The sequence below is a fragment of the Ralstonia sp. SET104 genome, from assembly GCF_003851545.1.
In the GTDB taxonomy this organism is placed as follows: domain Bacteria; phylum Pseudomonadota; class Gammaproteobacteria; order Burkholderiales; family Burkholderiaceae; genus Ralstonia.
Window position 1 is genome coordinate 169,608 of the sequence record NZ_BHVX01000005.1, and the last position, 55,704, is coordinate 225,311.

Below are 55,704 nucleotides of genomic sequence, written 5' to 3' on the forward strand. Positions count from 1 at the left end.
CGCTGCTGCCGGTGCCGCTGCGTGAGCGCGCGGTGCAATGTGTCGGTCGGCTCGACCAGGACACTACGGGCCTGCTGCTGCTCACCGATGACGGCCAGTTCGTTCACACCGTCACCAGCCCGCGCCACCAGGTGCCCAAGGTGTACGAAATCACCACCGCCGAGCCCGTGACCGACGCGCAGATCGCCCAGTTGTGCGCCGGCGTGCTGTTGGCTGACGAGAATGAAAACGTTGCCGCCGCTTGGGGCCAGCGCGTGGACACGCACCACCTGCGCATGGCACTCACGCAGGGCAAATACCATCAGGTGAAACGCATGGTGGCCGCCGCCGGCAACCACGTGGTCGGACTGCACCGCAGCGCCATCGGCGGCTTGTCGCTCGAGGGTCTGGCGCCGGGCGAATGGCGTTGGCTGGAAGCCGCTGATCTGGAGGCGCTGAACACCACGCCGCCGCACGCTGCCGGGGCGAGTGCTTAAAGCGCCACAATGCGCCACCTCCAAAAAACCTTGCGCCGAAGGCAGATTCCTCCAAATGAAAGGGGCAGCGGCCGGGGGCTTTTGGTAAACTAGCCCCCATGGCCTCGCCGGACGCACCTATCAATCTCACGAATCAGTTCCTGATCGCTATGCCCGGCATGGCGGATTCCACGTTTTCGGGCACGGTCGTGTACATGTGCGAGCACAACGAGCGCGGCGCGCTCGGTCTCGTTATTAACCGCCCCATCGACATCGACTTGGCGACGTTGTTCGACAAGATCGACCTGAAGCTCGAAATCCACCCCCTCGCAGAACAATCCGTGTATTACGGCGGCCCGGTGCAGACCGAGCGCGGCTTTGTGCTGCATGACGCCACTGGCACGTATTCGTCGTCGCTGGCGGTGCCGGGCGGGCTGGAAATGACCACCTCGAAAGATGTGCTGGAAGCCGTCGCCCAAGGTGGCGGCCCGCATCGGTTCATCCTGACCCTCGGGTATGCCGGTTGGAGCGCCGGTCAGTTGGAAGAAGAAATCAGCCGCAACGGCTGGCTGACTGTCCAGGCCGATCCCGCAATCATCTTCAATGTGCCTGCCGAAGAGCGGTTTGCTGCTGCGCTGAACCTGCTCGGCATCAACCCCGCCATGCTGTCGGGCGAGGCAGGGCATGCCTGAGCCCGCATCGTCGACGGGTCCGGCCACTGCTTCCGTGCCCGCTGAAGGCACCTTGCTGGCATTCGATTACGGCGAAAAGCGCATCGGCGTGGCGCTTGGCAACTCCATTACGCGCTCGGCGCGGGCGCTGGAGACCATCCCCAACCGCTCGGTCGATTTCCGTTTCGAGCAGATCACGCGGCTGATCAAAGAATGGCAGCCCGTTGGTTTCGTGGTCGGCATGCCCGTCCACCCCGACGGCGACGAGCAGCCGATGATCAAGCTCGCCAAACGCTTCGGCAATCAATTGCATGGCCGCTATGGCCTGCCGGTCACCTGGGTGGACGAGCGCTATTCGTCGATCGCCGCACAGGATGCCGGTGCCTCCGACGATGTGCTCGACGCTGAAGCCGCGCGCATCATCCTCCAACAGTTCTTCGACGAATCACACGCATGACATCGCAACAGATCGATGCCGAGGCGCTGTATCAGAGCCTCGTTGCACAACTGCGCACGCGGATGGCCGATGGCCATGCCTGGTCGGTGGCCGGCATTGTCAGCGGCGGCGCGTGGATCGCCAAGCGTCTGGCGCATGACTTGGGCCTGCCGGAATACGGCGTCGTCAACGTCGCCATGCACCGCGACGACTATGCGAAGAAAGGCCTGCACGCCAAGGCGCAGCCAACCACGCTGCCGTACGATGTGAACGAGCGCCGCATCCTGCTGGTGGACGACGTGCTGGCCAGCGGCCGCACCATCCGTGCGGCCATCAATGAACTATTCGACTACGGCCGCCCGGCCGCGGTGGAACTGGCTGTGCTGGTTGACCGTGGCGAGCGCCAGTTGCCGGTGGCTCCGGATTACATCGGCGAGTGCATCGCGCTGCCCGCCAATGAGTCGCTCGTGCTGAGCGAATCCGGCGAAGGCGCCTCTACACGCTTTACCTTCACGCGCGAGCCCAAGGGTGCCTGAGCTCGCGCGCTGCATTGCTTTCGCTTTGACCTGACCTCGTCGCCTTTCGTCTCTCCATGCCCAAGACTTTCGCCAACCCGCAGCTCACGAAAAACGGCGAGCTCAAGCACCTGCTGTCGATCGAGGGGCTGTCGCGCGACATCCTCACGCACGTGCTGGACACCGCGCAGCAGTTCGTCTCCGTGTCGGATTCCGATCGCGAGGTGAAGAAGGTGCCGCTGCTGCGCGGCAAGAGCGTGTTCAACCTGTTCTTCGAAAACTCCACGCGCACGCGCACCACGTTCGAGATTGCGGCCAAGCGGCTGTCGGCGGACGTGATCAACCTGAACATCAATGCGTCGTCCACCAGCAAGGGCGAGTCGCTGCTCGACACGATCAACAACCTGTCAGCCATGCAGGCGGACATGTTTGTCGTGCGCCACGCCAGCTCGGGCGCGCCCTACCTGATTGCCGAACACGTCGCGCCGCACGTGCACGTGATCAACGCAGGCGATGGCCGCCATGCGCACCCCACGCAGGGGCTGCTCGACATGTACACCATCCGCCACTACAAGAAAGATTTCTCCAACCTGACGGTGGCGATCGTTGGTGACATCCTGCACTCGCGCGTGGCGCGTTCCGACATCCATGCGTTGACGACGCTGGGCTGTGCCGAGGTGCGCGCCATCGGCCCGCGTACGTTGCTGCCGGGCGGCCTGGAGCACATGGGCGTGCGCGTCTTCCACAACATGGAAGAGGGTCTTAAGGGCGTGGACGTGGTCATCATGCTGCGCCTGCAGAACGAGCGCATGAGCGGCGCGCTGCTGCCGTCTGCGCAGGAATACTTCAAAGCCTACGGCCTCACGCAGGAGCGTCTGGCGTTGGCCAAGCCGGACGCCATTGTCATGCACCCGGGCCCGATGAACCGCGGCGTGGAGATCGACTCCGCCGTGGCCGACGGCGTGCAATCGGTGATCCTGAATCAAGTGACGTTCGGCATTGCTGTGCGGATGGCCGTCATGGGTATCGTGGCTGGCAACAACGACTAAGACTGACCGATGAAACTGCATATCAAAGGTGGCCGCCTGATCGACCCGGCCAACGGCATCGACGCGCAACAGGATCTGTACATCGCTGCGGGCAAGGTGGTCGGTGTCGGCCACGCGCCGGCGGATTTCCATGCCAACAAGACGGTCGATGCGACGGGCCTGATCGTCTGCCCCGGCCTGATCGACTTGTCCGCCCGCCTGCGCGAGCCGGGCTACGAGTACAAGGCAACGCTCGAATCGGAGATGGCGGCGGCGATGGCCGGGGGCGTGACCTCGCTGGTGTGCCCGCCGGATACCGACCCGGTGCTGGACGAGCCCGGTCTGGTGGAGATGCTCAAGTTCCGCGCGCGCAACCTGAACCAAGCGCACGTGTATCCGCTGGGCGCGCTGACTGTCGGCCTGAAGGGTTCGGTGCTGACCGAGATGGCCGAACTGACCGAATCCGGCTGCGTCGGTTTCTCGCAAGCTGACGCGCCAATGGCCGATACGCAGGTGCTGATGCGCGCCCTGCAGTACGCGCAGACCTTCGGCTTTACCGTCTGGCTGCGTCCGGAAGACCCATACCTGGGCAAAGGCGGGGTGGCAGCAAGTGGCCCGCTGGCGTCGCGCATGGGCCTGTCGGGCGTGCCCGTGATTGCGGAAACCGTGCGCCTGCACACCATCTTCGAACTGATCCGCAGCACCGGCGCGCGTGTGCACCTGTGCCGCCTGTCGTCGGCTGCCGGTATCGACCTCGTGCGCCGTGCCAAGGCCGAGGGCTTGCCGGTCACGTGCGACGTGAACGTCCACCATATCTCGCTGACCGACGTCGACATCGGCTACTTCAATTCGCAGATGCGCTTCGTTCCGCCACTGCGCTCGGGCCGCGACCGTGATGGCATCGTGCGCGCGCTGGCCGACGGCACCATCGACGCGATCTGCTCCGACCACACCCCGGTGGACGACGACGAGAAGCTGCTGCCGTTTGCCGAGGCCACGCCCGGTGCAACCGGTCTTGAAACCCTGCTGCCGCTGACGCTGCGCTGGGCCGCCGAGTATCAGGTCGAGTTGTCGAAGGCGCTGGCGCGCATCACCAGCGAACCGGCACGCGTGCTGGGCCTGCAGGCGGGCTCGCTGGAAGTGGGCGCGATGGCCGATGTGTGCGTGTTCGATCCGGACGCGACCTGGAAGCTGGAGCCGCGCACCCTGCGCAGCCAAGGCAAGAACTCGCCGTACCTGGGCTTCGAACTCGCTGGTCGCGTGCGCGCCACGATGGTTGCCGGCCACCTTGCCTATGACGGGCATTGACCAGCGCGTGGAAAGCGCCGCCGCCGAGGTAAGCCCGCCGCAGCGCAAGCAGGTGTTGCGCAAGCTGCGCTTGCTCGTGCATTTGGCCGAGGGCCTTACCACGTGTGCGTTGCTGTTCTGGTGGATTGGGCCGAAGCGCAAGCAGGCGCTGATCCAACGTTGGTCGCGCAAGTTGCTGGCGCTGTTTCGCGTCTCGCTCGTCGTGCACGGTGAGCGGGTCGGGAGCAAAGAGTTGGCCGGGTCGATGCTGGTGTCTAACCACGTGTCGTGGATCGACATCTACGCGATCAACAGTTGGCATCCGCCGCGCTTTGTCGCTAAATCGGAAATCCGTAGCTGGCCGGTGATCGGTTGGCTGTGCGCGCAGACCGGTGTGCTGTTTGTCGAGCGTGCCCGCAAGCGCGATGCGCATCGCATCATGCACGTCATCGCCGATGCAATGCGCGGTGGAGACGCCATCTGCGTGTTTCCCGAGGGGACGACGTCGGATGGGCTCCAACTGCTGCCGTTTCATGCCAACCTGTTTCAGGCGCCGGTCAGCGCTGGCGCACCGATCCGCCCGCTGGCGCTGCGCTATCGCGTTGCGGCCACGGGCGAGCTGACGACCATTCCCGCGTATATCGGTGATCTGTCGATGATGGACACGATCAACGCCATGCTGAACGGGCCGCCGTTGGTCGTGGAAGTGTTGGTGGGCCCCGCCGTGGCTCCGGAGATGGATCGCCGTGCGCTGGCCGCACATAGCCAGGAAGCCGTTGCCGCGCTGATCGAGCGCGCGGGCTAAGAGCTGCCGACTACTTCTTATGTGCGGCCGCTCGATAAATCCTTGAATCTGTTCTCGATTATTTATTTGTGGATAACGGCAGAGCCGCTGCATCCAAGGGAGCACGCTGGGCTGCTGTTTGGGCATGCTGCCGTATCAGTTGTCTACCCAACGAAATACCTGGCTTCTCAATGAATCGATAGGTGACCGTACTGATGCAGACGAGTATCAGGGAAACCAGCAGTGCAACAAGCCAGTAGTGTTCCGGGCTCTGCAGCGCGTATTTTCCTAGTATCTTTTGAGAAAAAAGTACCACCAGAACCGGGCCTTGGAGAAGGTAGATGCTGTAACTAATATTTCCCAGTCGTTGAGCACCCCTGCTTTTTAGAAGGCCAAACAGCGTAGCTCCGCTGGATATCAACAGGAAAAACGCACCGAGAAGCAAGACTGGACCCCATGCGTAAGCGGTGTCGTAGCGGAGAAATACCGCAAACAACAGGACTACGCAGGCGACGGATTTCATTTTATTGTCCCCAAGGATATTCGGACTGCGCCGGGCCATGCTGGCAGCAAACATGCCGCAGAAAAATAGGGCAATAAAATATCGATCGATCGAATCGAATATGTTTTGTGAGTAAATCAGCAGAAACGCAATAATGGGTAGAAAAGCAGCCGGCGACCGGCTTTTGGCGCCGACGGCCAGGAGTGGCAGGGACAGGTAGAACAACCACTCATAATAAATAGTCCAAGTCACACCAGCCAGGATAAGCCCCGGACCTGCATAGCCGTTGATGCCGGGCGGAACTTTTATGATGGATGGCAGGATCCATTGAAATAATTCTCCGACCAACTGCGTGACGGGGACATGCAACTGAAAGCCCGTTCGGTGTGCCACGACGGCAAACATGAACGCGACGGCAGCCAGGTACAACGGGACAATCCGGAAAAAGCGATTGCAATATAGCGCAGCCCAATTGATCCGTGACCCCTCGTCAAGAAGGCGGCCCCAAAATAGAAAGGCCGTGATCATAAAAAAGACCGCGACACCAACCTGCCCCAGCATGGCGTAGAACGATGAGGGTGGAAGTTGCCAGATCCCTGTCTGAACGTACCCGTAAGTGATGGAAGTGTGGTGCATGACCACAGCCAAGGCTAGAAACCCTCGTAATCCATCCAGCGAGGTATAGCGAGCGCTGGATTGGCTTGGCGGAGCATCAAGGAAGACCCACGGGCGAGCGGGCGTGACCAGTGCTAGGCACGCCGCAATAATGAAGAAGGCGGGCCATATGGAGAAAGGGCTCATAGGGAATAGTCGGGGCGTCGTAGGTTCACGAAAGTTAACGTGGGATCATGCCATAACTGGTAACGATTTTTATGGCGATGTGGCGTGCATCGCATGGCCAGCGTACTTGCGCGCGCAAGATCTGCATGGGGGCGGTCGCCAGTCAGAGTCCAGCTCGATCGGACTAATTTCGATTGATTTGCGATGTGCGTTAACCAGACGCGGGTTGGCGCTTGTGTGCAAGTGGGTCGAGTGCTTGCTTGCAGGGAACCTGCACGATCTGGCGTCCCGCTGGTGCGGCAGTCATGCGCGCGGCGGTCAACTTGCCGCCCCACACGCAGCCGGTATCCAGGCCCATCACGTCGTCGCGCATCACCAGCCCGCGCGTGGACCAATGCCCGAAGACGATGGGCGCGCCGCGCGTGCGGCGGCCCGGCACGTCGAACCATGGCATGTGGCCATCGGGCGCGCCATCAGCGTCGGTCGTCTCGAACTCCATCGCGCCGTCGGCCGTGCAGAAGCGCAGACGGGTGAGGGCGTTGATGGTCAGACGCAAGCGGTCCATGCCGACGAGATCGTTACTCCACTTGGCCGGGTGGTTGCCGAACGCGCCGGCCAGGAAGGCCTTCCAGTGCGGGCTGCGCAACTCGCGCTCCACGGCGCCAGCGAGTTCGAGCACGTCGCCGGTCGTCCATTGCGGCAGGACGCCGGCGTGCACCATCAGGAAACTGTTCTCGAAGATGGCCAGCGGCTGATGCCGCAACCATGTGATGAGTTGGTCGCTATCGGGCGCGGACAGGATATCAGCGATGGTGTCTCGCTTGCCCGGTTTGCGCACGCCCGCGGCCACGGCCAACAAATGGATGTCGTGGTTGCCAAGCACCGTGCGGGCGCGGCCCGTCTCGCATAAAGCGATGACTTGGCGCAGCGTCGCGAGGGAATCCGGGCCACGATTGACGAGGTCGCCGACGAAGCGCAGCGGGGCGTTGGCGGGCAGGGCGGCTAGGAGCGTCTGGAGGGGGGAACAGCAGCCTTGGAGGTCGCCGATGGCGTGGGGAGAAGTCGACACGGTGATCTTGTGAGGCGAGCCATGCTCAAAGCGCTGCTAAAACCTCAATATGTCAATTGTGTTACAGCCCGCTACAAAAAGATGACAGCCTTTGGCGGGGCCTACCCAAGGGTCAGATAGAATACGCGACTTCCCTCCATAGTTGACAATTCCGCTGACTTCCGCACGGTTGGCACAGCGGATTCTATAGGCACGCAGAAGGCGCGCGAAAAGGAGTACACAGTTTGTCCCACATTCTGGTCACCGGCGGTGCCGGCTTTATTGGTGGCAATTTCGTTCTGAACTGGTTGGCGAACCCGAGTGCTGACGGAATCGTTAACGTCGACAAACTCACCTACGCAGGCAATCGGAAGACGCTGGCTGCTGTTGAGCAGGATTCGCGCCACGTCTTCTCGCAAGCGGACATCTGCGATCGTGCTGCGCTCGACTTGCTGTTCGCACAGTACAAGCCGCGCGCGGTGATTCACTTTGCTGCCGAAAGCCACGTGGACCGCTCCATCCATGGCCCCGGCGAGTTTATCCAGACCAATATCGTTGGCACGTTCACGCTTCTCGAAGCCGTTCGTGCCTACTGGAGTGGGCTGGACGCAGAAGCCAAGGCACAGTTCCGCTTCCTGCACGTTTCCACCGACGAGGTTTTCGGCTCGTTGAGCCCGACTGACCCGCAATTTTCGGAAACGACCCCGTACGCACCCAATAGCCCGTATTCGGCGTCCAAGGCGGCATCGGACCACCTGGTTCGCGCCTATCACCACACCTATGGTCTGCCGGTGGTGACGACGAATTGCTCGAACAACTACGGCCCCTATCATTTCCCCGAGAAGCTGATTCCGCTGATGATCACCAACGCGCTCGGCGGCAAGGCGCTTCCGGTGTATGGCGATGGTCTGAACGTGCGTGATTGGCTGTACGTGGGGGATCACTGCGCGGCGATTCGCGAAGTGCTCGCACGCGGCCGCTTGGGCGAGACTTACAACGTCGGCGGCTGGAACGAGAAGACCAATCTGGACGTGGTTTACACGCTGTGCGATCTGCTCGATGAACTGAAGCCTAAGGCCACGGGCTCCTATCGTGATCAGATCACGTACGTGAAGGACCGCCCCGGCCATGATCGCCGGTATGCCATCGATGCCCGCAAGCTCGAGCGCGAACTCGGTTGGAAGCCGGCTGAAACGTTTGAGACCGGGCTGCGCAAGACGGTGCAGTGGTATCTGGACAATCAAGCCTGGGTGCAAGACGTGGTCTCGGGCGAGTATCGCAACTGGGTGGCGAAGCAATATGCAGCGTAAGTCGTCGGTTGTTCCGCGGCTGCTTGTGACAGGCAGCAACGGCCAGGTGGGCTTCGAGTTGCGTCGCAGCCTTGCTCCGCTGGGCGAGGTGATAGCGCTCGATCGCGCGGCTTGCGACCTCGCGAAGCCGGATGAGCTGCGTCGTTTGGTGCGCGAGCATCGCCCTGATGTGATCGTCAACTCGGCCGCGTACACCGCCGTGGACAAGGCTGAGACCGATGCGGAATCGGCATTCGCGGTCAACGGTACCGCACCTGGCGTGTTGGCTGAAGAGGCGAAGGCGCTGGGCAGCCTGCTCGTTCACTACAGCACCGATTACGTGTTCGATGGCGCGAAAGATGGTGCGTATGTCGAGACTGATGCTGTCAATCCCCAGTCTGTGTATGGCAAGAGCAAGCATGCCGGTGAACAGGCGATTACATCGTCAGGCGCGGCGGCGCTGGTCCTGCGTACATGCTGGGTAGCCGGCGCACACGGCGGCAACTTCGCCAAGACGATGCTAAAGCTTGGCCGTGAACGGGATAGCTTGCGTGTGATCGCCGACCAGTTTGGCGCACCGACCACTGCTGCATTGATTGCCGACGTGACGGCGCAGATTATTGCGCGGTTTTGGCTGTCGGGTGACCGTGCAGCATTCCCTGGCGGCCTATATCACCTAGCGGCCGCCGGTGAAACGACTTGGCACGGCTACGCCACAGCCGTGCTGCGCTACGCCAAGGCGCGTGGAGTGGAACTGAAAGTCGATTCGGAACGCATCGAAGCCATCCCCGCAACGGCGTATCCGCTGCCCGCACCGCGCCCTGCCAACTCTCGTATGGACACCACCAAACTGACCGAAACGTTCGGCATCCATTTGCCGGATTGGCAACAGGGCATTCACTTCCTACTGGATCAAACCTTTTCCTGAAAGCACTGCAATGCGTAAAGGCATCATTTTGGCCGGCGGCTCCGGCACGCGACTTTACCCGATCACTCGCTCAGTCTCGAAACAGCTGCTGCCGGTGTACGACAAGCCGATGATCTATTACCCGCTGTCCACGCTGATGCTGGCGGGGATTCGGGACATCCTGATCATCTCCACGCCGGAGGACACGCCGCGATTTGCCGACATGCTCGGCGACGGCAGCAAGTGGGGGATCAACCTGCAATATGCAGTGCAGCCCTCACCGGACGGCTTGGCGCAAGCGTTCATTATCGGACGCGACTTTGTCGGCAATGATCCGTCGACATTGATCCTTGGCGACAACATTTTCCACGGTCACGATCTCGTGGCTCAACTGGCGCGTTCCGCTGCGCAACAGTCGGGCGCCACCGTCTTCGCCTATCACGTCCACGATCCGGAGCGCTATGGCGTGGTTGAGTTCGATCAAAACTTCCGTGCGCTCTCGCTGGAAGAAAAGCCGGCCAACCCGCGTTCGCACTATGCGGTTACCGGACTGTATTTCTACGACAACCAGGTGTGCGACATTGCCGCCGACATCAAGCCGTCGGCACGCGGCGAGCTCGAGATTACGGACGTCAACAAGCACTACCTGGCTCAGGGCCAGTTGGACGTCGAGATCATGGGCCGCGGCTATGCCTGGCTCGACACCGGAACGCACGATTCGCTGCTGGAAGCAGCGACGTTCATCGCGACACTGCAGAACCGCCAAGGGCTGATGGTGGCCTGCCCCGAAGAGATTGCGTATCGCAACTGCTGGATCAGCGCCGGGCAGGTCGCCGCGCTTGCGAAGCCGCTCAGCAAGAACGGTTACGGCAAGTATCTGCAGCACATCATTTCGGAAACCGTCAAATGAACCTGAACGTAATTCGTACCGCTATTCCGGAGGTTCTGATCCTGGAGCCGAAGGTGTTCGGGGATGATCGCGGCTTCTTCTTCGAGAGCTTTAATGCGCGTAGCTTCGAGCAGGCGACCGGTGTCAAGCGAACGTTCGTCCAAGACAACCATTCGCGTTCGGCCCGCGGCGTGCTGCGCGGCTTGCACTACCAGATCCAGCATCCGCAGGGAAAGCTGGTGCGTGTGGCGGTTGGCGAAGTCTTCGACGTCGCGGTCGATTTGCGCAAGAGCTCCCCGACTTTTGGCAAGTGGGTTGGCGTAACGCTGTCAGCGGAGAATAAGCGCCAACTGTGGGTGCCGGAAGGGTTTGCACATGGCTTCGTCGTGACTTCTGATTACGCCGAGTTCCTGTACAAGACCACGGACTACTGGTACGCCGAGCACGAGCGCAGCATTGTTTGGAATGACTCGGACCTCGCCATTGAGTGGCCGGTCCAGGGCACACCAATCCTGGCGGCAAAAGACGCCGGGGGCGCCCGGTTTGCCGGCGCGGACTTGTTCGACTGAGGAAGGTGCGTCGTGCCTCGCGTGGCTGCTTGCCGGCATGGTGCTAGAGGGCGCACAGGTTAAATCTCGCAGGAGTGTTTCCGGGAAGACCAGGTCCAGGAGCTGCCGCATGGGTGGGGGTGGCCTTCCCGTTGACACAAATCACATGACAGGAACTCCCATTCAACGTACCGGTGTCGTCAGGACACTCACCAACTCGAGCGTCGTCGTGCTCGAGCGGATCGCCCAGATCGGGGTGACGCTGGTCGCGACGCTGGTGATTGCGCGCATCTTCGGGCCGCAGAAGTATGGCATCTGGCAGGCCGCGCAGTCGATCTTTGCGGTGACCTCCGCGCTGTGCCTGATCGTGCCGGGCGAGATTCTGCTGCCACGCCTCAAGGCGACGCACGATTGGGAGCGGTTGTCCGTCACGCTGTCGTCGGCGCTGGTCGCGCGCATCGGATTCGGCGTGTTGATCCTGGCGGGCTACGGCGTGGGCCTGCTTGTTGCGCCCGTCGCGCTGCGCGGCACGCTGCTCGTCGCGCTAATTCTGCAGTGTTCCATTGCCGTTACTGAGCCCGTCAACGGGCTGAGTTCGTGGTATCAGGCGCAGCTGAACAATGTGCCGGTGTCGCTGCGTCGCCTAGTGGGTCTGGCCTTGCGGCTTGCTATCTTTGTGCTGTGCATTGTGGTGCTAGGCGGGCCGGCGCTGCCGCTGCTGGCGGCGGCTTGGCCGATCGAAGCGCTGGTCGCGGGCGCGCTCGTGACGTCGATGTTCCTGGCGTCCCATGGAGCATTCCGGTTCCGGTGGACTGCTGTGGAACTGTTGTCGCTCGTGCGTGCAGGGCTGCCGGTCTGGTGGGGCCTGTTGTTCTACGCCTTGTTCCTGAAGACGGACCGGCTGCTGCTGCCCTATCGCATGGATCCGCAGGGTTTCGGAGTCTACGGAGCCGCGGCCCAGTTGGTCGAAACCGCGGTCGGCATGGTGATTCTCGTCACCAATACGCTGATGCCGAGGCTGATCTATCACCGCGAGGGCGGCCGGCTGGACCGCAAGACCGCAGCGGGTTTGCTGGGTGCAATTGTGATTGCATGCGGAGCTACTTCGTTGATGGCGCCGGTCATCGTCCGCGTCTTGTTCGGCGTGGGCTTCGCGGGGGCGGCCCCGATCCTAGCCATCGGCATTTGGCTGGCTGTCTTGGCAGCGATCGATACACTGCTGACGGGCATCCTGATCCGAGAACGAGTATTCCGGGTGGTGTTGATCAAGTGGACGGTCGCTTCAGTACTCCAGGTAGTAGTAATTACAATCCTATATCCTCGATGGAATTTGGGTGGTGTAATGGCTGGTTATTTATCGGGCTATATTTTTGTTGTCGCATTATCCCTGAGGGCTTTGAAAATACTTCGTGATCGGGTTTATTAAGATATTTTCGATGCTGGAATTTTTATATTCACTTACCTTGATCGAAGTTGTGATCGGTGGCGGCGGACGCATGGCGGGATTTTCGCCGGTGTCTGTGCGTGGCGTGCTCGCGTCTATTTGTTGTCTTGTTGCCTTATTGGATTTCATGAAAGGGGGGGCGCGAGTATCTCCCGATACAAAGATTCTGATATTTCTTTTCGTTTTTTGCGTTGTTCTTGGGGCGTTTGTTGGCTATGCATCGGGAAATGATATAGGTGCCGTTATGGGCGATGTGGCTCAGGTATCTTTTTTTATGACGATAATTTTCTTTCAGAGATGCTTTGATTATAAAAAGACATTTTCATTGACGGATCGATTTCTGGTTTATTCGACTGTTGGAATGGCGGTTTGTTACTTAGTTGTTTTGTTTTTTATTTTTGAAATGGGGAAATTTGATCCGATCTACCAATTTCTTTCGACTGGGGATGATTTCTTTTTTAGAGAGAATGGGACTTTCTTTTACAAGGGATTTCCTTACCTCGGTGTGGCGCTCTTCTTTTTGGTGGAGCGTATAAACATCTGGAAGTTAATTGGTTTAGTGATCGTTGGCGCGGCAATTCTGCTTTGTAATACCCGGGGTATGTATCTTGCAATTGCAATAACAGTTTTCTTGCTCTATTTCCGAGTGGAAGTGAAATTTTTTGTCATCGTATTCGCTGTTATTGTTTTTCTGTTCTGGGGTGAGGGGCAGATGTTGGGAGCGGTGGCGAAGCCGGATTCCGATGTTGTTCGGCTGCAGGACTTGACATACATATTTGATGATATGAATTTCTTTTCGGTGGTATTCGGTCATGGTTTTGGGGCTGAAATTAATGGAAGAAATCGAATTGAAATTGCTTGGGCTGAGGTGTTTTATAAACAGGGCTTGGTTGGGCTTGGTTTTTGGTTGTATTGGGTTTTTAGTCTTTCGTCTTATTTTATTTCCTTGAGGGGTTGGGTGCGTAAGGTGGCTAGGCCTTATTTCGCCTCTGCTCTATTTATTTTTGCTTTGTCTTTCACTAATCCTTTTATGAATAATTCTATTGGATTGGTTGTTCTGCTTGTTGCGCATTTCTCTCTTGTCTATTTACGTGGGCAACAGTACAGGATGTTGTCCGAGGAGAATCGACTAAGGCGGGATGTGGAATGTTGAAGTCGGGAGCTATTTTCGTTACCTTTCGCCCGGCGGACGAGCAGGTCGCTGCGATCGCTGCGACGGCACGGCTATTCGATGCCGTGATCGTCGTCGATAACTCGCCGGCGCCAGACGCAACCCTGCGTCACCGCTTCAGTCTGCCGAACGTCCAGGTTCTGAATAACGCAAATCGAGGGGGGATCGCGGGGGCGTTCAATCGTGGTGTTGAGACACTGCTGGCGGACGGAATCGACCGAGTCTATTTCTTCGACCAGGATTCGGCAGTTCCGTCCGATTACCGCCAGCTCATGGACGAAGCGCTGGACAGCGCGCCCGAGGCCTGCCTGATCGGGCCCAAGATCTATGATGTCAACCTGCACGCGTTTTCGCCGCGTTATCTGGTTTCGCGCTGGACGTATCGTGCGGACCCCATCCCAGAGTCGGCCACTGTGCTGATACCGTGCTCGTTCCTGATTTCGAGCGGTTCGGTAGCCACCCGGGCGGCGTTGACCGCATGCGGTCCGTTCCGGGAAGACTATTTCATCGATGATGTTGACACAGAGTACTGCCTGCGAGCGGCCCAGCAGGGCGTTGGCGTGTTTATCAACCCGCGCGCCATACTGAACCACGCGATCGGCGAGCGCGAAGAGCACCGGTTCCTAGGTGTGCGGATTCGACCGAGTCACCATGGTGCATTGCGCAGGTACTACCGCTGCAGAAACGGCATCAGTCTCAGCTTGCGGCATGCACGGCATTCGCCTGCGTTTTTGATCCATAACCAGAAACGGCTGGCGCACGAGATCATAGGTGTGCTGCTCTATGAGCGGCGAAAATGGAAGAAATTAATTGCGATCGGAGTCGGCATTATTCACGGCGTGATGAGCCGGCTTGGCGATCTGAGAGAAATTGCCCCGAGGCTCCATCGGTGGCTGTTGTGCTGAGCAGGCGATTGATAGTTTCTTTTCGTCTGCCGCCCTCAAGGGGTGTATTTATGATGTCTCCTGTTCCAGCGGGAACGAACGATTGCAGGGCAGGCTGTTGGTAACTCATGACTAATATTACGGCATCAATTGTTCTGTATAACAATCCGACCGATCAGGTCAGGCGTTGCATCGAGTCGGTGCAGGCGGACGCGCGCGTCCACGTGCTGCTGGTCGATAACTCCGAAAAAAAGGGCACTTACGCCAGCCTGGCGGCGGAAAACGTCGAGATTCTCGATGCGCCGGGCAATGTCGGTTTCGGCCGGGGGCATAACCTTGTCCTGGGCAGGCTGGCGGCGCTGCGCTCCGAGGTCCACCTAGTGGTGAATCCCGATATTGTGGCCAAGGCGGGTTGCGTCGGGACGTTGGCCGATGCGCTGCGTCAGAGCAGGGAGGTCGCGCTGGTCGGGCCGCGCATCGTGTCGCCGGACGGTGCACTGTACAGGTCCTGCAAGCTCCTGCCGACACCGTGGAACCTGTTTGCTCGGCGGTTCGCCCCCCGGCAACTGTATGCGGCGGCTGACGCGCGTTATGAGCTGGAGGCTTTCGACTATGGCCGGGAATTGCAGCTGAACAACCTGTCGGGGGCTTTCCTGGCGTTCCGGTCGGAGGTTTTCGCGACGTTGGGGGGGTTTGATCCCAGGTATTTCATGTACCTAGAGGATGTCGATATCTGTCGTCGCACTTCGACCCTGGGCGCGGTGATTTTCTTGCCACAGGCCGAAGTCGTGCATGAGCACGGAAAGGGATCCTACCGTTCATGGCGACTCCTGCGCGAGCACATCCGCTCCGCGATTCTGTATTTCAACCGCTTTGGATGGTTCGTCGATGCGGAGCGGAGGCTGTTCAACAAGGAAACTTTGGCGCGTGTGAATGCTATGCGCTCGGTTGTTGGAAGATAAAACTGCGCGCAATTCTATGCTTACATTGTCGGTAGCTTTTCTCGTATCGTTTGCTGTGACCTTGATGGTTATCAGGTATTCGAGTCTGCACGCTCACATTACGGCCGACTGGGATCTGAGCGGGGTGCAGAAATTCCATGCTCGACCGGTACCCCGGATCGGCGGTCTCGGCATCGTGCTGGCGATGGCCGCCGCTGCAGTGGCGGCGTGGATCCGTGATCCGCAGGCAGTGGGCTCTCCGTTTCTGCATCTTGTAGTTTGCGTTATGCCCGCATTCATCGCCGGTTTCATCGAAGACATGACAAAGCGTGTTAGTCCACGGGAGCGGCTGCTGGCGACTATGGCTGCGGCGCTAGTGGCTGTCTATCTTCTCAACGCCAGGATCGTGCGGATTGATCTTCATTTGATTGATTTGGCGTTGGCAGTCCCCTTGATCTCCATTGCGATTACTACAGTGGCTGTGGCGGGCTTGGCCAATTCCATCAACATCATCGACGGCTTCAATGGGTTGGCGTCGATGGTGGCAATGATGATGTTCGTTTCGCTCGCCTATGTCGCGTTCCATGTGGGCGACACGTTGATTCTGACCATCGCGTTCGCCATGATTGGCGCGATCCTGGGGTTCTTCATCTGGAATTTCCCCGCAGGGCACATTTTCCTGGGAGACGGCGGCGCTTACATGATCGGGTTCGTGCTGGCAGAATGCAGCATTCTGCTGGTGCTGCGCAATGGCAGCGTCTCGGCGTGGTATCCCGTACTAATGGTGATCTATCCGATCTTCGAGACGCTGTTCTCGATGTATCGGCGCCGTGTATTGAAAGGGGTGCCGGCCGGGTACCCTGATGGAGTCCATCTGCATACCCTCATCTATCAGCGCGTCATGCGATGGGCCGTCGGCAGTAAGGATGAGAAGCACAGGCTGCGACGCAATTCGATGACCTCGCCCTACCTCTGGCTGCTCAGTTTGATGGCGGTGTTGCCAGCAACGCTGTTCTGGAATAACGAGTTTGCCTTGTTGGGGTTTGTCGCCGTTTTCATCTTCTTCTATGTTTGGCTCTACTGGCGGATTGTTCGGTTCCAATCCCCGCGTTGGCTGATCGTCAAAAAACACCACCGAGTGAAGAAGCACCATGAACACTAATCGGCACCTTGACGATACGCCCGATGGGGATGCAGTGATGGCGACGATCGTCCAGGTCCTGGCGTTCTTCCGCCGTCATCTGACAAAGCTCGCTTTGACCTGCCTTGTGGGTGGGGCGATCGCGATAGGCGCGGCGCTGATGCTGCCCAAGCAATGGGAGGCCAGCGCGGTGGTGCAGGTCGGCCAGATCGCAACCGACACACCTCAATCGCCCGTGATGCCTGTGGAAACAGTAGGCCGGGCCATGGAGCGGCTGCAACTGCCTCAGTTCAAGGATGTGGTTCTGCAAAAGCTCGGCTTGCCGCTGGGGATCGGTGAGAACGCCAATACGGATCTCATCCGTCGCTCTCTGAAGGCGACGCAACTGAAGAATGCAGACCTTATTGAGTTGACAGTGCGCGGCTTCTCTCAGGCGGATGCCCAGCGGTACGCAAAGGAATTTCTGGACGAGTTGATCAGTGCACACTCGGTCCTTGCCAAGCCGTCAATGGACAAGATGAATGCGAATATGGCTGAAGTGACCCGCATGATTGCCGTGGAAGAGGCCAGAAAGGCTCAGCTCGCGGAGCTGGCGCGTGTTCGTGATCAGGCAAAGCGGGAAACCATGTTCCCCGAGGCTGTATTGTTAGCAAGCATGTCTGCCGAAAACGACAAGCAGCTTCAAGCGCTGCGCCAACGGGAAATCAACATCCGAGAACAACTGAATCCTGAACGCACCTTCAACACGCGGCTTTTCGAGTCCATGTTTGTCAGTCGGCACCACGTATTTCCAAGCGGCCCGATTTTTGCGGCGGCCGGTCTGGTGCTCAGCTTCTTTGTCGCGGTGTGCTGGGGCCTGTGGAGCGATTGCCGACGGGGCATTCTCCGCTGCGGTGGGTGAACGCATCCTCTGTTGGCCCTGCCCCCACATTTTACGAATAACGATTGAAACAGGGTATATGTCGATGCAAATCACCCCCACCATCTTCAAAGCCTACGACATCCGCGGCATCGTCGGGAAAACCGTCGATGCTGAAACCGCCCGCCTGATCGGCAGTGCCTTCGGTTCCGCAGCACGCGCCAAGGGTGAATCCGCCGTGGTGATCGGCCGCGATGGCCGCCTGTCTGGCCCCGAACTGCTGGCAGCGCTGGCGGACGGCCTGCGTGCGAGCGGGGTCGATGTGATCGATCTGGGCCTCGTGGCTACGCCTATGGTGTACTTCGGCACGAACATCGAGCTGGCCGGCCGTCGCGCCACGTCGGGCGTGATGGTCACCGGCAGCCACAACCCGCCGGACTACAACGGCTTCAAGATGGTCCTGGCAGGCCAGGCCATCTACGGTGAGCAGATCCAGGCACTGCGCACGCGCATCGAGCAGGGCGACTTTACCGAAGGTGCCGGCAGCTACGTGCAGGTGGATATCCGCCAACAGTACATCGACCGAATCGTTTCGGACGTTAAGTTGACCCGCCCGATGAAGATTGCCGTGGACTGCGGCAACGGCGTGGCGGGTGCCTTTGCGCCAGAGCTGTTCCGCGCGATGGGTTGTGAGGTGACGGAGCTGTTCTGCGAGGTGGACGGCCACTTCCCGAACCACCATCCGGACCCGGCGCACGTTGAGAACCTGCAAGACCTCGTGCGTACGCTGCAGACCACCGACTGCGAACTCGGTCTCGCCTTCGACGGCGATGGCGACCGCCTGGGCGTGGTCACCAAGGATGGCCAAGTCATCTTCCCTGACCGCCAGTTGATGTTGTTCGCGCAGGAAGTGCTGTCGCGCAACCCGGGCGGCGAAATCATCTTTGACGTGAAGTGCACGGGCAAGCTGGCGCCGTTTATTCATGAGCACGGCGGCAAGGCGACGATGTGGAAGACGGGCCATTCGCTGGTCAAGGCCAAGCTGAAGGAAACCGGTGCGCCGCTGGCTGGCGAGATGAGTGGCCACATCTTCTTCAAGGATCGCTGGTACGGCTTTGATGATGGCCTTTACACGGGCGCGCGCCTGCTCGAGATCGTTTCGCGTCTGGCGGACCCGAGCGCTACGCTCAACGCGCTGCCGAACTCGCACTGCACGCCCGAGTTGCAGCTGAAGTGCGCCGAGGGCGAATCGTTCGAGCTGCTCGACAAGATCAAGGCCAACGCCACGTTTGCGGGCGCGAAGGAAGTCAATCGCATCGATGGCGTGCGCGTGGAATACGAAGACGGCTTCGGTCTGGCGCGCCCCTCCAACACCACGCCGGTGGTGGTGATGCGTTTTGAGGCCGACAACGATGCAGCGATGGCGCGTATCCAGGGCGAATTCCGCCGCGTGATCCTGGCCGAGAAGCCGGACGCGCAACTGCCGTTCTGATCGCACGGCCTGCACTCATGAAGTTGGGGGAAGGGGTGACGGCATGCGTGTGCTGATCGTCAAGGTATCGTCGCTTGGCGATGTGGTGCATTGCACGCCGGTCGTGGCGGACATCCTGCGCGCCTATCCGGATGCCGAGATCGACTGGGTGGTCGAAGAAGGCTTTGCCGGCATCGTGCGCATCGTGCGCGGTGTGCAGGGCGTGATTCCGTTTGCATTGAGGCGGTGGCGCAAGTCGCTGGGCTCTGGCAAGACGTGGAGCGAAATGGCGGCGTTCCGTCGCGCTCTGCGCGCCAAGTCTTACGATGCGGTGCTCGACACGCAGGGCCTCATCAAGACGGCGCTCATTGCGGCGCAGGCCAAATTGACGCCAAACGGTTTCGTTGCCGGCCTCGGTAATCGCACGGAGGGCGCCGGCTATGAGCCGCTCGCCAAGCTGTTCTATCAGCGCAAGGTTGACATGGAGCCGCGTGTGCACGTGGTCGAGCGTTCGCGCCGCATGGTCGCGGAGGCACTCGGTTACGCAACGCCCGATACGATCGATTTCGGTTTGCAGCCGCCGGCAGACTTGCCGTTCAAGCTGCCGCGTCCGTACGTGGCGCTGGTGCATGCGACTTCGCGGGCCGACAAGGGGTGGCCGCAGGCGGCGTGGGTTGATGTTGCGCGCGAGTTGCTGGCGCGCGACTATGCCATCGCTCTACCTTGGGGCAGCGAGGCCGAGCGGCGCACGAGCGAATCCATCCGCGAAGCCATCGTCGCTGCGGCGCCAGGCACGGTGGGCCGTGTGGTGATTCCGCCGCGCATGTCGCTGCCGGATGTGACGGCGTTTCTCGACCAGGCGACGGCGGTGGTGGGGGTGGATACCGGTCTTGTGCACATTGCCGCAGCGCTGTGCAAGCCGACCGTGGCGCTCTATAACTTCACCACGTCGTGGCGCACGGGCGGTTACTGGACGCCTAACGTGCACGACCTCGGCAGCGCCGAGGCTCATCCCACCAGCGCGCAGGCGCTCGATGCGCTGCGTGCGCTGGGTGTCCTCTGATGCTGCGTATTCTGTATCGCTGGTTGTGGCGCATCGCGCTGCCGTTCGCATTGCTGCGCCTTTGGTGGCGTGGCCGCAAGGAACCCGGTTATCGCCAGCACGTCGGCGAGCGGCTTGGCTTCTACCGCCCACGCCCGAATCCAGATCGTCCGTTGCTGTGGGTGCATGCCGTGTCAGTGGGGGAGACGCGCGCAGCGCAGCCACTCATTGATGCGCTGCTTGCGCGCTTTCCGCACCACGCTGTGCTGCTCACGCATATGACGCCGACGGGCCGCCGCACGGGTGCCGAATTCGCGGCGCAGCGTAACGGCCGTGTCATCCAGGCGTATTTGCCGTACGACTTGCCCAGTGCCGTCGATCGGTTTCTGCGGCATTTTCAGCCGCGCCTGGGCTTGCTGATGGAAACCGAGATCTGGCCGGTGCTGATCGAACGTGCCTACGCGGCTGGTGTGCCGATGGTGCTTGTCAACGGGCGCCTGTCTGCGCGCAGCCACCGGCGTACCGCACGCTTGGGCGATGCCGCGCGCCAGACGTACGCTCAACTCGCCGCCGTGCTCGCCCAGACGCCCGACGATGCCGACCGCTACCGCTCGCTCGGTGTGCCGCGCGTGCGCGTGACAGGCAACCTGAAGTTCGACATCACGCCGCATGTGGACCAGATCATGGCCGGCCGCGTGCTTCACGATGCATTGCGCGGGCGATCGGCATGGGTGGCCGCGAGCACGCGTGAGGGCGAAGAGGCATTGTTGCTCGACGCATGGCAGGCACATCGCGCGCAGCACGTCGGGCGTCGGCATGCGTTGCTGATTCTCGTGCCGCGCCATCCGCAGCGTTTTGATGAAGCGGCCCAAGCCGCCGAGCGTGCCGGCTTGCGTGTCGTGCGTCGCAGTGCGTTGTCTCTGTCTGCGGCGGGGGTGGCGAACGCAGCTGATCTTGCTGATGCGGACGTCCTGCTCGGGGACTCGATGGGCGAGATGGCGCTGTACTACGCGGCTGCCGAAGTGGCGTTTATCGGCGGCAGCCTGCTTCCGCTGGGTGGGCAGAACCTGATCGAGGCCTGCGCGGTTGGCACGCCGGTGGTCATCGGCCCGCACACATTCAACTTTGCACAGGCGACGCGTGATGCAGTGGCTGCAGGGGCTTGCAAACAGGTGGAAGGCGCCGCTGCGGTAATGCGTGTGATTGACGCGTGGCTCTCCGACGCCGATGCGCGCGAGGCTGCATCGCGCGCTGCGCTGGCCTTTGCCTCCACGCATGGCGGCGCAACAGCGCGCACGGTGGAGGCGGTGGCGTCTCTGGTGTTGCCGACGCTGTAACGCAGTGCGCGTCCGGCACGAAAAGTGCGAACTCATGGCGAGCCAGGCAGACTAACGGCTCTTCATGTAGTTTGCATTCCATCACCGTTCACGACTCGTTTATGTCCCAACCGAATCGTCCGAAGCCGAGCCTGTTGCAGACGCCACGCCGCGTGGTGCTGACAGCCGCAGCGCTGGCCGCAGTAACGGCCGCCACCATTATCGGTGCCGGCTGCATGACGCCGAGGCCTTCGTCCGTGCCCGCTACGGCAGCTCCCGCAACCGCGTCGGCGCCTGCTGCCGAAACCAAACAGACACCCGCCAACGCGGCCCCCAACCCTGGCCAGGCGACGCTTACCCAAGCGCAAGGCGAAGGCCGTTCGCGCTTCGTGCTGGTGCGCTGGCAAGAGTCGGGCGCCGCACCCAGGGAATTGCCTTCCGCTGAGGGGGGCGATGCTGATCCGGCCACGCAACCGATCTCGATCGAGTTCAGCGCAGGCCTGGAAGCCGCCAATGGCGTGGCGTCGGGTTACTCGGGTTGCAATCGTTTCTCGGGGCCGTACGAGAAGCTTGCCTCGGGCATGCGCTTCGGCAATCTGGTATCGACACGCATCGCGTGCGACCCGGCGCGCATGGAGCTGGAGACCGCGTTCCTGGAGGCGCTCAAGTCGCCGCTGGCGACGGTGGGCATGCAGCCCTCGGCCGATGGCAAACAGGGCCGTCAGGTCATCTGGAAGACCACCAGCGGCGCGCTGCTGCAGTTTGCCGAGCGCCCCCTGCCGCCGCGCGGCCAGACACACTGATCAGCGTTTGGCCGATTTGCCAGCGGGTTTCGTCGATGCGGGTTTGGCGCTTGCTGGCGGCAACGCGGTGATATCGCTTGAACCGCTGGCCGTGAGCAGCGTGTTCACCTGGATCACGTCTGTTTCACTCAGCGAGCCGGCGGCAGACTTCAGCCGCAGCCCGTTGACGATGGTGTCGTAACGCGCGCGTGCCAGATCGCGCCGTGCCTGAAAGAGCTGCGCCTGCGCATTGAGCACATCGGTGCCGATGCGCACCCCCACGCCATACGCGAGCTGGTTCGAATCGTACGCCGTGCGCGCCGACAGCTCGGCCGCTTCCAGCGCCTTGACCTGCGCCAGTCCCGCAATCACGCCGATGTACGCTTGCCGCGCGCCCTGCTCGGCAGAACGGCGGGCGTATTCGAGATCGTTCGCAGCCTTGGTTTCCAGCGCAATGTTCTCGCGCACGCGCGACTGGATCGCGCCGCCCGCGAAGATCGGAATCGACACCTGCACGCCGATCTGCGAGCTGTCAAAGCGTGCGCCCCCCGGCAGCGACGGCAGGTATTGGTTGCCGCTGGCATTCGTGTGGCCGGTTTGCGCCACCAGATCGACCGAGGGCAGGTGGCCTGCGGTCGCTTTCTTCACATCACGTTCGGCGCTTTGCAGGTTGTATTGCGCCAGTGCCACTTGCAGATTGCTGCTGCGTGCCTGGTCCACCCAGGGTTCTGCCGAAGCCGGCTCAGGCTGCGGAATCGTCACACCAGTGCGCACACCGGCCAGTGTGGCAACGGGCTGGCCGATGATCTGCTGGAGCGCCGATTGCTTGATCTCAAAGTCGCTGCGCGCGGCGATGACGCTGGCGTCGATTGCATCGCGGCGCGCTTGGGCGTCGTTGGCGTCAGTGATGTTGGCGTTGCCGACATCAAAGTTGCGGCGCGCCTGCTCGTACTGCTGCTGGATCGCATCGCGCTGCGCGGTGGCCAGCTGCAGCGTGTCCTGCGCGTTGAGCACGTCGAAGTAGGCCTGCGCGGTGCGTGTGATGAGGTCGAGTTGTGCTTGCGCGAGCGAGGCCTCGGCAGCTTGCGAGGCAATCTCGCCCTGTTTGTAGGTTTCCCAGCGATCCCAGCGCAAGAGCGGCTGCGACAGTGAAAGCGTCCAGCCCGTCGACGAGAAGGTCTTGTTGAATTTGGCCGGCGCGGTTTGATCGAAGATGATGCGCGTCGAACTCCAGGCACCACCAATCTGCGGCAGCAAACCAGCGCGGCCCTGCGTGAGCTTTTCGCGCTGCGCGAGCGACTGCGCACGGGCCGATGCGAATTGCGGATCGTTGGCCAGCGCGGCGCGGTAGGCAGAAAGAAGGTCGGTCGCAGCCGGCACGTTCGGTTGGGACTGCGCCCACGCGAACATTGGCATCATCGACCAGCACAGCACAACAAGCGAACCGCGCGCGGCCATCCGCGTGCGGCTACTGCGAGCAACATTCATAAAGCCCCCGAGCGAGGAAAACGTTCGGAAGGCAGCGCGGGCGCGTCAGAGCCCGTTCACAGTCCGTGGATCGTGAGCGGGTTTAGGTTGTTCGCCCGGCGGCGGCTTCCTCAATCAGTACGTCGCCATCTGCGGGTCCACCTGGTTGGCCCAGGCGTGGACGCCGCCTTGCAGGTTGTAGATACGCGCGGCATCAAAGCCGCCTTGCGTGATCAGATACTGCGCAACCTGCGCGCTGCGTCCGCCGTGGTGGCAGATGCAGACGATGTCTTGGTCAGCATTCAGCTCGCTGGCACGCGCCGGGATTTGATCCATCGGGATGTGCGTGATGCCAGGAATGGCACAGATTTCCACCTCCTCCGTCCAGCGCACGTCGAGCAGGACGGGCTTTGCGCGCGATGCGTCGGCGAGCCATTGGGCGAGGGTGGTGGGAGCGAGCTGTTGCATGATGATTGGGGGAGCCGAGGTGGATCAGAAGCGGAACGGAGACGGCGCGGGAACACCCACCAGCGGCGTCACGTAGGTCTCGAACAGGTTGCGCGTCTGATATTCGGTGTTGGAGATGCGCGTGATGAGTTGCGCTTCCATGACCGGAGCGCTGCCCACGAAGATCGACAGGCGACCGCCCACCTTGAGCTGCTTGAGCAGCGCTTCCGGCACTGCCGGCACCGAGCCCGACACGCAGATCACGTCGTACAGGCCATCGCCCCAGCCTTGGGCGCCGCTGGCCTCAACCACATCGACGTTGGTCACGCCGTTGCGCGAGAGGTTGTCGCGGGCGAAGGCGACCAGTTCAGGCACGATGTCCAGCGTGGTGACCTGGCGGCCGCGATGCGCCAGCAGGGCAGCCATGTAGCCCGAGCCCGCGCCGATTTCCAGCACGTCTTCGTGCTTGCGCACAGCCAGCTCCTGCAGCACGCGCGCTTCCACGCGCGGGGCCAGCATGTTCTGGCCGCAGGGCAGCGGAATCTCCATGTCGACGAAAGCCAGCGCGCGGTAGGCCGCAGGCACGTAATGCTCGCGCTTGACGACCGTCAGCAGGTCGAGCACGTCGGTATCGAGCACGTCCCAAGGACGGATTTGCTGCTCGATCATGTTGAACCGGGATTTTTCGATGTCCATGGGCATGCCTTCCACGCGGAGCGAGTGATGCGAATGAGGGTTTGACGACAAACCCGGCATTTTAGCAAGTCCGGAGGACATTCCGGCAGACATTGTCATGACGAGGCGCCTTCATCGGGCTTGCCTGCGTTGTCAGAGAGGGGGCGCCAGGGCTGCGCGGTGAGTGCGGGCGGCGGCGGAATCACTGGGCCGGTCGCCGGATTGCACAGCACGCCGTGCAGCAGCAGCGAGACCACGTGGGCAATAAACGCCTTCGGCTCCAGCTCCCGATGCGAGCACGGGCCGAACGAGTGCTTCCACATCATCAGAAAGATCATCGGCGCGACCATGGTCAGCGTGGTCAGGTCGATATTGACGTTGCGGAACTCGCCGCGTGCCATACCGCGTTCGAGGATGCGCGCGAACAGGCGATCGCAGCGCTCGATGACTTCTTCGTGGTAGTACTGCGCCAAGTCGGGAAAATTGCCTGATTCGGCCATCAGAAGTTTGGTCAGCCCCGATGCTGGCGATTCGCCGATCAGCTCCCACCAGCCCATCAGGATTTCGTGCAACAGCGCTTCACTGGTGCCTTCAAAGCTGCTGATCAGGGCTTCGCCCTCGGCCAGCGCGGGCACCAGGTTTTCCTGCACCACGGCTTTGAACAGCTCTTCCTTGTTGGCGAAGTACAGGTAGACCGTGCCCTTGGACACGCCAGCGGCAGAAGCCACATCTTCCAGTCTCGTGGCCGCATAGCCGCGCGCCACGAACAGGTTCAGCGCGGCGGCGACCAGTTCTTGCGGGCGGGCCTCTTTGCGGCGGGTCCAGCGTTTGGAGGAAGCGTCGGAATCTCGATCAGTCACGGCGGGCAACTACGGTAGGGTGTCAGCCAGCGAGCAATATCACTCACTGACTCACAGATAACTTACTTTCCGGTCATTAATGTACGCATGCCGCAAGGTTGCGGTCAAGCGGCATCGGTATTGTCAATCGGACTGGGCCTCGATTGTGCTGGTGCACAATAGCGGTTTTCGCCCTCTGATTTCGTTGATTCGGACAGCATGGACTGCCGACCCCGCTGTGGCGCGTGCTGCATCGCGCCTTCCATCTCCAGCCCCATCCCTGGCATGCCGAATGGCAAGCCAGCGGGCGTGCGCTGCGCGCAACTGGACGAGGCCAACGGCTGTCGACTCTTTGGCCGCCCGGAACGCCCCGCGGTGTGCGGCAGCCTGCAGCCCGATGCCGACATGTGCGGTGGCTCTGCCACACACGCCATGCAGTTCCTGACCCGACTTGAAATCGCCACCGCAGCGCCCTGATTTGCCATGACTGATTCTTCTTCCATCGCATCTTCTGCCCGTTCCCGCCGCATTCGCTGGTGGGCGGGCGCGGCCGCCGTTGCGGTTGCCATTGCCGTCACGCTCGTGGCCTGCATGCCGACTGGCTGGACGGGCGATGGCTACACCTTCTCGCGCAGCCAGATGCAAGATGCATTGGCGCACAAATTTCCGTTCCAGCGGCGCTTTCTCGGCTTTTTTGACGTGACGCTGACCAACCCGCAGGTGTCGCTCGACCCGTCGCGCAATCGTATCGCCATCCAGGCGGATGCCGTGGTGGACAGCGGCCTGTTCCGTCAGCCGCTGACGGGGCCGCTGGCGGTCTCCAGCGGCCTGCATTACGACGCGCCCACGCGCTCTATCCGCCTCGATCAGCCCAGCGTGGATCGCTTCGATCTGCAGAACGTGCCCGGCGGCATCGGTCCGCAGATCAGCGCGATCGGTTCGCTGGTCGCGGGGCAGTTGCTCAACGACTACGCCGTCTACACGTTCAAGCCCGAACAGCTGAAAGTGGCTGGCATTGCCGTAGAGCCCGGTACAATCACGGTTTTGCCCGAAGGCGTGCACGTACAGGCCAAGCGGCCTTGAACGTCGCGGCACGCCCAGCGCTTCGTTTTTCTTTTCTCTCTTTGCTTACTGCATGGACATCGCACTCGCCATCAAAGCGCTGATTCTCGGCATCGTCGAAGGCCTGACCGAGTTCCTTCCCATCTCCAGCACCGGGCACCTGATCCTTGCTGGCCAGTTGCTTGATTTCAATGACGAGAAGGGCAAGATCTTCGAGATCGTGATCCAGTTCGGCGCCATCCTGGCGGTGTGCTGGGAGTTCCGCCATAAGATCATCGATGTGATCAAGGGCTTGCCAAACGACCCGCGTCAGCAGCGTTTTGCGATCAACGTGATCGTCGCCACGATTCCCGCGATCACGCTGGCGCTGATCTTCGGCAAGGCAATCAAAGCGCATCTGTTCAACCCGATCGTGGTGGCGTCGGCGTTTATCATTGGCGGCTTCGTGATCCTGTGGGCCGAATGGCGCGAACGTCATCGCGGCGAGACGCACGACCCGCGCGCCAATGCGCTGCTCGAAGCCGCCAAGGCCGGTGCGCCGCGCATCGAAACGCTGGATGATTTGCGTATCTCCGATGCCATCAAGGTGGGCTTCGCGCAGTGCTTTGCACTGATTCCGGGTACGTCGCGCTCGGGCTCGACCATCATCGGCGGCCTGCTGTTCGGCTTGTCGCGCAAGGTGGCGACGGAGTTCTCGTTCTTCCTGGCGATTCCCGTGATCTTTGGTGCGACGGTGTACGAGCTGTACAAGTCGCGCGCGCTGCTGTCGGCCGATGATCTGTCGATCTTCGCGGTGGGTTTTGTGGCCGCGTTCATCTCGGCGTTCTTCTGCGTGCGCTGGCTGCTGAAGTTCATTGCCACGCACGATTTCCGTGGCTTTGCGTGGTACCGGATCATCTTCGGCATCATCGTCCTGGTAACGGCATACACGCACCTCATCGCCTGGCAGGCCTGAATGGCCAAGCTGAGCCAGCGCACGTAATTTCCCTCCCTCGGCGCGGGCTTTCGCGCCGTCTGCACGATCGGGCGGATTCGGACACACTGGCGGTTTCCTTTGCCAGCCGCTACTAGCCGAATCCACCGATCATGAGTGCACTGTTCCAGCCTTTTTCCCTGCGCGGTCTCACGCTTGAGAACCGCATCGTCATTTCGCCGATGTGCCAATACTCGGCCGATAGCGGCCAGGCCACCGCGTGGCATCACACGCATCTGGGTGGCCTGTCGCTTTCCGGTGCGGGTTTGCTGATGATTGAGGCGACCGCGGTATCACCGGAAGGGCGCATCACCAACGGTTGCCTGGGTTTGTGGGATGACGCGACCGAAGCGGCGCTCGAGCGTACGCTCTGCGCCATTCGGCAGAACGCGCTGGTGCCGATCGGCATGCAGATCGCACACGCCGGCCGCAAGGCTTCGAGCGCCCGCCCGTGGGAAGGTGGCGCGCTGCTGCCGCTCGACGCGGGCGGTTGGGAAACGATGGGCCCGTCCGCGCTATCGCAACGACCTGAAGAGCGCGCGCCGCGTGAAATGAACGACGCCGATCTCGCCCACGTGCGCGATCAGTTTGTCGCCACTGCGCGCCGTGCCGTGCGTCTGGGCATGGTGGCCATCGAGCTGCACTGCGCGCATGGCTATTTGCTGCACGAATTCCTTTCGCCAATCGCCAACCAGCGCACTGATGCGTACGGCGGCTCGCGTGAGAACCGCATGCGCTATCCGTTAGAGATTTTTGACGCTGTGCGCGCCGTGGTGCCGGACAACATTCCGGTGGGTGTGCGCGTGTCGGCCACCGATTGGGTGGAAGGCGGCTGGACGCCGGAAGATTCGGTGGTGTTTGCGCAGGCGCTGCGGGCGCGCGGCTGCGATTGGATCGATGCGTCGTCAGGCGGGGTGTCGCCGCTGCAGCAGATTCCGCTGTCAACTGGCTACCAGGTGCCATTTGCCGAGAAGATTCGCAACGAGGCGGACATCCCGACCATCGCCGTCGGCCTCATCAACGAGGCGCACGAGGCCGAGGCCATCGTTGCGCAGGGGCGTGCAGATTTGGTCGCTGTCGGCCGCGCGTTTCTCTACAACCCGCACTGGGCGTGGGCTGCGGCTGCGGAGCTTGGCGCGACGATCAAGGCGCCGCCGCAATACTGGCGCGCCTTCCCGCGTCACGCCAAGAACCTCTTCGGCGATACGCATTTCGGCGCGCGCTAACTCGCAGCAGCGCGCGGATGTGGTCAGCCGCGCTTGCGGAAAACCAAGTCCCACACGCCGTGCCCAAGGCGCAGGCCGCGTTTCTCGAACTTGGTGACGGGGCGATAGTCGGGGCGCGGCGCGAAGCCGTCAGCGGTGTTCTCCAACGTCGGCTCGGCGCAGAGCACCTCAAGCATCTGGTGGGCGTATTCCTCCCAATCCGTCGCGCAATGCAGGTAGCCGCCGGGCTTCAGATGCGCCGCCAGACGCGCCACAAACGGCCCCTGGATCAGGCGCCGCTTGTTGTGGCGCTTCTTGTGCCACGGGTCGGGGAAGAACACATGGATGCCGTCGAGCGTGCCTTCCGGAATCATCTGCGCCAGCACTTCCACCGCATCGTGCGAAATGATGCGGATGTTGCCGATTTCGCGCTCGCCGATCAGCTTGAGCAGCGCGCCCACGCCGGGCTCGTGTACTTCCACCCCCAGGAAATCGTCGTCCGGACGCAGTTGCGCGATATGTGCGGTGGTCTCGCCCATACCGAAGCCGATCTCGAAGATGCGGCGGGCAGCAGGTCGGCCGAAGGTGGCCTCCCAATCGAGCGGCGCGGCGGCGTAGGGCAACTGAAAGCGCGGGCCCAGTTCGTCAATGGCACGCTGCTGGCCGGTAGATGTGCGGCCGGCGCGGCGCACGAAGGAGCGGATGCGGCGCGGGTGGCCGATCTCGTCAGTGCCTTCGGTGGCGTTGGCGTCTTGCGATTCCGGCGTGGTGTCGGCGGGGCCGGTGCCCGACTGTTCGATGGGCTGCATGAAGATCCCGTGCCGTATGCCCGTCGATGGAACGAAGGGCGAGCGGGCAACAAAAAAGCCGCCGAGGGCGGCTTCAGACTGTTCGGTGGAGCGGGCGATGGGAATCGAACCCACGGCTCTAGCTTGGGAAGCTAGGGTATTACCATTATACGACGCCCGCGTAGCCCGACATTCTATGCGGGGTTGCGGCGCTTGGGCAAGCGAAGCGGGTCGGCGTTGGGCCGAAAAGTCGGTTATGTCGCACTTTTCTTGCTGGTGTTGCCGCTTTGCTGGCCTGGCGGCGCTTTGCGACGCCGCCCTGGGCTTCTTCGGTTCTCATCCCACGCCGGAAACACGGTTGAGCGCCTGACCACGCCGTAGGCAAAGCTCGTGTCGATGGCGGCCAATGCCAGAAATGGCGTGCAACTGGCCGCGCACGAACTGTTCGTAGTCCTGCAGGCTTTCCACCAGCACGCGCAACAGATAATCCGCTTCGCCGGTCAGCACGTAGCAATCAAGGATCGCGTCGATGGCGCGGATGCGGTTCTCGAAGGCCGCAACCACCTCCCGCGTGTGCTGCTGCAGACGAATATGGACGAACGCTGTCACCGGCAAGCCGTACGCCGCTTCGTTGACGATGGCCGTATAACCCCGGATCACGCCCGCCTCTTCCAGTAGCTGCAGCCTGCGCAGGCAGGGGGAGGGCGACAGGTTGACCCGCTTCGTCTTCGTTTGTCTGCCAGCGGCGCCTACCGCCGCTGCGCCATCGCCCGCATCGCTCCATCCACGAATTTTGCTGCGGCATGTTCACCAGCGGTTGGTGTTGCGGCCTTGGCGCACGCGGCAATCACATCGCAGAGCGATTGCGGGTCTTCCTTGCAGGCGCGCAGTAGTGGCATGGCTGCACCTGCGGCCGAACCGAAGTGCTGTACGGCCAGGCGCATCAACTCCACCTTCACCACATTGGGCAACACGTCGGCCAACTCCGGCGGGACAGCGGGCTGCGGTGCCGCGAACGCTGGGGGTGGTGCCAACTGCGGCGGGTTCGCGTCATTGGCGGCCGGTTCGTCGACGGGCGCGGCCACCGCCTGCAGGCCGAGCGTCATGCCGGTCAACGGCGGCAATTCGTCGTAGATGAGCGACAGGGCAGCAGGCTCGCTGTCGGCTTCATCGTCGAGCATGGGGCGGTTGAAGTGCGCGATGGGGTCAAAGGCTTTGGCAACCGGGTCGCCTTCGCGCGAGAGACTGGGCAGCACGTCGACCATGCCGGCCTGCTGTAGCCCGGCGAGCAGTTCGTCGACGTCCGGCCAGTCGCTCAGCAGTTGATGCAGTTGGCCGACCGTGCGGGCGCCGTCGATCAGGATGAGCAGATGGCGCTGGCGCATCTGCATGTCATGACGGCGCTCGGCCAGGGCCTCGCGGCCGTCGTCCGTTTTGATCAGAACGCTCGTGGTTGCAAGCATGATGACTCCCCGTTAAAGCAGCGAGCCCGGTGTCTTGTTGCACCGGTGCACGCTGTACGTTAGTCAGCCTGTCTGTGCCATGCCATCGTACGATTGACCGAGATTGTAAGGCGCAAGGCGAACGATCGGTCTAGCTCCGCCACGATTCCAGTGCCGGCGCGGCTTCGCCGGTAGCGCTGGTTTGTGCCGCCAGCGTACGGGCGTAGTTTGCATACCACGCCAGCACGTCCGGATTAGCCATTGCATCGGGGTTGGCGATGCGCTCCGGCGGGGCGCCCAGCAGCAGCTTCTTGATCGGCACCTCCATCTTCTTGCCCGACAGCGTGCGCGGCACGCCCGGCGCCTGCACGATGACGTTGGGCACATGCCGCGCCGATAGCCCTGCTTTGATGCGGGCATTGATCGTATTGCGCACCGCGTCGTTGAGCACCGCGCCATCGCGCAAGACGACAAACAGCGGCATGAACGATTCGCGGCCGAGGAACTCCAGATCGACGACCAGGCTGTCGAGCACTTCCGGCAGGTCTTCCACCACGCGATAGAGCTCGGCCGTGCCCATGCGGATGCCGTGGCGGTTGATGGTGGCGTCGGAGCGCCCGTAGATGATGGCGCCGCCGCGCGGGGTGATCTTGATCCAGTCGCCGTGGCGCCACTGGCCGGGGTACATGTCGAAGTAGCTGTCGCGGTAGCGGCTGCCGTCGGCGTCGCCCCAGAAAAAAAGCGGCATCGACGGAATGGGCGCGGTGCAGACCAGCTCGCCCACGGCGTCGATGAGCGGTTGTCCGGCTTCATCCAGCGCTTCCACGCGCGAGCCCAGGTTGCGGCATTGCATCTCGCCCGCGTAGACGGGCAGGGTGGCCACGCCGCCGACGAAGCAGCCGGCAAAGTCGGTGCCGCCGGAAATCGGGTTGAGCCAGACGTCGGCCTTGACGTGGTGGTAGATCCAGTCGTAGGCCTCAGCAGAAAGCGGCGAGCCGGTTGAGCCGACCGCGCGCAGTTTCGACAGATCGAAATCGCGGCCGGGCTCGATACCGGCCTTCAGGCAGTTGGCGAAGAATGCCGCGCCCGCACCGAAGAATGTCACGCCCGCGTCCTGCGCAAAGCGCCATAGCGTGTTGAGGTCGGGCGTGCCGGGGTTGCCGTCGTAAATGGCGAGCGTGACGCCGCCGAGCAGGCCGCTCGCCTGCGAATTCCACATGACCCAGCCTGTGCTGCTGTACCAGTGGTAGACGTCGGCCGGGCCGAGGTCGAGGTGCAGCGCGCCCATCATCGTCTGCACGAGCAGCAGGCCGCCGTGGCCGTGCACGATGGGTTTGGGCATGCCGGTGGTGCCGGACGAATACAGAATCCACAGCGGGTGATCGGCCGCCACGGGCGTGACGACGAGCGGCACGTCGTTTGCCGTCAGGTCGCGCCAGTCCTGGGCTTGCGGGAAGCGTGCGCGGTCGGTCTCGCCAAACAACTGCGGCACCAGCACGATGTGTTCGACCGTCGGCAGCGCGGCGATCATCTCTGCGACGACGCCGGTGCGGTCGAACGAGCGGCCACCGTAGTGATAGCCATCTACCGCAATCAGCACCTTGGGTTCAATCTGGCGAAAGCGGTCGGTGACGGCCACCTGGCCCATGTCAGGCGCGCAGACTGACCAGATGGCCCCGACGCTGGCCGTAGCAAGAAACGCGATGATGGCGTCCGGCGTGTTCGACAGATAGGCGGCCACGCGGTCGCCCGGCACCACGCCCATTTTGCGCAGCGCGTCGGCCAGCGATGCAACGCGGCGGCGCAGTTCGCGCCACGACAGGTCGGTCAGCGGCTTGGTTTCGCTGGCGTAGCGGATGGCGGTGCGGTCGGGGCTGCCGCCTTCCTCCACGTGGCGCATGACTTGGTCGACGTAATTCAGCTTGGCACCTACGAGCCATTGCGCGCCGGGCATGGTGCGGTCCCCCAGCATTTGCGTAAACGGTGTGGAGGCGCGCAGGTCGAGGTAGTCCCAGACAGAAGTCCAAAACGCTTCGAGTTCGGTGGTGGACCAGTCCCAGAGTTGGGCGTAGCCCTCGGGCGTGGTGGCCGAGAAGCGCAGGCCGCGTTCGCGTGCGAGCCAGTCGAGGTAATGCGTCAGGCGCGAACGCGCGATGAAGTCAGCCGACGGCGTCCATAACAGGGCGCCTTCCTGGATGGTGCTCATGTGTCTCCTCCGCCGAACGGCAAGGGGGAAGGCCGCCCGCTCGATGCGGCGGGTCGGCCGATGGGGTAGAGCGCGGCTTAGATGCCGCCCATGCAGAGGTACTTCAATTCCAGATATTCGTCGATGCCATAGACCGAACCCTCACGGCCCAGGCCCGATTGTTTGATGCCACCAAACGGCGCCACCTCGTTCGAGATAAGCCCCGTGTTGATGCCGACCATCCCGTATTCAAGCTGCTCGGCCACGCGCCAGATGCGGCCGATGTCGCGGCTGAAGAAGTACGAGGCGAGGCCGAATTCGGTGTCGTTGGCCAGACGCACGACTTCTGCCTCGTCCTGGAACTTGAAGATGGCGGAGACGGGGCCGAACGTTTCCTCGCGCGCGATCAGCATCTCGGGCGTGGCGTCGGCCAGCACGGTGGGTTCGACAAAGCGTTGCGAGCCGAAGCCCTGCATCAGCTTGCCGCCAGCGGTCACGCGCGCACCCTTCTGCGTCGCGTCGCTGATATGGCGCTGCACCTTCTCCACGGCCTGATCGTCAATCAGCGGGCCTTGCACCACGCCCGTATCAAAGCCGTTGCCGACCTTGATGCCGCGCACCTTGGCCGAGAGCTTTTCGACAAACGTGTCGTACACCGAGGCATGCACGTAGAAGCGGTTCGTACACACGCAGGTCTGGCCCGCGTTGCGATACTTTGACTGCACCGCCCCTTCCACAGCCGCATCGATGTCCGCATCGTCGAACACGATGAACGGCGCATGGCCGCCAAGCTCCAGCGCAACCTTCTTCACCGTTGGCGAGCACTGCTCCATCAGGATGCGGCCCACCGGCGTCGAACCGGTGAACGACAGGTGCCGCACGATCGGCGATTCGCACAACGCCTTGCCGATGGCGATCGAGCGATCCGCATCGCCCGTCACCACGTTGACCACGCCCTTGGGAATGCCCGCGCGGTGCGCCAGTTCGGCCATTGCCAGCGCAGAGAGCGGCGTCTGTTCGGCCGGCTTGATGACGATGGTGCAGCCTGCGGCCATCGCCGGCGCCACTTTGCGGGTGATCATCGCCAGCGGGAAGTTCCACGGCGTGATGGATGCGCACACGCCCACCGGCTGCTTGAGCACGACCATGCGCTTGTCGCGCCAAGTGCTGGCCATCACGTCGCCCGAGACGCGCTTGGCTTCTTCGGCAAACCACTCGATGAACGATGCACCGTAGACGATTTCGCCCTTGGCTTCGGCCAGCGGCTTGCCTTGCTCGGCGGTCATCAGCGCGGCGAGGTCATCTGCGTTGGCGATGAGCAGGTCGAACCAGCGGCGCATCAGGCCGGCGCGTTCCTTGCCGGTCAATTCTCGCCAGGCCGGCCATGCCGCGTTGGCGGCGTCGATGGCGCGCAGCGTTTCCGCATGGCCCAGGTTGGCGACGTCGGCCAGATGCGTGTTGGTGGCGGGGTCGTAGACGGGAAAGGTGGCTCCGTCTGCCGCACCAACCCATGCGCCATCCACATAGGACTGCGTTTTGATGAGGGTGCGGTCTTTGATGCGCTCCAGCGCGTTGGCGCCGGTGCGGGAGGAGTCGAGTGCTTCGGCCATGGCGTTCTCCATAAGGAAGGCGGGCCGGAGGGGCCCGCCTTTTAGATGCAGCAGTCGCTTAACTCGCTAAGAATAACCGAACGACCGTTCGCTCGCAGCGTGGCCCGCCAGTCCTTATGGCTATTGGAACAAGGTGTCCCACATGGTGTCGACCCTGGCTTTGACGGCGGCATCCATGACAATGGGCTGGCCCCATTCGCGCGTGGTTTCGCCGGGCCATTTATTGGTGGCGTCGATACCCATCTTGGAGCCCAAGCCCGAAACAGGCGAGGCGAAATCGAGATAGTCGATGGGCGTGTTTTCTACCATCACCGTGTCGCGCGCCGGGTCCACGCGGGTGGTGATCGCCCAGATCACTTCCTTCCAGTCGCGCAGATTCACGTCGTCGTCCACCACCACGATGAACTTCGTATACATGAACTGCCGCAGGAAGCTCCACACGCCAAACATCACGCGCTTGGCGTGACCGGCGTACTGCTTCTTCATGCTGACCAGCGCCATGCGGTAGCTACAGCCCTCGGGCGGCAGATAGAAATCCGCAATCTCCGGAAACTGCTTCTGCAACAGCGGCACGAATACTTCGTTGAGCGCCACGCCCAGCACCGCGGGCTCATCGGGCGGCTTGCCTGTATACGTGGAGTGATAGATCGGATCGCGGCGCATCGTAATGCGCTCGACCGTGAACACGGGGAACCAGTCCTGCTCGTTGTAATAGCCGGTGTGATCGCCGAAGGGGCCTTCGAGTGCGTGCTGATAGCCGCTCGGGTGCGTCGGGTCTGGCTGGATGTGGCCTTCGAGGATGATCTCGGCGCCAGCCGGCACTTGCAGTTGCGCCTGTGCGAGCGAGGGTGTCAGGCAGGTGGCCAGCTCGGTACGGCTGCCTCGCAGCAGACCCGCGAACTGATATTCAGACAGCGTATCTGGCACCGGCGTCACCGCGCCGAGGATGGTGGCCGGGTCCGCACCCAGCGCCACGGCAATCGGAAACGGCTGACCAGGATTGGCAATGGCGTGCTCGCGGAAGTCCAGCGCGCCGCCCCGGTGCGCCAGCCACCGCATGATGACTTGGTTGCGGCTGATCACCTGCTGGCGATAGATGCCGAGGTTTTGCCGCTTCTTGTGCGGCCCGCGCGTGATGACCAGCCCCCACGTGACGAGCGGTGCCGCATCGCCCGGCCAGCATGTCTGCACGGGAATGCGTGCGAGATCCACATCATCGCCTTCCCACGCGATCTCCTGGCACGCCGGCGACGACACCTTGCGTGGCGCCATATCCCACACAGCTTTGGCCATGGTCCACAGCTTGCCGGCTTCACGCAGACCGCGCGGCGGCTCAGGCTCTTTCAATGCAGAGAGCAGACGCCCCACGTCACGCAACTCGTCAAGCGACTCCGCTCCCATGCCTAGCGCCACACGGCGCGTGGTGCCGAACAGATTGGCGAGCACCGGCATGTCGTACTTCTGTGCACCGTCCACTGGCTGCTCGAACACCACCGCGGGGCCCTCGGCGCGCAGCAGGCGGTCACAGACTTCGGTCATTTCCAGGCGCGGCGACACCGGCTGGCGCACGCGACGCAGTTCGCCCGTGCGTTCCAGTTGGGCGAGAAAGTCACGTAAGTCTCTGTATTGCATGGAGATTTTGTAACCAAAGGTAAAGTGAGTCCGCTGTCACGCGGAGGGCATGGCCCGCCGAACGGTTGCCCGAGCGCGATTTTTTTGGTGTAGGCGGGGTGGCCGCGATTGTACGACCAAAACCCCATGGCAGCCTGATGACAGAACGCATCGCAGGTCAGCCAGTCCCAACAACGGGGGTCTGATCATAACTTTTAGATATGAAAAACAACTTCTTTATGATTGACTTGGAATAACGCGCTTCCTACAATCCAATCCGATCTGCTAATTGTTGCAACGCAACATATTTTTGGCTAATGCCTTCGCCCAACTCTCATGCGTGTGAGGGGCGACACCAGAGCACATCAGCATCGCTGCGGGACGTGACCTCCCCAAGGACACGGCCCGCATTTCTCTGGGCACTAGGGGAGTGCCCCCAACAGATGCCGGCTGACTGCAACAGCGCGGCATCCTTACTAAAAACCGTTGCGATTCGAAACGCACGGCGCCATGCAAAAGAAAGGCGTCTAGCGAATCTGCGCAGCGGACGGAGGTAAGTATGAACGGTTGGAAAACCCTTCATTCTTCCGGGATCGGATCGGCGCTGCAACGCCGGCTCGTTGCCCCGGTTGGCCGCCGCCTCGCGCGTGCAGGTCAAGTTGCGCTGCCTCGTAAGCTGCGCATGGAGTTGAACGCAGGGGGCGCTGCCGCGTCCCGCAATGAGTTGCATCCGGGCGTACTGCTGGTGTTCCGCAGCGGGCATGTCGTGCTCAATAGCATCGGCTTGCTGGCGGTGGCCGCCGCAGTTGCACTCTCGCTCAATGGCGAGTGGCGTGCCACGGTCGCTCAACGCGTGCTGCATTTCACGCCGGGCGTCGACACCAGTGTCGCCTTGGCCAATCCGTCACCCGCGATTGCGGCTGGCGTGCAACCGGTGGCCTTTGCGCCGACTGCACCATCGGCCGGTACGGGCGCTGCTCAGGCTGTGGCACCCGCCGCGGCCCAGGGCGGCACGGTTGCGGCTGCCGGTTGGGACACGCTGTCGAAGGTGCCATCCGTGGCCGAGCTGGCTGCGCAGATTCCGAACACGCAAGTCGTCCGCGACGCGCGTGAGTCGGCGACCACCGGTACCCCGCGTGAGCAGGCGGCCGTGGCCGAGTACATCGCCCGCAAGTACCGTGTGGCGGCCACCGCCACCGGTCAGTTGGTGAAAGCGGCTTATCAGACTGGCAAGGAAGTCGGCCTGGACCCGCTGCTGATCCTGGGCGTGATGGCCATCGAGTCCAGCTTCAACCCGTTCGCCGAAAGCGGCATGGGTGCACAGGGCCTGATGCAGGTCATGACCAAGGTCCACCAGGACAAATACGAAGTGATGGGCGGCGTTGGTGCTGCACTCAACCCGTACGCCAACATCAAGGTCGGTGCGCTGGTGCTGAAGGATTGCATCGCGCGTGGCGGTTCGATCGAGGGCGGCCTGAAGCTGTATGTTGGTGCGGTTACGCAGGGCGATGGCGGCTACGGCGGCAAGGTGCTGCAAGAGCGTTCGCGCCTGCGCATGGTGGCGACGGGGCATCGTTCGCCGATGACCGCAGCGTCGGAGCGCGAACCGGCGAAGCCGGTGGCAACAGCAACGCCTGTGACCCAGGCCGATGCAAAGACGCAAGCCGCCAAGCCGGCCGACAAGCAACCGGCTGCGGGTCAGCAGGAAGAGGCGCGCCTGGACGACAAATCCCAACAAGGGCAAGCCTGATCGATCTGCTTTGCTGCGCTATAAGAAAGGCCGTCCTTTGGGACGGCCTTTTTGTTTGAACAGGGCGTAAGGTGCTCTACCGGCCGAACAGCTTGTCGAGCCTTGCGACCGCTTCCTCCAGATGCGACATCGATGTTGCGTACGACAGCCGGATGTAGTGTTGCGCCGTATGCGGGCCGAAATCCAGCCCCGGCACCAGCACCACGCCCGCGTCATGCAGCATCGACTGGGTAAGGGCGTCGGCGTCAGCGGCGTGCGGATGGTTCACGCCACGGCAATCGGCGTATACATAGAACGCGCCGTCCGGCTTGACCGGCACCTTGAAACCCAGGGACTCCAGCGCCGGCACGATAAAATCGCGGCGGCGGCGGAATTCGGCCTTGCGCTCTTCGTAAATCGCCAACGCTTGCGGCTCGAAGCAGGCGAGCGCTGCGTACTGCGCCACGGCCGACGCGCAGATGAACAGGTTCTGCGCAACCTTTTCGAACTCAGGCACCAGCTCGGTGGGCGCCACCAGCCAGCCGAGGCGCCAGCCAGTCATGTTGAAATACTTCGAAAAGCTGTTGATCGTGACAACATCATCGCCGAACGACAGCGCAGAGACCGGCGCCTGGTCATACGACAGGCCTTGATAAATCTCATCGACGATCGAGAACCCGCCGCGCGCGCGTACCGTGTGCACGATGCGCTGCAACTCGTCCGGCAGGATCGACGTGCCCGTCGGGTTGGACGGGGAAGCCAGCAACACGCCCTGTGTGCGTTCGCTCCAGTGAGTTTCGACCTGCTCGGCCGTTAACTGAAAGCGTTCTTCGGGGCCCGATGGCACCAGCTTCGCCTCGCCATTGAAGGCGGCCACGAAGTGCCGGTTGCACGGGTAGCTCGGATCGGGCATCAGCACCTCGCCGCCAATCTCCACCAGCACCGCACACGCCAGCAGGAGCGCAGCCGACGCGCCGGCCGTGACGATGATGCGCTCGGGCGCAATATCGAGGCCGTAGGTGGTCTTGTAGTAGCGGGCGATTGCCTGGCGCAGCGGGCGGATGCCCAGCGCCCCAGTGTATTGCGTGACGCCGCGCCGCATCGCGTCAGCGGCGGCCTGCACGACGGGCTCAGCGGCGGTGAAATCCGGTTCGCCGATGCCCATGTGGATGATGCTGCGCCCCGCCAGCTCCAGCTCGCGGGCCTGCTTGGCCAGCTCCATCACGTGAAAGGCGCGGATATTGGCCAGCCGGGCGGCTGTGTGCAGGCGGTGGGCGTCCATCTTTGAGGCGAAACCAAAAGGTAAAGCGAACAGCAAATGCCGACTGTGTCGGACTCAGCGGCGGGCAGCGACCTCGACAGCACGCACCTGGGCGGCCAGCTTGTCCAGCACGCCATTGACGTACTTGTAGCCTTCCACGCCGCCAAAGGTCTTGGTCAGTTCAACTGCCTCGTTGATCACGACCTTGTACGGGATGTCCACGCAGTGCACCAGTTCGTACGCGCCGACCAGCAGAGCGGCACGTTCGACCGGCGACAGCTCGGCGACCGGGCGATCCAGATACGGCGTGAAGGCCTCGGTGAGCGTGGTTTCTTCGCGGATGGCGCCGTGCAGCAGCGCGTCGAAGTGCGCACGGTCGGCCTTGTTGAAGCCTTGCGCGTCCTGCAGATGCGCCTCGACCACGCCCGGGTCGTTGCGATTAAGCAGCCATTGATACAGACCTTGCAACGCCAGTTCGCGCGCACGGCGGCGCGCGCTTTTTGCGGGTGCCTTGGTCTTGGCTTGGGAATTGTCTTGCGTCATGGGAAAAGCCTTTGCGCGAGGGCGCGCTTATTCATTCTCGCCGTCGTCTTCCTGGCCGTGGTCCTGCAGACCGTCGAGGTCGTTGGTCAGGTTGGCCATTTCAACGGCGGTACGGGCGCAGTCGCGACCCTTTTCGCGCGTACGGGCGTGGGCCTGTGCATCGGTGTCGGTGGTCAGGATGCCATTGGCGATGGCGATGTTGAAGTCCAGGCCCACGCGCGTGATGCCGGCGCCCGATTCGTTGGACACCAGCTCGAAGTGGTACGTCTCGCCGCGGATAACCGCGCCCAGGGCGATCAGCGCATCGAACTGGCCCGATTCGGCCATCTTCTGCAATGCCAGCGGAGCTTCCAAGGCGCCCGGCACGGTCACCAGCAGCACGTCTTCGCCGGCCACGCCGAGTTGTTCCAGCTCAGCGACGCAGGCTTCGCGCAGCGCTTCGCATACGGGTTCGTTAAAGCGTGCCTGGACGATGCCGATACGCAGGCCTTCGCCGTTGAGATTGGTCGGGTAGAAGCCGTGGTCCATGGTGTGTTCCGGTTGGGGGTTGCTTGTCAGACAACATCAGAAAAAGAAAGCCGACGCGGCAGGCTTGGCTGCCGCGAGAAATTTAATGCGTGGCGGTGGATGAAGCCGATGTGACGTCCGGCGCATCTGCCATCGACTGATACGCGGTCACTTCCAGATCGTAGCCAGTCATGCTCGGCAACTTGAGCGGCGAGGCGAGCACACGCATCTTGCCCACGCCCACCTCTTTGAGGATTTGCGCGCCGATACCGTAGATGCGTGGATCGGGTTTGGTGCGCGGGCGCTCGTGCGGTGCGTCCAGCGCGGTGAACTGGGTGAACAGGCGGTCTGCCGAATCGCCGCAGTTGAGCAGCACGACTACGCCGGTCGGGGCGGCTTGCACGGCGCGCAGGGCAGCGGGCACGCTCCACGAGTGCGTGGTGCGCTGACATTCCAGCAGATCGAGCACCGATAGCGGTTCATGCACGCGCACCAGTGTCTCGGTGTCCGGCGTGGGCGTGCCCTTGACCAGTGCCAGATGGGCGCGGCCGGCAGCGCGATCGCGGAAGGCGACAGCGTGGAACGTGCCGAACTGCGTTTCCATCGTGCGCTCGCCGACGCGCTCGACGATGCTTTCGGTGCGGCTGCGGTATTGGATCATGTCGGCAATCGTGCCGATCTTCAGGCCGTGCTTCTTGGCGAACTCCACCAGGTCCGGCAAGCGCGCCATGGTGCCGTCGTCCTTCAGGATCTCGCAGATCACGGCGGCGGGGGTCAGGCCCGCCATCGCGGTCAGGTCGCAACCGGCTTCAGTGTGACCTGCGCGCATCAGCACGCCACCCTTTTGGGCGCGCAGCGGGAAGATGTGGCCCGGATTCACCAGGTCAGCCGGTTTGGCGTTCTTGGCGGCGGCCACCTGGATGGTGCGTGCGCGGTCGGCAGCGGAAATGCCGGTGGTCACGCCTTCGGCGGCTTCGATCGATACGGTGAAGTTGGTGCCGAACTGCGTACCGTTGCGGCTGGCCATCATCGGCAGGTCGAGCTGGTCGCAATGCTCTTCTGTGAGCGTCAGGCACACCAGGCCGCGCGCGTGCGTGACCATGAAGTTGATGGCTTCCGGCGTGACGAAGTCGGTCGCCAGGATCAGGTCGCCCTCGTTCTCACGGTCTTCCTCATCGACCAGGATGACCATTCGGCCGGCGCGGATTTCGGCAATGATTTCTTCGACTGTGGCGATCGACATGGCGTAGCAGGGGTGCGCGCCGCCGGCCAACTCCCGCAAATCTGTCATGTTGGGGGCCGTGCGACTGCGTAAATGGGAAGCCCGCTATTGTACGCCAAGGTGGCCCCAAGCCAGTGGGGCCATCGGCTCAAACCGCTGCCAGCGGCCGGGCGCCCACGGGCAGGCCGATGGCGGCGTGGGTGAGCATGCGTTCCACGTAGCGGGCGATCAGGTCGATCTCCAGATTGACCTGGCAGCCGGCCTTCAGGTGCTTGAGCGTGGTGACCGCCACCGTATGCGGGATCAGGTTGATCGAGAACTCGCACCCGTCAGCGTCGTCGCGCACCGTGTTGACGGTAAGCGACACGCCGTTGACCACCACCGAGCCCTTGTAGGCCAGGTACTTGCCCAGGTCGGCTGGTGCGCGCACGCGCAATTCGTGCGATTCATTGACTGGCGCGAAATGCGTGACTGTGCCCAGGCCGTCCACGTGGCCCGACACGAGGTGCCCGCCAATGTGGTCGGCCAGCCGTAGCGCTTTCTCCAGGTTCACTTCACCGGGGCGCTCCAGCCCGACTGTCTTGGACAGCGATTCGCGCGAGACGTCCACGTCGAAGCGGCTGTCTGTCTTGGCGACGACCGTCATGCAGGCACCCTGAATGGCGATCGAATCGCCCAAGGCCACGTCCGCCAGCGGCAGGCCGCCGGAGTCGATGGACAGGCGCACGCCTGCATCGGCGTTGTCGCCCAGCGGCGTGACGGTTTCAATACGGCCGATGGCGGCGACGATTCCGGTGAACATAAGCAATCAATCCGTCGGGTTGCGGCGCGCCAGGATGCGGAGGTCGCCCCCGACGCGCGAGATATCGTGAAAGAAGAATTCGGCCGCGCCTTCCAGCGTCTGCAGCGGCCCCATATTGAACATGCCCTGGCCCGAGCCAAGCACCTTGGGCGCCAGATAGACGAGGATCTCGTCGACCAGCCCCTCGCGCAGCAAGGAGCCGTTGAGCTTGAACCCGGCCTCGACGTGCAGCTCGTTGATTTCGCGGCGGCCCAGCTCGCGCAGTACTGCTGCCAGATCGACCTTGCCGGCGGCATTGGGCAGGAGGATGACCTCGGCGCCGCGCTCGCTCAGTGCGCGCATGCGGCGGGCTTCGGGCTGTGCGGCAAAGATCAGTGTCGGCTCGTGATGACCATCCGTCGTGAGGATGTGCGCGTCGAGTGGGACGTCCAACGCCGAATCGATGAGCACCCGGCGCGGCTGACGCGGCGTGTTGACGGCGCGCACGGTCAGACGCGGGTTATCTTCGCGCACCGTGCCGATGCCGGTGAGGATGGCGCAAGCGCGAGCACGCCAGCGGTGGCCGTCGTTGCGGGCTTCGGTTTCTGTAATCCATTGGCTGATGCCGTTGTCCAGCGCCGTGCGGCCATCCAGCGATGCGCCGACCTTGACGCGCACCCACGGCGTGCCGCGCGTCATGCGCGAAACGAAGCCAATATTCAGCTCACGCGCCTCGCGCTCCAGCAGGCCGCAGCGCACGTCAACGCCGGCGTCACGCAGCTTCTGCAAGCCGCGTCCGGAGACGGCGGGGTTGGGGTCTTCCATGGCCGCCACCACGCGGGCAATGCCGGCTTCAACCAGGCGATCCGCGCAGGGTGGGGTGCGGCCGAAGTGGCTGCAGGGCTCCAGCGTCACATAGGCGGTGGCGCCGCGCACGTCCTGGCCGCGGGACTGGGCATCCTTGATGGCCTGGATTTCCGCGTGGTCCTGGCCAGCGGGCTGCGTGTAGCCCTCACCGATGACGGTATCGTCACGCACGATCACGCAGCCCACACGCGGGTTGGGCGTGGTCGTGAACAGGCCTTTCTCGGCCAGCGCCAGGGCGCGCTGCATCATGGCGTGGTCGAAGTCGGAGAACATGGGTGTGACGCGGGGTTGAGTTACGGATCGTGATTGGAGGCTTGGCAATTGCTGCTGCGGTTCGCATCTGGGTCGCAGATGCGAGGGCGGCCAATTCTGTTGATCCGCACCAGACGGGTATGCCGCCCGCTCGAGACCGTTACCGTGGTGCCGGTAACTTCGGTCATCCGTGAGTATCCCACAGCCGCGTAGGAAAGCGTGCCGCGCGGCACGCTGAGCCGCACTACCGGCACGGTCGGCAATGAGACGGAGACCAAGACTTCTTTTCCGGATGCGCAAGCTGCCCCGGGCGTCGTTGTCGTTGGCAGAACGGTCAATGCCCAACCGCTGGCCCAGCCTTGCGAGGGTTCTCGCGGGCTGACTTGCGTTTGGGCATGCCGATGCTGTGCTGTCCTTTGGGCCAGAGAGATTGTGCTGGCCAAGCGTTCAGCGAGCAGGATGACAGTCTCGCGCTGCCAGCGGTCAATGACTGATCGCACCGCCATCACGGCCAGCACGGCAACGATGGCAAGCACGATCACCAGTTCCAGGAGCGTCACGCCTGCTTGCCGGATGGCTTGCGCGTGCCGTGTCATGGCCAGCATGTGGAGTTGTGCGGCTCGCGCTCGCCGGTGCTGCGAAGAACGAGGTTGCCGCAGACCTTGTCGGGTTGACCGGGCTTTGCGACCACCTCGATGCATTGGTTGCGCGGTACGCTGATGCCTCTGCTCGCGCATGGCTGCTCGGTGATGATGTAGCCATCCACATACGGCATCGGTCCAGGGGTGCCTTCGTACGTTCCTGTGCTCGCGTGCCTGAGTTCCAACTGCGACAGGGCACCAACCAGCGCTGCGCGTGCTGCTGCGCGATGCTTACGCTGCCAGTACGCAGGCCAGTTCGACGCTGCGACAAACGTCAGCGCCCCAGCGATGGCCAGTACCGCCATCAACTCCATCAGGGTGAATGCCCGTGCGCGTCGCATCAACGTGCTCCGGCCTCGGTCACTTCACGCCAGCTCAGTCGACCGAGTTGGCGTGTATAGGTGCGCGATTCAAGCTTGCGAATGTGCTCGCCATCAAGTTGCCACAAGACGGTGTGCGTCGCCTGTGTGGTCGTGCCGCTGGGCATCCGGGCTGGCGGCGCGCTTTGCACGGTGATGAGCGGCATCCCCATGACGACCTGACCCGTTCGGCCATCTTGGCTGGCGGGAAGGCCAGTATGCGCATCCAGCAAATAAGTGCGTTTGCGGCCAGCTGCGTCGTGTGTGCTAAGCAGCAGGCTGTTCAGGCCGGCGGTGGTCAGGTCGTCCGGTACTTGGCTGGCAGGCAGGTCGATGCGCCATCCATTTGCCGTGCTGCCGCTTCCAGGCTGGATGACCACGCCATCTGCGACTTCGCTGGCGCTCAGGCCCGCGAGGCTGTCGCGTGAGAGGTTGCGCACCGTGATGTTGATATCGGCGACGCCATACAGCGTGGCATGGCCATCGGTGCCGACTGCGGTGAAGACGAGCAGCGGACCGCCGGCGGTGGCCGCCAGCAGGATCGGGCTGAGGACACGCTGAATGGAGCCGCTGCGCGAGGTGGCTGTGAAGAACGGCGTGCGTCGCTCGGTATCGTTGGTTCCGAGTGCTTGCGACCAAGGTGGCGCGCCGGTCAGATCGAAGCGCCAGATTTGGCCATGCCTGTCTGCGGCGTAGGCAAACGTCGCAGTCCCCTGCAGTCCTAGCGCCACGGCGGGGGCACCAAGGCCGCCACGGCTTGCAACCGGAGGCACGCGGATCGTTTGCGCCGTGCCGGGTTGGTCCAGCGCCAGCAGCAATAGACGGCTTTCCACGCGCGCATCGCCCTCGCCGTTGCCGCTGATTGCGAACCAGCGGCGCTGCCCGTCGCCGCCGTTATTCAGCGGGAGGATGGGGATGGGACCTTCGACATGGCCGACGGTCGAGTCGTCGCTGGCGTCATAAGCGAGCAAGGGTGGCGGCGTGGAAGAGCCGGGATCACTGACGTCGACCAGAAATAGGCCCGAACCCATGGTTCCGTTGGCGCAGGCGATGAGCGAATGCCATTGTTTGCCGATCAACGCATCGGCAGCGAAGGGCCGGCTGCAGATCGGTGCTGGTATCGGTTGCCCAGGTGAGGCATTGCGTGCAGCCGCAGGCAGGACGGCGTCAGGCATGACGGCGAAGCGTTCCACGCCGGAGAGCGCATCAAAGCCATGCAGCATGCCGTCGTTTGCGCCGATGTAGGCCATCCATGGCCTGCGTGCGTGCTGTTTGCGAAATGGCTCGTGTCCTGCATCCAGTGTGAAGCCGGGTGGACCGAGCAACTGTACGCGTGCCCCGTGCATGGCGCCCAACACCGATGTGCGCGGCCGCAGCCCGGGATGGTTGTGCTCGTGCAGCCGCGTGCCGCGCAGATAATCGACGCGCTTGGCGCCAGATTCGTCGCTCGTGTCGATTGCAGCTTGCTGGGTGGGCGACAACGCTGACCAGTGCAGCCGGACCGGTTTGCGGGTGCGGCCATCGCCGTGGAAAGTCCACAGCTGTCGCGCATCCGGCGATGCTGCGTCAAGCAGGCGACTTGCTTCCCAGAGGTCCGCAGGCGCGGGCGCATCGAGTGTGGCCAGCGTGGGCAGAAACTGCATCGCACGGAGCCGGCCGCTCCAGGCATCGTCGCCGCGCGCGATAACAATGTGAGTCGGTAACTGACCGGCAGGATGGTCACTGTTGGCGGCGAGCGTGGAGCCGGTCAGCGCAGCCGCGATCCCCAGACAGATGCGACGTGCCGTCATGGCTCGACTGCCCGGGGTCGGTAGACCGTTTGCAGCATCACGTTGACGTGATGGTCCACGCCAAAGCCCGCAGCAGTCACCCGAAAAAGCGCGGGTGCGCGCGCCGCACCAGCGTGCATCCATTGGCCCGGCAACGCGTCGGGAATGGGCTCGATGACATAGCGAGCAGGCTTCGCGCTGCGCCCATCCCGCTGAGCAGTTGTGGTGAGCGCCACTGCATTTACGTCGCTTTCGATCAAATGGGCGAGCTTGGGCGCGGACTGGCCCTGCAGCGGCCAGCACAGGCCCAGTTCTGCGCCTTCCCCGCAACGGCCTGGTTTGAAGCCGGCCAAGGTGGCGGGATTGAGCGCAGCGACGCGCGCGTCGTCTATCGCAGCGTTGCAGCTCCTGGGCGTTGGCGAGCGGGTAGCGATGGCAAGCTCGCATTCGGCCGCCGCCAGCGCGGCCTCAGCTTCGTGCAGAGCCAGTGCGTAGTCCGCAGACAGGACGGAGCGGCGGACGTGGTCCTGCACCAGTTGCAAAGCAGTGACCATCAGCAGGCTGATGATGATCAGCGTGCCGGTGACTGCGATGATCGAAAAACCTCGCTCCCATGGTTGCTGGTTCAGCACGCGTCGGCCTCGCAGCGCAGTGGGTTGCGTACGGCGAATGTGGCGGTAAAGCGCGCGCGGTGGCGGCGCGGATCCTGGGGGCGGAATTCCAGGTCTTCCGTTTGCGCGTCCGGTGTGGGCTCGAGTGCGGGGAACAGGGGGATGTTGTCGGAAGTGGGCGGCCTGATCGCGTAGCGATCACCGCGTACCACGATCGCCACGTGGACGCGTCGCACGCGATGCCAGTCGCTGTCCTGAATGGCGCGTGCTGATACGGGTACGGCTGTGGCGGGCGTCGCTGGGCTCTGGTCAAGGGTGTAAAGGATCTGAAGCGTTTCGACGCCGCGGACCAAGCCGAGGGCGTCTCCTTCTTCGCGCGGATTGTCGCGGTCAAGGGATTTGCATCTGAGCTCCAGCTCTCTATCCGTTGTGTTTGGGCCCACAAACAAAAGGACGTAGCCTTGGCGCGGGTCTTCGCCATCGATGCGCTCGGGCACGCCGTAGCCACCGCAGTCGAGTGTGGCGCCATCGCTGCTTGAACTGTTCGCCCCCGTGCTGCGGCCGGCGAAGCGAACCAATAAGGCATCGCTACGCCTTTGGTTGCCGCCGCTGCATTCGAAATGGGGCAGCACGTGGGGTGGAGTGCCACAGTCATCTTTACCCTCAAGCGATGGCGATGCACCCGCATCCGGCCAGCGGCGCGCTGAAGAAGAGGCTGGTGTATCGGTAATCCACCCCGCTTGATGAACTGCGCGGCCGATCAATTCGAGTGCCTGCATGGCGCGGTCCTCGATCAATGCTTCGTCGGCCAGCCGGTGATAGCGTGCTCGCGCGATCAGCATCAATTGCAGTGCGATGCCCAACACCATCAGGGCGATGATCATGCCAACCAGCGATTCGACCAGCGACGAGCCGCGCGCGGGCCGGGCGAGGGTGCGTGGCATTTCAGCGGGTTTCTGTCTGGTCGACCTGGGTGCGGGCGCTGACGCCGAGTTGGGTGGCAGCGTGGCTAGTTGCCTCGAGCTGGTCGAGCGCTCGGAACATGGCAGCCGCGCCGAGTGAGAGAACGGCCATGGCGACGAGGGATTCGATCAGGATGGCGCCGTGTTGGCGGTTGATGTGATGGCGGACAGGCATGAATCGGCTGACACTTGGGAAGCTGCTCAAGATAGTGTGAATTTGGCCGTATAAGTGTCATATCTGGTCAATACCCTCTCGAAGCGTCGAGCCCCATCAATTGCGGGCTGTGATGAATCGTTGGTTTTTCACCAACACAGGCCTTCCCGAATCTTGCGGTTGAAGGAGGGGGTTGTTGACACTTTTTGACTAATTCCCCACTATTCCGGGGATGCATCTGCCTGGGCTGTTTTGTGCTGCGCAGATGATCGCGTTCACGGGGGTCGAACGCGAACCATCGTAGAAAAACTCAAATCAGTTCCAAATCAGCAGCGCGCGCGAAATCGATTGCGTCGTGACTGCCGCTAAAAAAATAGTCGGGGGTTCGAGTCATGCTTAACGGGATTTCGCCTTTTGGGCGATGTGGGTTTCTGGTCAGTCGTTTGTTGTACTGACATGGCGGCAGCGGTCCGCAATCACCTTACCGCGCCTCAACTTCAATCGTCACGCAACCACGGGTCTGAGTACCACGGCGAGCGGCGTGGCGAAGGCGTCGGCGTTCGCGCCGGCAATGTGTCGTGTCACAGCCAAATTGATACAGATATGTCGCACGCGAATGGGCGAAGCGGCGTGCGGGGGCGCGCCGATTGCATGCGTTCGAGCCGCATCCAGGGCGTCTCGCTGGTTGAGTTAATGGTGACGCTAGCGATCGTGGCCATCCTGGCGGTGGTCGCGACGCCATCGTATGTGGGGCTGACGCAGCGGACGCGGTTGCAGGCCGAAGCCAGTTCTTTGGTCAATGATCTGCAATTTGCCCGCAGTGAGGCAATCAAGCGTGGGCAGCCGGTCAGCCTTTGCCCATCATCCAACGGCACTGCGTGCAATACGACCAATACCAGCAATTGGGAAGCCGGCTGGATCGTCTTCAATGACATCAATGGGTCGGGAACAACCGATTCCACCAGCGACGTGCCGCTGCGCGTTCGCGCCGCGCTTCCGAGCGGTGATACCTTCAGGCCGACTCCGGCGGCTTCGGCGGTAACGTATAACCGCGATGGTTTTGCGACCAATTTGACGAATGGCACCGTCACCATGACGTTGCATACCGCGGCGCCAGTCAATGATAGTGCGACGCGCTGCGTGGCGATCAATATTGTCGGACGGCAAGTCGTGCAGAAGAAGGGGACCGGCTCATGCAACTGAGTATGAGGCGCCGTGAGGCCGCCGGGTTTTCGCTGATCGAAGCGCTGATCACCATGGTGGTGGTGGGCGTGGGCCTGCTCGGTCTGGCGAAAATCCAGGCGGCTGCGGTGGGCAACACGCAGATCTCGCGTGTGCGTTCGCTGGTGGCTTTGCAGACAGAAAGTCTGGCAGCGGCCATGCATGGGAATGGCGCCTTTTGGGCGGCCGGTGGTACGGCTCCGGCGACATTCAGTGTGAGCGGCACGACCGTTACAGATACCTCCAACGTGTTGAACCAGACGTTGACCGCCGGCATGTGCCGGTCTGGGAAGCCCTGCACGCCGGCTCAATTGGCTGCTTACGATGTTCAGCAGTGGGCGAGCACGATGAATGCCAATTTCCCGGGCTATTCCGCCACGGTCAATTGCACAACGACAACGGGTGTGCCGGTGAGCTGCAACATCACAGTGAACTGGAACGAGAAATACATCGCGGTCAACAATACGACAGCTGCGTCTGGTGTGACCACGGCGTCTACCCAGAGCTTCACCGTCTACGTCCAGCCATGAGCGCCAAAACAATGACTCTCCGGATGCGATCGGCGCGCAGGCAGGCTGGCACGAGTCTGGTTGAGATCCTGATCGCCATGGTGATCGCGCTGTTCATCATGAGTGGCGTAGTGGTGGTGTTCGTGAACATGCAGAAGACCTTCACGAGCCAGGATCAGCTTGCGCAGTTGCAAGACAATGAACGACTGGCGCTGACCATCTTTACCAATGTTGTGCAGCAGGCCGGGTATTTCCCCAATCCGACCGTCAACACGGCGCTCTCGGCATTTCAGGCGACCGGCTCGTTGGCGGCCGGCCAAGTGATTTCCGGTACCTCGGGTGCGACATCGGGCACCGATACGGTGACAACGCAGTTTGCGACCGCCAGCGGTGACGGCACCATGAACTGCCTGGGGCAGACCAACACGAGTGGCGCTCAGCAGGTCTACATCAACACGCTGTCTGTCAACGCGAACAACGAGCTGCAATGCGCGATGACGCTTGTTTCCAGCGGTGTAACGACCACCGTACCGCTCGTGAGTGGGGTCGCCGGGCTGAGCGTAATGTACGGCACCGACACCAACAGCAATGGCTATGACGACGCCTATCTGACGGCCGCTCAAGTGGCGGCGTCGGGCTATTGGTCACAAGTCCATACCGTTCAAATCACCCTGACGTTTACGACACAGTTTGGTAACCAGGTTGGGCAGGCGCAGAGCACAACGTGGGTGCAGAACATCAGCCTAAAGAATCAGTCATGAGCATGACGATGCGTTTTTCCAGAATGCCGGGTCGCGCTGAACGTGGATACACCCTCGTCGTCGGACTGCTGTTGCTGGTGGTACTCACTCTGTTCGCTATCGGCATGTTCCGCAGCTTCGGTTTGCAAGAGAAGATCGCGGCCAACACGCGCGACAAGCAGCGTGCGCTCGAGGCAGCGCAGAGCGCCCTTCAGTACGGCGAATGGTGGCTCGGACAGGGCAACGGGTCGACTGGTATCCCGTGTACGGGCGTCAACAGCGGCAATACGCTCGCCAATATGCGGGTATGCAGCACAGCATTGGCCACGCCTTCCACTTTGCCTTGGGGCGTTGGATCCACCTATTTGCCGCCGTTTATGACGGCGAACGGCGGTGGCGGCATGGCTGGTGCGAGTTCACCGGCTGGAGATATCAACTACGCGGGCGTCCCAGGCTTGTACATCAACTACATCGGCATGAGTCCGAACGGGCTCGCGCAGCTTTACCAAGTCACCGCCTATGGTTTTGGCGGTGATGCAACGACAGCAGCAGTGGTGCAGAGCACCTATCGAATCAGTTCTGGCGCCAAGGATCTGGGGCAACAGTGATGAAAACAATTCAACGAGTTGGCTTGCTGGCGACTGCTGCGTTACTGCCGAGTATCGCCAGGGCGCAGTTGGTGATCAGCGACACCCTGACGGGCGCATCATCTTCGTACAACTGGCAGGCCCTGAACGGCGCCTGTCTGACTGCGGGTAATGGCAGCGGTACGATTCCGGCGTGCTCAGGACTTGACTACTACAGTGGCAAGACGCTCGTTGGCGGTGTCAACGGCAAGCTTCCCGATGCGGTGGGTTCGGGCGCTCTGCGCCTGACCAATGGCGACACGACTACAGGTAGCAACGGTAACAACCAGACCGGCGCTGTCGTTTCCAACTTTACCTTCCCGACCAATCAGGGTTTGCAGGTGACGTTCACGACGGTGACGTATGGTGGCAATGCCTACAAAAATAATGCGAGTTCGAACAATGCCTCGGGTGCGGACGGTGTCAGTTTCTTCTTGGCTGATGGCGCGCAACCGCCGACTGTTGGTGCGTTAGGCGGGAGCTTGGGTTACAGCTGTTCCAATGGCAACCCGACATACGACGGTGTACAGGGTGGCTACATTGGCTTGGGGATTGATGAGTTCGGCAACTTCTCGAACGCTGGCGATAACACCAGTACGGGTCCTGGCCAGATCCCTGGCCGGATTAGTCTGCGTGGTGCGGGCAATACCAACTGGGCAAATTTATCAAACAAATATTCGCAGTACTATCCCGCGTCGGGCATGAGTACGACGCAATCCAGTGCTGTGCAGAAGACGTGCCGTGCGGGCTATCTGTACAACTTCAGTGGCGACTCGGTGCAGGACGCGAATGGCAACTGGATTGCCGATGGCGCCAAGACCACCGAGAAAATTCCCTATAACTACAACTACATTTCGGGCGACACGCTCAGCAGTAGCGTGACTCTGTTCAGTCAGGAGGCGGCAGGGAAGAACGCGGCGGGAGGCAGCAACGCAGTGCGCGGGAATGCTACGCCCATTACCTACGCACTCAGCATCACGCAGGACGGTTTGCTGAGCCTGTCGTATAGCGTGAACGGTGGCACTGCACAGCCGGTGATCACCAACCAAAGTATCACCGCATCGAATGGGCCATTGCCGGCTTCGTTCCGCTTCGGCTTCTCCGCTGGTACGGGCGGCGGCAGCAACGTGCACGAAATCACTTGCTTCAAGGCTGCGCCGGTAGGACAAGCCAACAGTTCTGCTGGTACTAACGTGCAGCAGTCGGCTCGGGTCGAAGCAGGGACTCAGGTCTACCTGGCCTACTATCACCCGACCAACTGGTGGGGTGAATTGACCGCGCAAAATCTGGTGATGGATCCGACCACGGGCATTGTCTCCATCGCGACCAATGCCAATTGGAACGCCAGTTGCACACTGACGGGCGGCGCCTGCCCGGCCATCGGTTCGACTTCAACGGTGACGGCGCAAGCCCCGACAGCACGAAGCATCTTGACCTGGAATGGCTCAAGCGGCATTCCCTTTCAATGGTCGAATCTCACGTCTGCACAAAAGAATGCGCTGGACAGCAGTTCGGCCAGCGCTACCAGCAGCCCTCGTCAACTCTACCTGCGCGGTGACCGCACCAAGGAGGTCGCTAACGGCGGGGCCTTCCGCACCCGTACGGGCGTGATGGGCGACATCATGAACTCCAGCCCCACCTGGGTTGGTGCGCCGTCGGCGCCTTATAACGGCCCGTGGGTGGACGCTCTTTACGCAGCAGCTACGCCGTCCGAGCCGGCGGGCAGCTATGCACTCTTCAAGACCAACAATGCGCAGCGCGCGAACGTGGTGTACGTTGGCGCAAACGACGGAATGCTGCATGGCTTCCGCGCGGGTGGTTACGACTCCAACGGCACGTTCACCACGGCGACCACTCCGAACGACGGGCTGGAAGTGCTGGCATACATGCCAGCGGCGGCCCTGAACACCATCTACAACACCAACGGCAAACTGGACTTCAGTTCCGCTTCGTACGCACACAATCTGTACGTAGACGCGACTCCCGGCACTGGCGAGCTTTACTACAACAATGCTTGGCATACGTGGCTGGTTGGTGGGCTGGGCGGCGGCGGCAATGCCGGCGGCGCCATCGCTGACAACACTACCGCAGGTACGGGCGCCATCTATGCGCTCGACATCACCAACCCTGCCAACTTCAATGAGAGCAACGCCAGCTCTCTGGTCCTCGGTGAATGGACGCCCTCGACCCTCACCTGCTCCAATGTCACCAATTGCGGTAACTATTTGGGCAATACTTATGGCACGCCCGTCATCCGCCGGCTGCACAACGGCAATTGGGCCGTGCTGTTCGGTAACGGTTTGAACAGTGCAAGCGGATCGGCGGGTCTGTACATCATGCTGGTGGCCAGCAATGGCACTAAGTCGTTCTACTACCTCGACACCAAATACGGCCCCAGCCAGGACCCTCTGAAGGCGAACAGCAAGAACGGCATTGCCTACGTAACGCCGGCGGACTTCGATGGCGATCACATTACCGACTACGTCTACGCAGGCGATGCGTTTGGCAATGTCTGGCGTTTCGATCTGACATCGCAGAATCCGGCATCGTGGAGCGTCTCCTCCGCGCCGATATTCTCCACCCCCACAGGTCAGCCGATTACCAGCAAAGTGGCGGTTGCCGCTATTCCGGGCAGCGGCACGGGCGCGCCACGCGTGCTCGTCAGCTTCGGCACCGGCCAGGTCTTCCCGGTAACGCAGACCAGTGCCGCCGCATATTCGAGCAGCACCGCGCAGTCGCTATATGGTGTCTGGGATTGGAACATGAACGCCTGGAACAGGATTGCGCCCGCGGCAGCGGTCTACGCCACCCTGACAGGACCGCAGACAGTGACGGCGTCCACACTGCAAACGCAAAGTATCACCAGCACCTCCGTCAGTTCGGGCACGACACCGTCTTACCGGACCGTGAGCAACAACAAGATCTGCTGGGCGGGTTCTACCGCATGTGGTAACAGCGGCACCGCCAATACGCAGTTCGGCTGGAAACTCGCGTTGCCCAGTACCACCACGGGCTCGGGTTCGAGCGCTGTCACTAACTATGAACAGGTCGTCTACAACCCGACGCTGGCTTATGGCATGTTCATCGTTAACACGACCGTCCCTGGCACGCAGCAGGTTCTGTCTTGTACGTCTACACCGGCTTCTGGCTACACCATGGCCATTTCCGTTGCCTCGGGGGGCGCGGGCACTGCGTCGTTCTTCGGTGACAACAACAACAATTTCCCGACCCTCAATGGCGGCATCGTCAGTGGTATCGGCTTGAGCGGCACCGGCACGCCGTCAATTGTGACCGCCAACAAGCTGCCGTATCTGGTGCAGCAGACAGTGAGCGGTACGGGTACGGTCAACCAGATCAATCCAAGTGCCGCCGGCGTTGGCTCGCGCATGACCTGGACCAAACTGCGTTGATCATGAACCGAACCAAAATTTTCACCTTGTCGCGTGGCGAAGGTGGCTTCTCGCTGATGGAGCTGATGATCACGGTGGTGATCATCGCCATCCTGGCTGGCATCGCCTATCCGTCCTACCAGCGGTACATCCTCAAATCGCACCGCGCGGATGCGAAGACGGCGCTGCTGGATCTGGCGACGCGGCAAGAGCGATTCTTCACGCTGCAGAACAACTACTCGACGTCGCCTGCTTCGCTCGGCTATGCCGCAGCCAGTTTTCCGTTCGCCATTCAGTCTGGCACGCAGTCGTACTATCAGTTGAATGTCACGGTAACGGGTACGGCGGGTGCGAGCGGAGCCGCTGCGCCTGGCTATTCCGCTTCCGCTGTTCCGGTCAGCCCGCAGACGGCCGATGCGTGTGGGACATACACCATCAACCAGCTCGGCGTGCAAGGCAACGCCAGCATGGCTGCGGGCACCACCTCAGCGCAATGCTGGTAACAGGCAAGAAGAAAGGGCCCTTTGGGGCCCTTCTTCATTTCCGCACATTCGTCGCCGCAACCTCATCCAGCACGTCGCGAAACTCCGCCAGATCCTCAAAACTCCGGTACACCGACGCAAACCGGATGTACCCGATCTTGTCCAGCCGCTTGAGTTCGCGCATGACAAGCTCTCCCACGCGGTCGCTGCCGATTTCCTTTTCGCCGTGGCTGAGGAGTTTTTCTTCGATGCGCGCGATGGCTTCGTCGATGGCCTCGGCGGAAACCGGGCGCTTGCGCAGCGCCAGCCGCATGGAATCCTTGACCTTGTTGCGGTCGTAGTCGACACGGCTGCCGTTCTTTTTGACGACGGCCGGGAAGAACAGCTCGATGCGTTCGTAGGTGGTGAAGCGGCGGTCGCAGGACTCGCAGCGGCGGCGGCGGCGCACAGTGTCGCCTTCTTCCGACATGCGGGTATCAATCACCTGGGTGGCCGCGTGGCCGCAAAAGGGGCATTTCATGCCGGTGGTCTCCTCGGCAACCTTGAAGAACGCGCTGCGCTAAAAGAACAACGCCGCGATGGCCC

57 protein-coding genes, 1 tRNA gene and 1 pseudogene (1 of these 59 cut by a window edge) are annotated in these 55,704 nt (G+C 62.2%); 32 read left to right on the top strand and 27 right to left on the bottom strand.

Annotation, left to right across the window (positions count from 1 at the left end; all coding sequences use genetic code 11):
• The 7 genes from PSUB009319_RS08670 to PSUB009319_RS08700 all read left to right on the top strand — a co-directional run.
• Positions 1-476, top strand: the 3' portion of a protein-coding gene (locus PSUB009319_RS08670) for a pseudouridine synthase (protein WP_124381828.1). The gene continues 274 nt to the left of window position 1, outside the view; the window shows 476 of its 750 coding nt (coding positions 275-750); the start codon falls outside the window, past its left edge; the stop codon is at positions 474-476.
• A gap of 98 nt (positions 477-574) precedes the next feature.
• The gene (locus tag PSUB009319_RS08675; RefSeq protein ID WP_124381829.1) at positions 575-1,147 is read left to right on the top strand and encodes a YqgE/AlgH family protein; all 573 of its coding nucleotides are present in this window, start codon (positions 575-577) and stop codon (positions 1,145-1,147) included.
• Entirely contained in the window at positions 1,140-1,583 is a 444-nt protein-coding gene (gene ruvX / locus PSUB009319_RS08680) for a Holliday junction resolvase RuvX (RefSeq protein WP_124381830.1), read from the top strand. The genes PSUB009319_RS08675 and ruvX overlap by 8 nt, the downstream gene beginning before the upstream one ends.
• Positions 1,580-2,098 (top strand): bifunctional pyr operon transcriptional regulator/uracil phosphoribosyltransferase PyrR, encoded by a 519-nt coding sequence (gene pyrR, locus PSUB009319_RS08685; protein ID WP_124381831.1) that lies wholly within the window; start codon positions 1,580-1,582, stop codon positions 2,096-2,098. The genes ruvX and pyrR overlap by 4 nt, the downstream gene beginning before the upstream one ends.
• Before the next feature lie 56 nt (positions 2,099-2,154).
• Positions 2,155-3,126 carry an aspartate carbamoyltransferase catalytic subunit gene (locus PSUB009319_RS08690; RefSeq protein ID WP_065856972.1) on the top strand — a complete coding sequence of 324 codons (972 nt, stop codon included), beginning with the start codon at positions 2,155-2,157 and terminating at the stop codon, positions 3,124-3,126.
• A 9-nt stretch (positions 3,127-3,135) separates the two neighbouring features.
• Positions 3,136-4,413, top strand: a complete 1,278-nt coding sequence (locus PSUB009319_RS08695; RefSeq protein WP_124381832.1) for a dihydroorotase — start codon at positions 3,136-3,138, stop codon at positions 4,411-4,413.
• Positions 4,400-5,197 carry a 1-acyl-sn-glycerol-3-phosphate acyltransferase gene (locus PSUB009319_RS08700; protein WP_124381833.1) on the top strand — a complete coding sequence of 266 codons (798 nt, stop codon included), beginning with the start codon at positions 4,400-4,402 and terminating at the stop codon, positions 5,195-5,197. Before PSUB009319_RS08695 ends, PSUB009319_RS08700 begins: the two co-directional genes overlap by 14 nt.
• Before the next feature lie 58 nt (positions 5,198-5,255).
• Here PSUB009319_RS08700 and PSUB009319_RS08705 read toward each other — a convergent pair whose 3' ends face one another.
• A complete protein-coding gene (locus PSUB009319_RS08705; RefSeq protein ID WP_124381834.1) occupies positions 5,256-6,479 on the bottom strand; it encodes an acyltransferase in 1,224 nt (407 codons plus the stop codon).
• 190 nt (positions 6,480-6,669) lie between these two features.
• Positions 6,670-7,533 carry a symmetrical bis(5'-nucleosyl)-tetraphosphatase gene (locus tag PSUB009319_RS08710; RefSeq protein WP_124381835.1) on the bottom strand — a complete coding sequence of 288 codons (864 nt, stop codon included), beginning with the start codon at positions 7,531-7,533 and terminating at the stop codon, positions 6,670-6,672.
• A gap of 218 nt (positions 7,534-7,751) precedes the next feature.
• On the opposite strand from PSUB009319_RS08710, the gene rfbB reads away from it, so the two are divergent.
• The 14 genes from rfbB (at position 7,752) to PSUB009319_RS08780 (ending at position 22,211) form a co-directional block, all read left to right on the top strand.
• A complete protein-coding gene (rfbB, locus tag PSUB009319_RS08715) occupies positions 7,752-8,816 on the top strand; it encodes a dTDP-glucose 4,6-dehydratase (protein ID WP_124381836.1) in 1,065 nt (354 codons plus the stop codon).
• Positions 8,806-9,723: a dTDP-4-dehydrorhamnose reductase gene (rfbD, locus tag PSUB009319_RS08720; protein WP_124381837.1), complete on the top strand. Its 918-nt coding sequence runs from the start codon at positions 8,806-8,808 to the stop codon at positions 9,721-9,723. Before rfbB ends, rfbD begins: the two co-directional genes overlap by 11 nt.
• A gap of 10 nt (positions 9,724-9,733) precedes the next feature.
• Positions 9,734-10,612, top strand: coding sequence for a glucose-1-phosphate thymidylyltransferase RfbA (gene rfbA / locus PSUB009319_RS08725; protein WP_124381838.1), 879 nt, complete (start codon positions 9,734-9,736; stop codon positions 10,610-10,612).
• Positions 10,609-11,160, top strand: coding sequence for a dTDP-4-dehydrorhamnose 3,5-epimerase (gene rfbC / locus PSUB009319_RS08730; RefSeq protein ID WP_124381839.1), 552 nt, complete (start codon positions 10,609-10,611; stop codon positions 11,158-11,160). Before rfbA ends, rfbC begins: the two co-directional genes overlap by 4 nt.
• Before the next feature lie 145 nt (positions 11,161-11,305).
• On the top strand, positions 11,306-12,565 hold the full coding sequence (locus tag PSUB009319_RS08735; protein WP_124381840.1) for a lipopolysaccharide biosynthesis protein: 1,260 nt from the start codon (positions 11,306-11,308) through the stop codon (positions 12,563-12,565).
• A 10-nt stretch (positions 12,566-12,575) separates the two neighbouring features.
• A complete protein-coding gene (locus PSUB009319_RS08740) occupies positions 12,576-13,736 on the top strand; it encodes a hypothetical protein (protein WP_124381841.1) in 1,161 nt (386 codons plus the stop codon).
• Complete coding sequence (locus PSUB009319_RS08745) at positions 13,730-14,659, top strand: glycosyltransferase family 2 protein (protein WP_124381842.1); 930 nt, start codon at positions 13,730-13,732, stop codon at positions 14,657-14,659. The genes PSUB009319_RS08740 and PSUB009319_RS08745 overlap by 7 nt, the downstream gene beginning before the upstream one ends.
• 107 nt (positions 14,660-14,766) lie before the next feature.
• The gene (locus tag PSUB009319_RS08750; protein ID WP_124381843.1) at positions 14,767-15,600 is read left to right on the top strand and encodes a glycosyltransferase family 2 protein; all 834 of its coding nucleotides are present in this window, start codon (positions 14,767-14,769) and stop codon (positions 15,598-15,600) included.
• A gap of 16 nt (positions 15,601-15,616) precedes the next feature.
• Positions 15,617-16,741: a glycosyltransferase gene (locus PSUB009319_RS08755; RefSeq protein ID WP_124381941.1), complete on the top strand. Its 1,125-nt coding sequence runs from the start codon at positions 15,617-15,619 to the stop codon at positions 16,739-16,741.
• Entirely contained in the window at positions 16,731-17,621 is an 891-nt protein-coding gene (locus PSUB009319_RS08760; RefSeq protein WP_124381844.1) for a chain-length determining protein, read from the top strand. The genes PSUB009319_RS08755 and PSUB009319_RS08760 overlap by 11 nt, the downstream gene beginning before the upstream one ends.
• A 64-nt stretch (positions 17,622-17,685) precedes the next feature.
• Entirely contained in the window at positions 17,686-19,071 is a 1,386-nt protein-coding gene (locus tag PSUB009319_RS08765) for a phosphomannomutase/phosphoglucomutase (RefSeq protein WP_124381845.1), read from the top strand.
• A 43-nt stretch (positions 19,072-19,114) separates the two neighbouring features.
• Positions 19,115-20,113 (top strand): lipopolysaccharide heptosyltransferase I, encoded by a 999-nt coding sequence (gene waaC, locus PSUB009319_RS08770; RefSeq protein ID WP_124381846.1) that lies wholly within the window; start codon positions 19,115-19,117, stop codon positions 20,111-20,113.
• A complete protein-coding gene (waaA, locus tag PSUB009319_RS08775) occupies positions 20,113-21,429 on the top strand; it encodes a lipid IV(A) 3-deoxy-D-manno-octulosonic acid transferase (RefSeq protein ID WP_124381847.1) in 1,317 nt (438 codons plus the stop codon). Before waaC ends, waaA begins: the two co-directional genes overlap by 1 nt.
• 101 nt (positions 21,430-21,530) lie before the next feature.
• A complete protein-coding gene (locus PSUB009319_RS08780) occupies positions 21,531-22,211 on the top strand; it encodes an META domain-containing protein (protein ID WP_124381848.1) in 681 nt (226 codons plus the stop codon).
• On the opposite strand, the gene PSUB009319_RS08785 is transcribed toward PSUB009319_RS08780, so the two are convergent.
• The 4 genes from PSUB009319_RS08785 to PSUB009319_RS08800 all read right to left on the bottom strand — a co-directional run bounded on the left by PSUB009319_RS08785 (position 22,212) and on the right by PSUB009319_RS08800 (position 25,639).
• Positions 22,212-23,648, bottom strand: coding sequence for a TolC family outer membrane protein (locus tag PSUB009319_RS08785; RefSeq protein ID WP_124381942.1), 1,437 nt, complete (start codon positions 23,646-23,648; stop codon positions 22,212-22,214).
• A gap of 144 nt (positions 23,649-23,792) precedes the next feature.
• Positions 23,793-24,125, bottom strand: a complete 333-nt coding sequence (locus tag PSUB009319_RS08790; RefSeq protein WP_124381849.1) for a rhodanese-like domain-containing protein — start codon at positions 24,123-24,125, stop codon at positions 23,793-23,795.
• A 24-nt stretch (positions 24,126-24,149) separates the two neighbouring features.
• Positions 24,150-24,800, bottom strand: coding sequence for a protein-L-isoaspartate O-methyltransferase (locus PSUB009319_RS08795; protein WP_185453432.1), 651 nt, complete (start codon positions 24,798-24,800; stop codon positions 24,150-24,152).
• 95 nt (positions 24,801-24,895) lie between these two features.
• Positions 24,896-25,639 (bottom strand): TetR/AcrR family transcriptional regulator, encoded by a 744-nt coding sequence (locus PSUB009319_RS08800; RefSeq protein WP_124381851.1) that lies wholly within the window; start codon positions 25,637-25,639, stop codon positions 24,896-24,898.
• 198 nt (positions 25,640-25,837) lie between these two features.
• Between PSUB009319_RS08800 and PSUB009319_RS08805 the strand changes: the two genes are divergently transcribed.
• The 4 genes from PSUB009319_RS08805 to PSUB009319_RS08820 all read left to right on the top strand — a co-directional run bounded on the left by PSUB009319_RS08805 (position 25,838) and on the right by PSUB009319_RS08820 (position 28,879).
• On the top strand, positions 25,838-26,095 hold the full coding sequence (locus PSUB009319_RS08805) for a YkgJ family cysteine cluster protein (protein WP_124381852.1): 258 nt from the start codon (positions 25,838-25,840) through the stop codon (positions 26,093-26,095).
• A gap of 6 nt (positions 26,096-26,101) precedes the next feature.
• Positions 26,102-26,701: a DUF1439 domain-containing protein gene (locus PSUB009319_RS08810; RefSeq protein WP_124381853.1), complete on the top strand. Its 600-nt coding sequence runs from the start codon at positions 26,102-26,104 to the stop codon at positions 26,699-26,701.
• Between the two features lie 52 nt (positions 26,702-26,753).
• The gene (locus PSUB009319_RS08815; protein WP_009238869.1) at positions 26,754-27,635 is read left to right on the top strand and encodes an undecaprenyl-diphosphate phosphatase; all 882 of its coding nucleotides are present in this window, start codon (positions 26,754-26,756) and stop codon (positions 27,633-27,635) included.
• A gap of 131 nt (positions 27,636-27,766) precedes the next feature.
• A complete protein-coding gene (locus tag PSUB009319_RS08820) occupies positions 27,767-28,879 on the top strand; it encodes an NADH:flavin oxidoreductase/NADH oxidase (RefSeq protein WP_124381854.1) in 1,113 nt (370 codons plus the stop codon).
• A gap of 23 nt (positions 28,880-28,902) precedes the next feature.
• Here PSUB009319_RS08820 and trmB read toward each other — a convergent pair whose 3' ends face one another.
• The 8 genes and pseudogenes from trmB to ubiD all read right to left on the bottom strand — a co-directional run bounded on the left by trmB (position 28,903) and on the right by ubiD (position 36,515).
• Entirely contained in the window at positions 28,903-29,667 is a 765-nt protein-coding gene (trmB, locus tag PSUB009319_RS08825) for a tRNA (guanosine(46)-N7)-methyltransferase TrmB (RefSeq protein ID WP_124381855.1), read from the bottom strand.
• A gap of 86 nt (positions 29,668-29,753) precedes the next feature.
• Positions 29,754-29,827 (bottom strand) — tRNA-Gly (locus PSUB009319_RS08830).
• A gap of 155 nt (positions 29,828-29,982) precedes the next feature.
• Entirely contained in the window at positions 29,983-30,306 is a 324-nt protein-coding gene (locus PSUB009319_RS23005) for an Lrp/AsnC family transcriptional regulator (protein WP_221620960.1), read from the bottom strand.
• Positions 30,307-30,438, bottom strand: a pseudogene (locus PSUB009319_RS23465) (winged helix-turn-helix transcriptional regulator); the annotation flags it as partial.
• A complete protein-coding gene (locus tag PSUB009319_RS08840; protein ID WP_124381856.1) occupies positions 30,396-31,109 on the bottom strand; it encodes a hypothetical protein in 714 nt (237 codons plus the stop codon). The pseudogene PSUB009319_RS23465 and the gene PSUB009319_RS08840, both read right to left, overlap by 43 nt.
• Positions 31,110-31,239: 130 nt before the next feature.
• Entirely contained in the window at positions 31,240-33,294 is a 2,055-nt protein-coding gene (locus tag PSUB009319_RS08845) for an acetoacetate--CoA ligase (RefSeq protein WP_124381857.1), read from the bottom strand.
• 77 nt (positions 33,295-33,371) lie between these two features.
• Positions 33,372-34,883, bottom strand: a complete 1,512-nt coding sequence (locus PSUB009319_RS08850; RefSeq protein WP_124381858.1) for an NAD-dependent succinate-semialdehyde dehydrogenase — start codon at positions 34,881-34,883, stop codon at positions 33,372-33,374.
• 120 nt (positions 34,884-35,003) lie between these two features.
• Positions 35,004-36,515, bottom strand: coding sequence for a 4-hydroxy-3-polyprenylbenzoate decarboxylase (gene ubiD, locus PSUB009319_RS08855; RefSeq protein WP_124381859.1), 1,512 nt, complete (start codon positions 36,513-36,515; stop codon positions 35,004-35,006).
• A gap of 538 nt (positions 36,516-37,053) precedes the next feature.
• Between ubiD and PSUB009319_RS08860 the strand changes: the two genes are divergently transcribed.
• On the top strand, positions 37,054-38,244 hold the full coding sequence (locus PSUB009319_RS08860; RefSeq protein ID WP_124381860.1) for a lytic transglycosylase domain-containing protein: 1,191 nt from the start codon (positions 37,054-37,056) through the stop codon (positions 38,242-38,244).
• 76 nt (positions 38,245-38,320) lie between these two features.
• Here PSUB009319_RS08860 and PSUB009319_RS08865 read toward each other — a convergent pair whose 3' ends face one another.
• The 12 genes from PSUB009319_RS08865 to PSUB009319_RS08920 all read right to left on the bottom strand — a co-directional run bounded on the left by PSUB009319_RS08865 (position 38,321) and on the right by PSUB009319_RS08920 (position 48,173).
• Positions 38,321-39,505 (bottom strand): pyridoxal phosphate-dependent aminotransferase, encoded by a 1,185-nt coding sequence (locus tag PSUB009319_RS08865; RefSeq protein ID WP_124381861.1) that lies wholly within the window; start codon positions 39,503-39,505, stop codon positions 38,321-38,323.
• Positions 39,506-39,559: 54 nt separating this feature from the next.
• Positions 39,560-40,027 carry a transcription antitermination factor NusB gene (gene nusB, locus PSUB009319_RS08870; RefSeq protein WP_012761449.1) on the bottom strand — a complete coding sequence of 156 codons (468 nt, stop codon included), beginning with the start codon at positions 40,025-40,027 and terminating at the stop codon, positions 39,560-39,562.
• Positions 40,028-40,054: 27 nt separating this feature from the next.
• Positions 40,055-40,555 (bottom strand): 6,7-dimethyl-8-ribityllumazine synthase, encoded by a 501-nt coding sequence (gene ribH, locus PSUB009319_RS08875; protein ID WP_124381862.1) that lies wholly within the window; start codon positions 40,553-40,555, stop codon positions 40,055-40,057.
• Between the two features lie 82 nt (positions 40,556-40,637).
• Complete coding sequence (gene ribBA / locus PSUB009319_RS08880; protein WP_124381943.1) at positions 40,638-41,777, bottom strand: bifunctional 3,4-dihydroxy-2-butanone-4-phosphate synthase/GTP cyclohydrolase II; 1,140 nt, start codon at positions 41,775-41,777, stop codon at positions 40,638-40,640.
• Between the two features lie 127 nt (positions 41,778-41,904).
• The gene (locus tag PSUB009319_RS08885) at positions 41,905-42,558 is read right to left on the bottom strand and encodes a riboflavin synthase (protein ID WP_124381863.1); all 654 of its coding nucleotides are present in this window, start codon (positions 42,556-42,558) and stop codon (positions 41,905-41,907) included.
• 6 nt (positions 42,559-42,564) lie between these two features.
• Positions 42,565-43,677 (bottom strand): bifunctional diaminohydroxyphosphoribosylaminopyrimidine deaminase/5-amino-6-(5-phosphoribosylamino)uracil reductase RibD, encoded by a 1,113-nt coding sequence (gene ribD / locus PSUB009319_RS08890; protein ID WP_124381864.1) that lies wholly within the window; start codon positions 43,675-43,677, stop codon positions 42,565-42,567.
• 20 nt (positions 43,678-43,697) lie between these two features.
• Positions 43,698-44,261: a Tfp pilus assembly protein FimT/FimU gene (locus tag PSUB009319_RS08895; protein ID WP_260392917.1), complete on the bottom strand. Its 564-nt coding sequence runs from the start codon at positions 44,259-44,261 to the stop codon at positions 43,698-43,700.
• Positions 44,249-44,638 carry a type IV pilin protein gene (locus PSUB009319_RS08900; RefSeq protein ID WP_124381865.1) on the bottom strand — a complete coding sequence of 130 codons (390 nt, stop codon included), beginning with the start codon at positions 44,636-44,638 and terminating at the stop codon, positions 44,249-44,251. Before PSUB009319_RS08900 ends, PSUB009319_RS08895 begins: the two co-directional genes overlap by 13 nt.
• Positions 44,638-46,446 (bottom strand): pilus assembly protein, encoded by a 1,809-nt coding sequence (locus PSUB009319_RS08905; protein ID WP_124381866.1) that lies wholly within the window; start codon positions 46,444-46,446, stop codon positions 44,638-44,640. The genes PSUB009319_RS08900 and PSUB009319_RS08905 overlap by 1 nt, the downstream gene beginning before the upstream one ends.
• Positions 46,443-47,057, bottom strand: a complete 615-nt coding sequence (locus PSUB009319_RS08910; protein WP_260392918.1) for a pilus assembly protein PilZ — start codon at positions 47,055-47,057, stop codon at positions 46,443-46,445. Before PSUB009319_RS08910 ends, PSUB009319_RS08905 begins: the two co-directional genes overlap by 4 nt.
• Complete coding sequence (locus tag PSUB009319_RS08915) at positions 47,051-47,920, bottom strand: PilW family protein (protein WP_260392919.1); 870 nt, start codon at positions 47,918-47,920, stop codon at positions 47,051-47,053. The genes PSUB009319_RS08910 and PSUB009319_RS08915 overlap by 7 nt, the downstream gene beginning before the upstream one ends.
• A 61-nt stretch (positions 47,921-47,981) precedes the next feature.
• Complete coding sequence (locus PSUB009319_RS08920) at positions 47,982-48,173, bottom strand: prepilin-type N-terminal cleavage/methylation domain-containing protein (protein ID WP_124381868.1); 192 nt, start codon at positions 48,171-48,173, stop codon at positions 47,982-47,984.
• Between the two features lie 630 nt (positions 48,174-48,803).
• On the opposite strand from PSUB009319_RS08920, the gene PSUB009319_RS08925 reads away from it, so the two are divergent.
• From PSUB009319_RS08925 to PSUB009319_RS08950, 6 genes are read left to right on the top strand one after another with little or no spacing between them, the layout of a single operon-like run.
• Entirely contained in the window at positions 48,804-49,355 is a 552-nt protein-coding gene (locus PSUB009319_RS08925; RefSeq protein WP_260392920.1) for a Tfp pilus assembly protein FimT/FimU, read from the top strand.
• Positions 49,346-49,903 carry a prepilin-type N-terminal cleavage/methylation domain-containing protein gene (locus tag PSUB009319_RS08930; RefSeq protein WP_124381869.1) on the top strand — a complete coding sequence of 186 codons (558 nt, stop codon included), beginning with the start codon at positions 49,346-49,348 and terminating at the stop codon, positions 49,901-49,903. The genes PSUB009319_RS08925 and PSUB009319_RS08930 overlap by 10 nt, the downstream gene beginning before the upstream one ends.
• Positions 49,900-50,643 (top strand): PilW family protein, encoded by a 744-nt coding sequence (locus PSUB009319_RS08935; RefSeq protein WP_124381870.1) that lies wholly within the window; start codon positions 49,900-49,902, stop codon positions 50,641-50,643. Before PSUB009319_RS08930 ends, PSUB009319_RS08935 begins: the two co-directional genes overlap by 4 nt.
• On the top strand, positions 50,640-51,230 hold the full coding sequence (locus PSUB009319_RS08940) for a PilX N-terminal domain-containing pilus assembly protein (protein ID WP_124381871.1): 591 nt from the start codon (positions 50,640-50,642) through the stop codon (positions 51,228-51,230). Before PSUB009319_RS08935 ends, PSUB009319_RS08940 begins: the two co-directional genes overlap by 4 nt.
• Complete coding sequence (locus tag PSUB009319_RS08945) at positions 51,227-54,658, top strand: pilus assembly protein (RefSeq protein ID WP_374704188.1); 3,432 nt, start codon at positions 51,227-51,229, stop codon at positions 54,656-54,658. Before PSUB009319_RS08940 ends, PSUB009319_RS08945 begins: the two co-directional genes overlap by 4 nt.
• 2 nt (positions 54,659-54,660) lie before the next feature.
• The gene (locus PSUB009319_RS08950) at positions 54,661-55,140 is read left to right on the top strand and encodes a type IV pilin protein (RefSeq protein WP_124381873.1); all 480 of its coding nucleotides are present in this window, start codon (positions 54,661-54,663) and stop codon (positions 55,138-55,140) included.
• Between the two features lie 34 nt (positions 55,141-55,174).
• Here PSUB009319_RS08950 and nrdR read toward each other — a convergent pair whose 3' ends face one another.
• Entirely contained in the window at positions 55,175-55,639 is a 465-nt protein-coding gene (gene nrdR, locus PSUB009319_RS08955; protein ID WP_004629525.1) for a transcriptional regulator NrdR, read from the bottom strand.
• Positions 55,640-55,704: the final 65 nt, after the last annotated feature.

Coding starts and splice junctions, on each gene's coding strand:
- PSUB009319_RS08735 (WP_124381840.1), top strand. CDS start 11,306: ATGACAGGAACTCCCATTCAACGTACCGGTGTCGTCAGGACACTCACC.
- PSUB009319_RS08930 (WP_124381869.1), top strand. CDS start 49,346: ATGCAACTGAGTATGAGGCGCCGTGAGGCCGCCGGGTTTTCGCTGATC.
- PSUB009319_RS08915 (WP_260392919.1), bottom strand. CDS start 47,920: ATGATCATCGCCCTGATGGTGTTGGGCATCGCACTGCAATTGATGCTG.
- PSUB009319_RS08760 (WP_124381844.1), top strand. CDS start 16,731: ATGAACACTAATCGGCACCTTGACGATACGCCCGATGGGGATGCAGTG.
- PSUB009319_RS08705 (WP_124381834.1), bottom strand. CDS start 6,479: ATGAGCCCTTTCTCCATATGGCCCGCCTTCTTCATTATTGCGGCGTGC.
- PSUB009319_RS08850 (WP_124381858.1), bottom strand. CDS start 34,883: ATGGCCGAAGCACTCGACTCCTCCCGCACCGGCGCCAACGCGCTGGAG.
- PSUB009319_RS08925 (WP_260392920.1), top strand. CDS start 48,804: ATGCGTTCGAGCCGCATCCAGGGCGTCTCGCTGGTTGAGTTAATGGTG.
- waaA (WP_124381847.1), top strand. CDS start 20,113: ATGCTGCGTATTCTGTATCGCTGGTTGTGGCGCATCGCGCTGCCGTTC.
- PSUB009319_RS08815 (WP_009238869.1), top strand. CDS start 26,754: ATGGACATCGCACTCGCCATCAAAGCGCTGATTCTCGGCATCGTCGAA.
- PSUB009319_RS08840 (WP_124381856.1), bottom strand. CDS start 31,109: ATGCTTGCAACCACGAGCGTTCTGATCAAAACGGACGACGGCCGCGAG.
- PSUB009319_RS08865 (WP_124381861.1), bottom strand. CDS start 39,505: ATGGACGCCCACCGCCTGCACACAGCCGCCCGGCTGGCCAATATCCGC.
- PSUB009319_RS08700 (WP_124381833.1), top strand. CDS start 4,400: ATGACGGGCATTGACCAGCGCGTGGAAAGCGCCGCCGCCGAGGTAAGC.
- PSUB009319_RS08780 (WP_124381848.1), top strand. CDS start 21,531: ATGTCCCAACCGAATCGTCCGAAGCCGAGCCTGTTGCAGACGCCACGC.
- nusB (WP_012761449.1), bottom strand. CDS start 40,027: ATGACGCAAGACAATTCCCAAGCCAAGACCAAGGCACCCGCAAAAAGC.
- ubiD (WP_124381859.1), bottom strand. CDS start 36,515: ATGCAATACAGAGACTTACGTGACTTTCTCGCCCAACTGGAACGCACG.
- PSUB009319_RS08675 (WP_124381829.1), top strand. CDS start 575: ATGGCCTCGCCGGACGCACCTATCAATCTCACGAATCAGTTCCTGATC.
- PSUB009319_RS08765 (WP_124381845.1), top strand. CDS start 17,686: ATGCAAATCACCCCCACCATCTTCAAAGCCTACGACATCCGCGGCATC.
- waaC (WP_124381846.1), top strand. CDS start 19,115: ATGCGTGTGCTGATCGTCAAGGTATCGTCGCTTGGCGATGTGGTGCAT.
- PSUB009319_RS08745 (WP_124381842.1), top strand. CDS start 13,730: ATGTTGAAGTCGGGAGCTATTTTCGTTACCTTTCGCCCGGCGGACGAG.
- ruvX (WP_124381830.1), top strand. CDS start 1,140: ATGCCTGAGCCCGCATCGTCGACGGGTCCGGCCACTGCTTCCGTGCCC.
- PSUB009319_RS08935 (WP_124381870.1), top strand. CDS start 49,900: ATGAGCGCCAAAACAATGACTCTCCGGATGCGATCGGCGCGCAGGCAG.
- PSUB009319_RS08950 (WP_124381873.1), top strand. CDS start 54,661: ATGAACCGAACCAAAATTTTCACCTTGTCGCGTGGCGAAGGTGGCTTC.
- PSUB009319_RS08795 (WP_185453432.1), bottom strand. CDS start 24,800: ATGGACATCGAAAAATCCCGGTTCAACATGATCGAGCAGCAAATCCGT.
- PSUB009319_RS08860 (WP_124381860.1), top strand. CDS start 37,054: ATGAACGGTTGGAAAACCCTTCATTCTTCCGGGATCGGATCGGCGCTG.
- PSUB009319_RS08755 (WP_124381941.1), top strand. CDS start 15,617: ATGCTTACATTGTCGGTAGCTTTTCTCGTATCGTTTGCTGTGACCTTG.
- ribD (WP_124381864.1), bottom strand. CDS start 43,677: ATGTTCTCCGACTTCGACCACGCCATGATGCAGCGCGCCCTGGCGCTG.
- nrdR (WP_004629525.1), bottom strand. CDS start 55,639: ATGAAATGCCCCTTTTGCGGCCACGCGGCCACCCAGGTGATTGATACC.
- rfbC (WP_124381839.1), top strand. CDS start 10,609: ATGAACCTGAACGTAATTCGTACCGCTATTCCGGAGGTTCTGATCCTG.
- PSUB009319_RS08790 (WP_124381849.1), bottom strand. CDS start 24,125: ATGCAACAGCTCGCTCCCACCACCCTCGCCCAATGGCTCGCCGACGCA.
- PSUB009319_RS08695 (WP_124381832.1), top strand. CDS start 3,136: ATGAAACTGCATATCAAAGGTGGCCGCCTGATCGACCCGGCCAACGGC.
- rfbD (WP_124381837.1), top strand. CDS start 8,806: ATGCAGCGTAAGTCGTCGGTTGTTCCGCGGCTGCTTGTGACAGGCAGC.
- PSUB009319_RS08805 (WP_124381852.1), top strand. CDS start 25,838: ATGGACTGCCGACCCCGCTGTGGCGCGTGCTGCATCGCGCCTTCCATC.
- PSUB009319_RS08940 (WP_124381871.1), top strand. CDS start 50,640: ATGAGCATGACGATGCGTTTTTCCAGAATGCCGGGTCGCGCTGAACGT.
- PSUB009319_RS08690 (WP_065856972.1), top strand. CDS start 2,155: ATGCCCAAGACTTTCGCCAACCCGCAGCTCACGAAAAACGGCGAGCTC.
- PSUB009319_RS08920 (WP_124381868.1), bottom strand. CDS start 48,173: ATGCCTGTCCGCCATCACATCAACCGCCAACACGGCGCCATCCTGATC.
- PSUB009319_RS08785 (WP_124381942.1), bottom strand. CDS start 23,648: ATGGCCGCGCGCGGTTCGCTTGTTGTGCTGTGCTGGTCGATGATGCCA.
- PSUB009319_RS08845 (WP_124381857.1), bottom strand. CDS start 33,294: ATGAGCACCATCCAGGAAGGCGCCCTGTTATGGACGCCGTCGGCTGAC.
- PSUB009319_RS08895 (WP_260392917.1), bottom strand. CDS start 44,261: ATGCTGGCCATGACACGGCACGCGCAAGCCATCCGGCAAGCAGGCGTG.
- rfbA (WP_124381838.1), top strand. CDS start 9,734: ATGCGTAAAGGCATCATTTTGGCCGGCGGCTCCGGCACGCGACTTTAC.
- ribBA (WP_124381943.1), bottom strand. CDS start 41,777: ATGTCGATCGCCACAGTCGAAGAAATCATTGCCGAAATCCGCGCCGGC.
- pyrR (WP_124381831.1), top strand. CDS start 1,580: ATGACATCGCAACAGATCGATGCCGAGGCGCTGTATCAGAGCCTCGTT.
- PSUB009319_RS08810 (WP_124381853.1), top strand. CDS start 26,102: ATGACTGATTCTTCTTCCATCGCATCTTCTGCCCGTTCCCGCCGCATT.
- PSUB009319_RS08885 (WP_124381863.1), bottom strand. CDS start 42,558: ATGTTCACCGGAATCGTCGCCGCCATCGGCCGTATTGAAACCGTCACG.
- PSUB009319_RS08740 (WP_124381841.1), top strand. CDS start 12,576: ATGCTGGAATTTTTATATTCACTTACCTTGATCGAAGTTGTGATCGGT.
- PSUB009319_RS08900 (WP_124381865.1), bottom strand. CDS start 44,638: ATGCGACGCGCACGGGCATTCACCCTGATGGAGTTGATGGCGGTACTG.
- PSUB009319_RS08905 (WP_124381866.1), bottom strand. CDS start 46,446: ATGACGGCACGTCGCATCTGTCTGGGGATCGCGGCTGCGCTGACCGGC.
- trmB (WP_124381855.1), bottom strand. CDS start 29,667: ATGCAGCCCATCGAACAGTCGGGCACCGGCCCCGCCGACACCACGCCG.
- PSUB009319_RS08750 (WP_124381843.1), top strand. CDS start 14,767: ATGACTAATATTACGGCATCAATTGTTCTGTATAACAATCCGACCGAT.
- PSUB009319_RS08820 (WP_124381854.1), top strand. CDS start 27,767: ATGAGTGCACTGTTCCAGCCTTTTTCCCTGCGCGGTCTCACGCTTGAG.
- ribH (WP_124381862.1), bottom strand. CDS start 40,555: ATGGACCACGGCTTCTACCCGACCAATCTCAACGGCGAAGGCCTGCGT.